The organism is Pseudomonas shirazensis, from assembly GCF_014268785.2.
GTDB classification, from domain to species: Bacteria; Pseudomonadota; Gammaproteobacteria; order Pseudomonadales; family Pseudomonadaceae; genus Aquipseudomonas; species Aquipseudomonas shirazensis.
The window spans coordinates 339191-396112 of sequence record NZ_JABWRD020000002.1 but is presented as its reverse complement, the minus strand read 5'-3'; the positions used below and the strand labels follow the sequence as shown (position 1 = coordinate 396112).

The window sequence follows — 56922 nt, the reverse complement described above, 5'->3', positions numbered from 1 at the left end:
GCTGGCGCGGGTGCAGTTCGAAAACCGCAAGGATCGCGAGGCGGTGCAGGCATTTCAGCAGATCAGCACCGGCCTCAGCCCGTCAGACGCGTAGGCCATGGGTGTGGGGCAAGACCGTCGACAGTTTCATCCAGGCCCTTGATCACCGCGAAGACTGGCAAGGCTCGCTGGCCATCGGTCCGACCTGGAGTGACAACCTCAACCAATCTTCCGGAAGTGTTGTCACCTACCGCTACGTCACAGCTGAAGAGACCATTGTGGTCAAGCGCGCGCTGCCCAAGGCAGTGTCTGCCCACGGCCAGGATTTCGAAGCCACGCTGAACAAACGCATGGCCATCAGCGGTCATCACGGCATGTTCGTACGCTCACTGCTGTACGGCCAGGCCTACGAAAAAGAGAGCATGTACAACGAGAGCACGCTGATCAGCAACGCTGGCTATAGCTATCACGACGCCAGCAATCAGTATGCGATTGGGCCTTCATACGAGTTCAGCACCATTGGCAGCGACGCCATGTACAGCGCTTGGGGCCTGCGTGGCGAGTGGCTGCATACCCCAGCTTGTAGTCATTCAGACAGGGGCTGTGCTGACGACCGCTCCAGTCTTCGCCGCTTCGGCAATGGCCTCAGTGATGATCAGATTCCTCAGGCCATCGCGCACCGTGACCAGCGGCGCTTCAAGTCCTTGAATAATCCGGCAGAAATGCTCGAGCTGAAGCTCCAGTGGATCCCGACGTTCAACACCGGCGGTCGCCGTTTGAAAAGGCTTGAACCATGAGCGCTCTTCAGTGCGAGCATAGTATTTGAGGCGCATTGTGGGCACCGCAAGCGACCCGTTCTTGCCGCTGATTACATAGCAGTCTTCATCGGCGTAGGCGGCATAGCTCGCATTCTCCTGTGACGTCTGCTCCCAACTGCGGGCACACCCCGCAGAGTCCGATAGCAGAAACGAGCCCAGGGCCCCGTTGGCAAAGCGCAGGCCGATACACACCGTGTCTTCGACCGGAAAGTTACGCGCGGTACTCGACTGCATGGCCTGGACGGCAACGATCTCTCCGCACAGCGAGCGCAAGTTGCCGATCTCGTGAATCATGTTGATCAGGATCGGGCCGCCACCTTCCTGGCGCCGCCACACGGCCGCGTCGAAGTAATCATCCGGTTTGTAGAACAGCGCGCTGCCCTGCACGGCAACAATGTCGCCGAGCACGCCTTCGCCGATGATCTCCCGTGCCTTGGCCAGCACAGGGCTGTGTGCTCGATGGTGCCCGACCAGTAAGCGCGCACCCTTTGCGGTTGCCGCAGCGAGCAGACGCTGACCTTCTGCAACGCTGTGGGCGACGGGTTTTTCGATCAAGGCGGCAACCCCCGCGTCGACGCATTGCAACGCCTGCGCAACATGCAGGGCATTGGGCGTGGCAAGGATCACGCCGTCCGGTTTGACGTTGTCGAACAAGGCCGCCAGATCAGCATATTGAGGAACGCCCAGAGCGGTCAGGTAATCTTCCGGGATCCTCACCGGATCAACAACGGCAACCAGTTCACAAGACAGGCTCGCTTGGACAAGTTCGATATGGCGGCGACCGATCATGCCGACGCCGGCCACCGCAATTCTGATTCTGGACATGATTGATCTTCACAGTTGTTTTTGTGTGCCTGAGGAGCAGCGCAGGCTCATCAGGTGCTGTTAGGATCCAGCCTACTATCGCCGGCGAAGGTCATAATGGGCTCAGATGGAATATCAGAATTCTCAATTACTGAACAATGACCCGTTTCTGCGTGACCTTTTGCTCTTCACTGCGATCGCCCGCTGTTCGAGCTTCGTCAGCGCAGGGGCTGAGTTGGGTATCTCGCCAGCGCACGTCAGCAAGCGCATCGCGACACTTGAGCAAAGCCTCAACTGCAAGCTGTTCAACCGTACGACGCGCCGCGTCACCATCACCCGTGAAGGCGAGGCGATGCTGGTCTGGGCCAAACAGATTCTGGAAAACGTCCACGGCATGCTGGAGACGTCCCATGGAGACCGGGTAGAGCCCAAAGGCCTGCTGCGGATCAGCACCAGTCAACGACTGGGCCGTTTCCACGTGGCACCCATTCTCGGCCTGCTGCGCAAGCGCTACCCAAAACTCGAGGTCTGGATCGAGTTGATGGACAGGCGCACGGACCTGATCGGTGAACAGTTCGATGTCGATATTCGAGTAGGGGAGGTGACCGAGCAGCATCTTATTGCCCACAAGATCGCCAGCAGCCAGAGGATTCTGTGCGCCGCCCCGAGCTATGTCGCGGAGCGAGGCCATCCCGCTTCGCTGGCTGATCTGGCACAGCACGACTGCCTGCTGCTGCGCGACAGGGACAGTAGCTTTGGTTTGTGGCGTCTAGAGGGGCCAGGTGGCATGGAGACCGTCAAGGTGACCGGGCCCATGGCATCGAACAACAGCGACATCGTGCGCGAGTGGGCGCATGAAGGGCTGGGCATCATCATGGCCTCCTCCTGGGACGTCGCCCCCAGTTTTGCGCAGGGCAAGCTCATGCGACTGCTGCCTGCTTGGCATCAGGTTGCGGATATTTCCGCGGTCACCACGGTCCGTGCTTCGCAGTCGGAAAAAATCAAAGTGTGCCTTGAGTTTCTGACTGAGCAGTTGACGGCTGGTGCTTATGCGCTTGAGGGCATAACTGGCTGAGCAACACATCAAAGAGCGCTGCTTTGCTGGAGAAAACGTTCAAATTGTAGAAACTAAAAAGCCCGCAATCAGCGGGCTTTTGGGATGTTGCGTAGACGCTGGTAAGGCGTCTATGTGTTGCGTTTGGTGCCCCGAGGGAGACTCGAACTCCCACTCCTTTCGAAAACGGATTTTGAATCCGCCGCGTCTACCAATTCCGCCATCAGGGCTTGTGGGGCGGCAGTATAGAGAGGCTCCGCGGGTCGGTCAATCGGCTTTCATGGAGAATTTTCACAGCTTGGGCTAAACTTCGCGGCCCTGTCGAACCGAACACAATCATGCGCGTCGCCGATTTTTCCTTCGAACTCCCCGATTCCCTGATCGCCCGCCACCCACTGGCCGAGCGCCATGGCAGCCGACTGCTGGTTCTTGATGGACCGAGCGGCGCGCTGGCTCATCAGCAATTCACCGATCTGCTCGAACACCTGCGCCCGGGTGACCTGATGGTGTTCAACAACACTCGGGTGATCCCGGCGCGGTTGTTTGGCCAAAAAGCCTCGGGCGGCAAGCTCGAAGTGCTGGTCGAGCGCGTGCTCGACAGCCACCGGGTGCTGGCCCATGTGCGTGCAAGCAAGGCGCCCAAGGTCGGTACACAGTTGCTCATCGACGGCGGCGGCGAGGCCGAGATGGTCGCCCGCCATGACACGCTGTTCGAGCTGCGCTTCAACGAAGAGGTGCTGCCGCTGCTCGATCGCGTCGGCCATATGCCGCTGCCGCCGTATATCGATCGCCCGGACGAGGGCGCCGACCGCGAGCGCTATCAGACTGTTTATGCCGAGCGCGCAGGTGCCGTCGCCGCGCCAACCGCAGGCCTGCACTTCGACCAGCCGCTGCTCGAGAAAATCGCAGCCAAGGGCGTCGAGAGTGCGTTCGTTACCTTGCATGTGGGTGCCGGCACCTTCCAGCCGGTGCGGGTCGACAAGATCGAAGACCACCATATGCACAAGGAATGGCTCGAAGTCAGCCAGGAGGTAGTCGATGCCGTGGCCGCGTGCCGTGCGCGTGGCGGCCGAGTGGTTGCCGTCGGCACCACCAGCGTGCGCTCGCTGGAGAGTGCCGCACGTGATGGCCAGCTCAAGGCGTTCAGCGGCGACACCGATATCTTTATCTACCCGGGCCGGCCGTTCCATGTGGTCGATGCCCTGGTCACCAACTTCCACCTGCCGGAGTCCACGCTGCTGATGCTGGTCTCGGCCTTCGCCGGTTACCCCGAAACCATGGCGGCCTATGCCGCTGCGGTCGAGCATGGCTACCGCTTCTTCAGTTACGGTGATGCGATGTTCATCACCCGCAATCCGGCGCCGCGCGGCCCCGAGGATCAAGCATGAGTCGCACCTGTCGTATGTCCTTCGAACTGCTGGCCACCGACGGCAAGGCCCGTCGTGGCCGCCTGACCTTCCCCCGAGGCACGGTCGAGACCCCGGCGTTCATGCCGGTGGGCACCTATGGCACGGTCAAAGGCATGCTGCCGCGTGACATCGAGGCCACCGGCGCCGAGATCATTCTTGGCAACACCTTCCACCTGTGGCTGCGCCCGGGCACCGAGGTGATCAAGAAGCACAACGGCCTGCACGATTTCATGCAGTGGAAAGGCCCGATTCTGACCGACTCCGGTGGCTTCCAGGTGTTCAGCCTTGGCGCCATGCGCAAGATCAAGGAAGAGGGCGTGACCTTCGCCTCGCCAGTCGATGGCTCCAAGGTGTTCATGGGCCCGGAAGAGTCGATGCAGGTCCAGCGTGATCTGGGCTCGGACATCGTGATGATCTTCGACGAATGCACGCCGTACCCGGCCGAGCATGACGTCGCGCGCACCTCGATGGAGCTGTCGCTGCGCTGGGCGCAGCGCTCCAAGGACGCCCACGCCGACAACACTGCGGCGCTGTTCGGCATCGTTCAGGGCGGCATGTATCAAGACTTGCGGGAACGCTCGCTGGAGGCGCTGGTCAACATCGACTTCGACGGCCTGGCGATCGGCGGCTTGTCGGTCGGTGAGCCGAAGCACGAGATGATCAAAGTGCTCGATTACCTGCCGGCGATGATGCCCGCTGACAAACCTCGTTACCTTATGGGGGTAGGCAAACCCGAGGATCTTGTGGAGGGTGTGCGCCGCGGCGTCGACATGTTCGACTGCGTGATGCCGACGCGCAATGCGCGCAACGGCCATCTGTTCATCGACACCGGGGTGATCAAGATCCGCAACGCGTTTCATCGCCATGATGATTCGCCGCTGGATCCGACCTGCGATTGCTATACCTGCAGCAACTTCTCGCGCGCCTATCTGCACCACCTGGACAAGTGCGGCGAAATGTTGAGCAGCATGTTGAATACAATCCATAACTTGCGTCATTACCAGCGCCTGATGGCCGGTTTACGCGAGGCTATTCAACAAGGTAAATTGGCCGCCTTTGTCGACGCCTTCTATGCCAAACGCGGGCTTGCCGTGCCGCCTTTGGACTGACTGACTGTAACCGTTTGCCAACCCAACACGTTGCAACATAACAACTGGAGTGTCACATGAGCTTTTTGATCCCCGCCGCCTACGCGGACGCCGCAGCCCCTGCCGCCGGCCCTATGGGTGGTGGTTTCGAGTGGATTTTCCTGGTCGGCTTCCTGGTCATCTTCTACCTGATGATCTGGCGTCCACAGGCCAAGCGCGCCAAAGAGCAGAAGAACCTGCTGGGCAACTTGCAGAAAGGTGACGAAGTTGTCACCAACGGCGGCATCGCCGGCAAGATCGTCAAGGTTTCCGATGACTTCGTGGTACTGGAAGTGTCCGACACCGTCGAGATGAAGTTCCAGAAGGGCGCCGTGGCTGCGACCCTGCCTAAAGGTACGCTCAAGGCTATCTGAGGTACCGGTTTTACTTTTTCCAGTCGGGGCGCGCAAAGCGCCCCGCGTCTTGAACGGGCGGCGTGATGCTGAACAAATATCCTCTGTGGAAATACGCACTGATCGTGCTGGTACTGGCGATCGGTTTCATTTATTCCGCTCCCAACCTCTATCCGGATGATCCGGCTGTACAGATCAGTGGTGCCAGTTCGGCGCTGCAGGTCAACCAGGCCGACCTCGATCGCGTCAACAAGGCGCTGACCGAAGCGGGTATCACCGTGAAGGGCACTAGCCTGGGCGAGAAGGGCAGTGGCTTGGTACGCCTGGCCGACCAGGAAGACCAACTGCCAGCCAAGGATGTGGTGCGCAAGGCCCTGGGCGATGATTACGTCGTGGCCCTGAACCTGGCTCAGACCACTCCGCAGTGGCTGCGTAACCTGGGTGCAAGCCCGATGAAGCTCGGTCTGGACCTGTCCGGTGGTGTGCACTTCCTGCTCGAAGTGGACATGGATAAGGCCATGAGCGCGCGCATGAAGGTCTACGAAGGCGAAGTGAAGACCCTGTTGCGCAAAGAGCGCATCCGCTACCGCAGCCTGCCTCAGCAGGATGGCGGCATCGTGCTGGGCTTCTCTGACGACGCCACCCGCGAACAGGCCCGTGCCCTGATTCGCAAGAGCTTCACCGATTTCGACCTGACCACCACCGAGCGCAACGAGCTCGCTGTGCTGCGTCTGGCGCTGACCCCGGCCAAGGTTGCCGAGATCCGCGAATACTCGATCAAGCAAAACCTGACCACCGTGCGCAACCGGGTCAATGAACTGGGTGTGGCCGAGCCGCTGGTGCAGCGTCAGGGCGCCAACCGTATCGTAGTCGAGCTGCCAGGCGTGCAGGACACTGCCGAAGCCAAGCGCATCCTCGGCAAGACCGCCAACCTCGAGTTCCGCTTCGGTGCCGAACCAGGTGCCTCCAAGGCCACCACCGAGGTCTTCGAATTCCGTGACGGCGGCCGTTCGGCGCCGGTCGAGCGTGGTTTGATCATCACCGGTGACCAGGTCACCGACGCCCAAGCCAGCTTCGACGAGCAAGGCCGGCCACAGGTCAACATCCGCCTCGATGGCCATGGCGGCGAGTTGATGAGCCGCGCGACCCGCAGCAACGTCGGCCGCAGCATGGCAGTAATCTTCATCGAGCAGAAGCCGATCACCCGCTACGTCAAGCAGACCGTCGATGGCGTCGAGAAGGAAGTTGCCGTACAGAGCTTCCAGGAAGAGAAAAAGATCATCAGCCTGGCGACCATTCAATCGCCACTGGGCAGCCAGTTCCGCATCACCGGCCTCAATGGCCAGGGTGAATCGTCCGAACTGGCCCTGCTGCTGCGTGCCGGTGGTCTGGCTGCGCCGATGTACTTCGCTGAAGAGCGCACCATTGGTCCAAGCCTGGGGGCCGACAACATCACCAAAGGTGTCGAAGCATCGCTGTGGGGCATGCTGTTCGTGTCCATCTTCATCATCGCCATCTACCGTGGTTTTGGCGTGATCGCGACCGTTGCCCTGACCGGCAACATGATCCTGCTGCTGGCCTTGATGTCCCTGCTGGGTGCCACCCTGACCCTGCCAGGCATCGCCGGTATCGTGCTGACCATGGGTATGGCGGTCGACGCCAACGTGCTGATCTTCTCGCGGATTCGCGAGGAGCTGAAAAACGGCATGTCGGTGCAGCGCGCCATCCACGAAGGCTTCAGCCGTGCCTACACCGCGATCATCGACGCCAACCTGACCAGTCTGCTGGTCGGCGGTATCCTCTTCGCGATGGGCACCGGGCCGGTCAAAGGCTTCGCGGTAACCATGTCCCTCGGGATTTTCACCTCGATGTTCACCGCCGTCATGGTGACCCGCGCAATGGTCAACCTGACCTGCGGCGGGCGTGACATCAAGAAGCTGTGGGTTTGAGGGAATAACCATGAAAACCATCAACTTCATGGGCGTGCGCAACGTTGCGTTCGCCGTCACTGTCCTGCTGACCATCCTGGCGTTGTTCAGCTGGTGGCAGAAGGGTTTGAACTTCGGTCTGGACTTCACCGGCGGTACGCTCATCGAGCTGACCTACGAGCGTCCGGCAGACCTCAAGCTGGTCCGCGCCGAGCTCGCTCAGTCGGGCTTCGAGGATGCCATCGTGCAGAGCTTCGGTGCGACTACCGACCTGCTGGTGCGCATGCCGGGCGACGACCCGCAACTGGGCAGCAAGGTTGCTGCAGCGCTGCAGAAAGTCGGCGGTGACAACCCGGCAACCCTCAAGCGGGTCGAGTTCGTCGGCCCGCAGGTAGGTGAAGAACTGCGTGACCAGGGCGGACTGGGCATGCTGCTGGCGCTGGGCGGGGTACTCATCTACCTAGCCTTCCGCTTCCAGTGGAAATTCGCCGTCGGCGCGATCATCTCGCTGATCCACGACGTGGTCGTGACCGTGGGTATCCTGTCGTTCTTCCAGATCACCTTCGATTTGACGGTGCTGGCGGCAGTGCTGGCCATCATCGGTTACTCGCTGAACGACACCATTGTGGTATTCGACCGCGTGCGGGAAAACTTCCGCGTGATGCGCAAGGCCTCGCTGATCGAGAACATCAACGTCTCGACCACGCAGACCCTGCTGCGCACTGTCGCCACTTCGGTTTCGACCTTGCTGGCGATCGCCGCCCTGTTGATCTTCGGGGGTGACAACCTGTTCGGCTTCTCCCTGGCTCTGTTCATCGGGGTCATGGCCGGTACCTACTCGTCGATCTACATCGCCAACGTGGTATTGATCTGGCTGAACCTGAACAGCGAAGACCTGATTCCACCGGTCAAGGCCGAGGGTGTGGACGAGCGTCCATAACCGCAAGCCGTCGCCGTTTGGCGCCAAGAGAGCCGCGAATGTTGAACTCGCGGCTTTTTTTTTGCTCCAAGGCTGGGACAAGCGCGGGTTATGGCCCGCTGGTACGATCAGGAGGTTCACGTGAATAAATCAATGCTGGTGGGTGCGGTGCTCGGTGCCGTCGGTGTAACTGCCGCAGGCGCAATGGCGACCTACAGCTTGGTGAACAAAGGCCCAGAGGTCGCCGAGGTGACCGACGTGCAGCCGATCAAGCAGCAGGTCAAGACTCCACGTGAAGTGTGCAAGGACGTGACCGTGACGCGCCAGGCGCCGGTCAAGGATCAACATCAGATCGCCGGTACCGTGGTCGGTGCATTGGCGGGTGGCTTGCTCGGCAACCAGATCGGTGGCGGCACCGGCAAGAAGATTGCCACCGTGGCCGGTGCGGTCGGCGGCGGCTACGCCGGTAACAAGGTGCAGGAAGGCATGCAAGAGCGTGACACCTACACTACCACCCAGACCCGCTGTAACACCGTGCATGACCTGAGCGAGAAAGTGGTTGGCTACAACGTCACCTATTCGATTGGCGACAAGGTCGGCAAAGTGAAGATGGACCACGAGCCAGGTTCGACCATTCCGCTGGACGAGAATGGCAAGCTGGTGCTGAGTCAGGCCCAGAACGGGCAGTAAGCCTGCGCAGGATCACTGGCCCCTGTAGGAGCGGCGCGGTTCTTGCGGACACAAAAAAGCACCCCGGGGGGTGCTTTTTTGTGGCTGACCGGCGCTTAGCGCTTCAGCGATTGTGGCACGTGCGGCTGGATGGCAGTCAGCACGGCTTTGAAGCACTTGATGTTGCCAGCAACGATGTGGCCTTTCTCGAGGAATTCGTGGCCACCGTTGAAGTCGCTGACCAGACCGCCAGCCTCCTGCACCAGCAGTACGCCTGCAGCCATGTCCCACTCGGACAGGCCCGACTCCCAGAACGCATCGAAACGACCGGCCGCTACATAGGCCAGGTCAAGGCTGGCAGAGCCGGCGCGGCGGATGCCGGCAGTCTGGCCAGTCAGGGCGCGGATCATGCCCAGGTAATTGTCGAGGTCGGCCATCTGGTTGTCGCGGAACGGGAAGCCGGTACCCAGCAGGGCGCCTTCAAGGCTGGTACGCGAGCTGACGCGTAGGCGGCGACCGTTGATCTGGGCGCCACGGCCACGGCTGGCGGTGAACTCTTCCTGGCGAACCGGATCCAGTACCACTGCGTGCTCCAGGCGGCCGCGGTATTTGCAGGCGATGCTCACTGCAAAGTGCGGAATGCCACGCAGGAAGTTGGTGGTGCCATCGAGCGGGTCGATGATCCACAGGTAGTCTTTGCCTTCTTCACCTGAGCCAGCGTGGAAGCCGGTCTCTTCACCCTGGATCGAGTGGTTCGGGTAGGCCTTGCGCAGAGCATCGACGATTTTCTGCTCGGCAGCGCGGTCAACCTCGGACACGTAGTCCTTGGCGTCCTTTTCGTCCACCTTGATGGTGTCCAGGCGTTCGATGGAGCGGAAAATCAGTTCACTGGCGCTGCGAGCAGCGCGCAGGGCGATAGTCAGCATAGGCTGCATGGGCGGTTCACCTGGAGATGTTAAAGAAGAAAGCCGGCCATTTTAGCAGAGTTTTTTGACAACGGCAGCGCCGCATTTGCTTTCATGGCGTAACGTCCGTCGGTTCTGTAAGATCGACCGCCCTGATATCTGCCTTTGAGAGCACCCACCGTGCTGCAAAATATTCGTGTTGTTCTGGTCAATACCAGCCACCCCGGCAACATCGGCGGCGCTGCGCGTGCCATGAAAAACATGGGCTTGTCGCGCCTGGTGCTGGTCCAGCCGCAGGAGTTTCCGGCAGCTGACGCCAGCGCCCGAGCTTCTGGCGCAGACGACGTGCTCAGTGGCGCGCTGGTGGTCGACTCGCTGGAAGAGGCGCTGGTTGGCTGCAGTCTCGCGATCGGCACCAGTGCCCGCGACCGCAGCCTGCCGTGGCCGATGCTGGATCCGCGCGAGTGCGGCGCCAAGTCGGTCGAGCGTGCCACCATGGGTGACGAAATCGCCCTGGTGTTCGGTCGCGAGCATGCCGGGCTGACCAACGACGAATTGCAGCGATGTCACTTCCATGTGCACATTCCCTCGAACCCTGACTTCAGCTCGCTCAATCTGGCCGCCGCCGTGCAGGTGCTTGGCTATGAGGTGCGGATGGCCTGGCTGGCCGCGCAGGGCGAGCCGTCGATCAATGACAAGGCCGATGCCGTCGAACTGGCGACCCTGGACGAGATGGAGCGTTTCTACGACCACCTGGAGAAAACCCTGGTGGACATCGCCTTCCTCGATCCGGACAAACCCAAGCACCTGATGGCGCGCCTGCGTCGTCTGTACGGTCGCAGTTCGGTAGAGCGTACGGAAATGAGCATTTTACGCGGCATCCTCACCGAGACTCAGAAGGTTGCTCGGGGTGAGTCGCATAAGCGGAAGGATTGAGCAATGTTCGAACGTCTGCGTGAAGATATCCAAAGCGTATTCCATCGTGACCCTGCGGCGCGTAACGCTTTTGAAGTACTGACCTGCTATCCCGGCATGCACGCGATCTGGCTGCACCGCCTTGGCCACGCCCTCTGGACGCGTGATCTGAAGTGGCTGGCGCGGCTGGTGTCGAACTTCGGCCGCTGGATGACTGGCATCGAAATCCACCCGGGCGCGACCATCGGTCGACGCTTCTTCATTGATCACGGCATGGGGATCGTCATTGGTGAGACCGCCGAGATCGGTGACGACGTCACCCTCTACCAGGGCGTGACCCTCGGTGGTACCAGCTGGAACGCCGGCAAGCGCCACCCGACCCTGGGCAATGGCGTGGTGGTCGGTGCCGGCGCCAAGGTGCTCGGCCCATTCACTGTCGGCGCCGGAGCCAAAATCGGCTCCAATGCTGTGGTCACCAAGGAGGTTCCGCCAGGCGCCACCGCAGTGGGTATCCCCGGTCGCATTATCGTCAAGGCGCAGGAAGACTCCGAAGTCGAAGCCAAGCGCAAGGCCATGGCCGAGAAGATCGGTTTCGATGCCTATGGCGTCAGTGGCGACATGCCTGACCCGGTCGCCCGCGCCATTGGCCAGATGCTCGACCACCTGCAAGCGGTCGACGAGCGTCTGCAGGGCATGTGCGGCGCGTTGACCAAGCTGGGTAGCGACTATCACGGCAAGGCGCTGCCGGCACTGCCCGAAGAAGATTTCGTTGAAGTCGCTCCGGTCGAGGCAAGGCAGCAGGCGCAGAGCGACACCCAGCCACATTGACAGCGACGATGGCACTAGCCGTGGGCGTGTGCTCGCGGCCAGTGTCTGCTACACTCGCGCCCGCCCTTCGAGTGCAAACCCGACTAAAGCAGTAGGTCTAATAGTTGACTTAAATGCTCGGGAATCGCATACTTGCTCACATTCTGTAACTCCCGTGGTACCCATACGCCATGCGACTGACTACCAAAGGCCGATACGCAGTGACCGCCATGCTTGACCTGGCGTTGCACGCGCAGCATGGGCCGGTGTCACTGGCCGATATTTCCGAGCGCCAGGGCATCTCCCTCTCTTATCTGGAGCAGCTGTTCGCCAAGCTGCGCCGCAGCAGCCTGGTTTCCAGCGTGCGCGGTCCAGGCGGCGGCTATCAGCTGTCGCGCGGCATGGAAACCATCCAGGTTGCCCAGGTCGTCGACGCGGTCAACGAATCGGTCGACGCTACCCGTTGCCAGGGCCTGGGTGACTGCCATGCCGGTGATACCTGCCTGACCCACCACCTGTGGTGTGACCTCAGTCAGCAGATCCATGAATTCCTCAGTGGCATCAGCCTGGCCGACCTCGTCAAGCGCCGTGAGGTGCAAGAAGTCGCTCATCGCCAGGACCTGCGCCGTGTTGCAGGTCGATCCGCCCAGCTGGACAAGATTGAGACGTCCGCCGTCGACTGACATTGGTCACGAGCGACGCCACCGCCTGATAGGAGATATTCAATGAAGTTGCCGATCTACCTCGATTACTCCGCGACCACGCCGGTCGACCCACGCGTTGCCCAGAAGATGGCCGAATGCCTGCTGGTCGACGGCAACTTTGGTAACCCGGCGTCGCGCTCCCACGTGTTTGGCTGGCGCGCTGAAGAAGCGGTCGAAAACGGCCGTCGCCAGGTGGCTGAGCTGATCAACGCCGATCCGCGTGAAATTGTCTGGACCAGCGGTGCCACCGAGTCCGACAACCTCGCGATCAAAGGCGTTGCGCACTTCTATCAGACCAAGGGTAAGCACATCATCACCTCCAAAATCGAGCACAAAGCCGTGCTCGATACCGCTCGTCAGCTCGAGCGTGAAGGCTTTGAAGTGACCTATCTCGAGCCAGGCGAAGACGGCATCGTTACCCCGGGCATGGTTGAAGCGGTGCTGCGCGATGACACCGTTCTGGTCTCGCTGATGCACGTCAACAACGAAGTTGGCTCGATTAACGACATCGCTGCAATCGGTGAACTGACCCGTGCCCGCGGCGTGCTGTTCCATGTTGACGCTGCACAATCGGCCGGCAAGGTCGAGATCGACGTGCAGAAGCTCAAGGTCGACCTGATGTCGTTCTCCGCGCACAAGGCCTACGGCCCTAAAGGTATCGGCGCGCTGTACGTCAGCCGCAAGCCGCGCGTGCGTCTGGAGGCAATCATTCACGGCGGTGGTCACGAGCGCGGCATGCGTTCCGGCACACTGCCTACGCACCAGATCGTCGGCATGGGTGAGGCATTTGCCATCGCCAAGCAGGAGATGGCCAGCGAGAACGCCCGCATCAAGGCACTGAGCGATCGCTTCTTCAAGCAGGTTTCCAACCTCGAAGAGCTGTACGTCAACGGCAGCCAGACTGCGCGCGTGCCGCACAATCTGAACCTGAGCTTCAACTACGTTGAAGGCGAGTCGCTACTGATGGCCCTCAAGGACATCGCGGTATCGTCCGGTTCGGCCTGCACCTCCGCTTCGCTCGAACCGTCGTACGTACTGCGCGCCCTGGGCCGCAACGACGAGCTGGCACACAGTTCGATCCGCTTCTCCTTCGGCCGCTTCACCAGCGAAGAAGAAGTCGACTACGCCGCGCAGGAAGTCTGCAAGGCTGTCACCAAGCTGCGCGAACTTTCGCCGCTGTGGGACATGTACAAAGACGGCGTCGATATCTCCAAGATCGAGTGGGCCGCCCACTAAGCAGTCGCCGGCAAGAGCGGCTACCTGATGAGGAAGGAATTGCACCATGGCATACAGTGAAAAAGTCATCGACCACTACGAAAACCCGCGCAACGTCGGCAAGATGGACGCTGAAGACCCGGACGTCGGTACCGGCATGGTCGGCGCGCCGGCCTGCGGTGACGTGATGCGTCTGCAGATCAAGGTCAACGAGCAGGGCGTTATCGAAGACGCCAAGTTCAAGACCTATGGCTGCGGTTCGGCTATCGCTTCCAGCTCCCTCGCCACCGAGTGGATGAAGGGCAAGACCCTGGACGAAGCCGAGACCATCAAGAACACCCAGCTGGCTGAAGAGCTGGCGCTGCCACCGGTCAAGATCCACTGCTCGGTACTCGCCGAGGACGCCATCAAGGCGGCCGTACGCGATTACAAGCAGAAAAAAGGCTTGATCTGAGTCGTTTGACTGGACGCTAAGGAGTTCCGATGGCTATCAGCATGACAGAAGCCGCCGCCAACCACGTGCGGCGCTCCCTCGACGGGCGTGGCAAGGGTGAAGGCATTCGCCTGGCCGTGCGCACCACCGGTTGCTCGGGCCTGGCCTACGTGCTGGAGTTCGTCGACGAAGTGGCAGGCGAAGACGAGGTCTTCGAGAACCACGGCGTGAAGGTCATCATTGACCCGAAAAGCCTGGTTTACCTCGACGGCACCGAGCTCGATTTCGTCAAGGAAGGGTTGAACGAAGGCTTCAAGTTCAACAACCCCAACGTGCGCGGTGAATGTGGCTGCGGCGAAAGCTTCAATGTTTGAGGCTTGATGTGGGTACTCCTTGTCATTTTGCCCTGTTCAATCTGCAGCCGGGCTTTCGCCTGGACCTCGAGCAACTGGCCGTTCGTTACCGCGAACTTGCCCGTGAGGTCCATCCCGACCGCTTCGCCGATGCTTCCGAGCGCGAGCAGCGTGTCGCCCTGGAAAACTCGGCAGCGTTGAACGACGCCTATCAGACCTTGCGCAGCGCCCCCCGTCGGGCGCGCTATCTGCTGGCCATCAGTGGCCACGAAGTGCCGCAGGAAGTCACCGTACATGATCCGGCCTTCCTGTTGCAGCAGATGGAGCTGCGTGAAGAACTTGAAGAGCTGACCGACCTCGACGGTGTCGCGGTATTCAAGAAGCGCCTCAAGCTCGCGCAAGATACGCTGTTCGAGGAATTCGCCGCCTGCTGGGATGATGCTGCGCAGCGTGAACAGGCCGAGCGCCTGATGCGCCGCATGCAGTTTCTCGACAAGCTCGCCCAGGAAGTGCGCCAGCTCGAAGAGCGCCTCGACGATTAACCCGGTGTTGCCGTGACAACGCCTAAGGTAGCTAGATAAGCATGGCCCTACTGCAGATCGCCGAACCCGGTCAAAGCCCCCAGCCGCACCAGCGCCGCCTGGCGGTAGGGATTGACCTGGGTACTACCAATTCTCTGGTTGCTGCCGTGCGCAGCGGCCGCAGCGAACCGCTGCCCGATGCCGAGGGGCAGGTCATCCTGCCATCGGCTGTGCGCTACCTGGAGGCGGCTGTCGAAGTCGGCCAGGCTGCGCGCGAAGCAGCGCCAAGCGACCCGTTCAACAGCATCCTTTCGGTCAAGCGTCTGATGGGACGCGGCCTGGCCGACGTCAAGCAGCTCGGCGAGCAACTGCCATACCGTTTTGTCGGTGGCGAGTCGCACATGCCGTTCATCGAAACCGTACAAGGCCCGAAAAGCCCGGTCGAAGTGTCTGCCGACATCCTCAAGGTGCTGCGTCAGCGCGCCGAGGAAACCCTTGGCGGCGACCTGGTAGGTGCGGTCATCACGGTCCCGGCCTACTTCGACGATGCTCAGCGCCAGGCGACCAAAGACGCCGCCAAGCTTGCCGGGCTGAACGTGTTGCGCCTGCTCAACGAGCCGACTGCTGCGGCCGTGGCCTATGGCCTGGACCAGAACGCTGAAGGCCTGGTGGCGATCTTCGACCTGGGCGGCGGTACCTTCGATATCTCCATCCTGCGCCTGACTGCGGGCGTCTTCGAAGTGCTGGCCACCGGTGGCGATACCGCCCTGGGTGGTGACGACTTCGATCACGCGATTGCCAGCTGGATCATTGAGCAGGCCGGTTTGTCGGCTGATCTGGATCCAGCGACTCAGCGTCAACTGCTGCAGACCGCTTGCGCGGCCAAGGAAGCCCTGACCGATGCCGCCAGCGTGCGCGTTGCCCACGGTGACTGGCAGGGTGAGTTGAGCCGGGCAGACTTCGAAGCGATGATCGAGCCGATGATCGCCCGTAGCCTCAAGGCCTGCCGCCGCGCCGTGCGTGACAGTGGGGTCGAGCTCGAAGAAGTGGTTGCAGTGGTAATGGTCGGTGGTTCGACTCGCGTACCGCGTGTGCGTGAAGCCGTCGGTGGCCTCTTCGGCCGTGCTCCGCTGACCTCGATCGACCCTGATCAGGTAGTCGCCATTGGCGCCGCGATCCAGGCCGATACCCTCGCTGGCAACCGCCGCGAAGGTGGCGAGTTGCTGTTGCTCGACGTGATCCCGCTGTCGCTCGGTCTGGAGACCATGGGCGGCCTGATGGAAAAGGTGATCCCGCGCAACACCACGATCCCGGTGGCCCGCGCTCAGGAATTCACCACCTACAAAGATGGCCAGACGGCCATGATGATCCACGTCCTGCAGGGTGAGCGCGAACTTATCAGCGACTGCCGCTCGCTGGCGCGCTTCGAACTGCGTGGGATTCCGCCGATGGTCGCCGGCTCGGCGAAGATCCGCGTGACCTTCCAGGTCGACGCCGATGGCCTGCTCAGCGTCGCTGCGCGCGAACTGGGCTCGGGCGTGGAAGCAAGCATTCAGGTCAAGCCGTCGTACGGCCTGACCGACGGTGAAATCGCCCGCATGCTCAAGGATTCGTTCGAGCACGCCGGCACCGACAAGCATGCCCGCCAGTTGCGCGAGCACCAGGTCGACGGCGAACGCCTGCTCGAAGCGGTGCAGGGTGCGCTTGACGCCGACGGCGAGCGCCTGCTGAGCGCCGAAGAGCGCGAAGCCATTGGCTTCCAGATGCAACAACTACGTGATTTGCTGGCCGGCACCGATGGCCCTGCCATCGAGCAACAGACCAAGCGTCTGTCGCAGGTGACCGATGCATTTGCCGCCCGTCGCCTTGATTCGACGGTCAAAGCCGCACTGGCCGGGCGCAACCTGAATGAGATCGAGGAGTAATCGATGCCGCTGGTGACATTCCTGCCGCATGAGAAGTTTTGCCCCGAAGGGCTGACCGTGGAAGTCGCAACCGGGACCAACATCCTGGAGCTGGCCCACGACCATCACATCGAGATGGAAAGCGCCTGCGGCGGGGTCAAGGCCTGCACCACCTGCCACTGCATCGTGCGCAAGGGCTTTGACTCGCTCGACGAAGCCGACGAGCTCGAAGAAGACATGCTGGACAAGGCCTGGGGCCTGGAAGCGCAGTCCCGGTTGGGTTGCCAGGTGGTCGTCGGTGATACCGACCTGACCATCGAAATCCCCAAGTATTCGCTCAACCACGCCGCCGAAGCGCCGCACTGAAGCCTGGAGGCTGGCATGAGTCTGAAATGGGTTGATGTACTTGAGATCGCCATCCAGCTTGCAGAAAGCAAGCCGGAGGTCGATCCTCGTTATGTGAATTTCCTCGATCTGCACCGCTGGGTAGTGGCTCTGCCAGAGTTCAGCGACGATCCGACACGCGGCGGAGAGAAGGTGCTTGAGGCGATCCAGGGGGCCTGGATCGAAGAAGCCGACTGAGCGTCACCTGCAGGTTAGGCATTCCCCTGGAACCCGCGTATAATTCGCGGGTTTAATTTTTCGTAATACTCAATTTTCTGGAGTTACCATGGCTGTTCAACGTACTTTCTCGATCATCAAGCCTGACGCAGTTGCTAAAAACGTCATCGGCAAGATCACTTCGCGCTTCGAAGAAGCTGGTCTGAAAATCGTCGCTTCGAAACTCAAGCAACTGTCCAAAGCCGAAGCCGAAGGCTTCTACGCTGAGCACAGCGAGCGCGGTTTCTTCGGTGATCTGGTTGCCTTCATGATCTCCGGCCCAGTTGTTGTTCAGGTTCTGGAAGGCGAAAACGCCATCGCTCTGAACCGTGAGCTGATGGGCGCTACCAACCCTAAAGAAGCTGCTGCCGGCACCATCCGTGCTGACTTCGCTGAATCGATCGACGCCAACGCCGTTCACGGTTCGGACTCCGAAGCTGCTGCCGCTCGCGAAATCGCTTACTTCTTCGCAGCTACCGAGGTAACCGCTCGCTAAGCGAAAGCTTACGGGTGAGGGTGAATCCATGACGACATCTACTGGCAAAATCAACCTGTTGGGTCTGACCCAGCCGGAAATGGAACAATTCTTCGACTCCATTGGCGAGAAGCGCTTCCGTGCCGGTCAAGTAATGAAATGGATTCACCATTTTGGTGTCGATGATTTCGCCGCCATGACCAATGTCGGCAAGGTCTTGCGCGAAAAGCTCGAGGCTGTTGCCGAGATTCGGCCACCGGAAGTGGTCAGTGAAGACATTTCCGCCGACGGCACCCGCAAATGGGTGATCCGCGTTGCCTCCGGCAGCTGCGTCGAAACCGTCTACATCCCGACCGACGACCGTGGCACCTTGTGTGTATCGTCGCAGGCGGGCTGCGCCCTGGACTGCAGTTTCTGCTCCACAGGCAAGCAAGGCTTCAACAGCAACCTCACCGCCGCCGAAGTCATCGGTCAGGTGTGGCTTGCGAACAAATCCTTCGGCACCATCCCGGCCAAAGTCGACCGCGCGATTACCAACGTGGTGATGATGGGCATGGGCGAGCCGTTGCTCAATTTCGATAATGTCATTGCCGCCATGAAGATCATGATGGACGATCTGGGCTATGGCATTTCCAAGCGTCGCGTCACCCTGTCGACCTCAGGCGTAGTGCCGATGATCGACGAGCTGGCCAAGCACATCGACGTTTCCCTGGCACTGTCGCTGCACGCGCCGAACGACGAGCTGCGTAACAAGCTGGTGCCAATCAACAAGAAGTACCCGCTCAAGGTGCTGCTCGAGTCGTGCATGGGCTACATGGCCACCCTCGGTGGCAAGCGTGTACTGACCGTCGAATACACCCTGCTCAAGGACGTCAACGATCAGCCCGAGCATGCCACGCAGATGATCGACCTGCTGCGCGATATCCCGTGCAAGATCAACCTGATCCCGTTCAATCCGTTCCCGCACTCCGGTTACGAGCGGCCGAGCAACAATGCAATCCGCCGCTTCCAGGACCTGCTCCACCACGGTGGTTACAATGTCACCACCCGTACCACCCGTGGTGAGGATATCGACGCCGCTTGTGGGCAGCTGGTTGGTCAGGTCATGGACCGTACCCGCCGCAGCGAGCGTTACATCGCTGTGCGTCAGCTCAATGACGACGTGCAGATCGCCGACAACGCTGCGCGTCACTGAGCGGGCCGGCAGCGATGATCCTGCGCGCAGCGCTGTCGCTGCTGACCCTGTTGCTGCTGGCCGGCTGCGTTTCGGGCGGCAGCAATGACCCGTTGGCCACCCAACAGGGGCGGGCCGAGGCGGGCAGGGCGTATGTGCAGTTGGGACTGGGCTATTTGCAGCAAGGTCTGACCGAGCAGGCCAAGGCGCCGCTGGTCAAGGCACTTGCCCTGAACAGCCGTGATGCCGATGCGCATGCCGCGCTCGCGCTGGTGTTCCAGGCCGAGGGCGAGCCGACGCTGGCCACCGAGCATTTCCACAAGGCGCTGGCGCAAAGTCCGGATGACACCCGGATTCGCAACAACTATGGCAGTTTCCTATATGCTCAGGAACGTTTTGCCGAAGCCGAGTCAGTGTTTCGCCTGGCTGCTGCCGATACCCTGTATCCTGAGCGCTCGCGCGTCTTTGAAAACCTTGGCCTGACGGTTCTCAGGCAAGGTCGCCGCGATGATGCCCAGGCGCATCTACACAAGGCTTTGCAGCTGAACCCACGACAACCGCGAGCGTTGTTCGAAATGGCTGAGTTGTCCTACGAAAACAGGCATTATGTGCCAGCCCGGGATTACTACGATCGTTTCAGCCAACTGAGCGCCCCGGATGCTCGCAGCCTGCTGATGGGCAGCCGCCTGGCGCGGGTGTTCGAGCAACCGGCAACGGTGGCCGAACTGGGCCAGCAATTACAACGACTTTATCCCGGTACGCCGGAATATCAGCAATACCTGTCGGAGCAATGATGAAAGCCGCGCATCCCGAAGTAGCAGCAGCGACTCACCAGCACCCCGGTGAGACCTTGCGCCAGGCCCGCGAAAACCGCGACTGGACGCAGGCCGAGGTAGCCCGCAAGCTCAACCTGACCCTGAGCTCGCTGAACAATCTCGAATCCGGCGCCTTCGACAAGCTGCCAGGGCACACCTTTGCCCGTGGTTACATCCGTGCCTATGCCAAGCTGATGGACATGGACCAGGCGCCTCTGGTCGCCGCCTTTGACCAGGTCACCGGCACCCACGCGCAAGGCAGCCAGGTGCACTCGCTGGGACGAATCGAAGAACCGGTGCGCCTGTCGCACAACGTCATGCGCGTTGTCAGCCTGGTTCTGCTGGTAACAGTAGTAGGTGGCGGCTTCTTCCTCTGGAAGGACCAAAGCAGCCTGCGCAACAGCGACCTTGGCAAAATCGCCCTGGAGCACGTCGAAGTCGAGAGCGCCGACGGCACCACCCAGATTCACCCGCTGGATGAGCCAGAAGACCAGGCTGTCAGCGAAGCCCAGCAAGGCCAGAGTGCGCCGCTGCCATTGGAGCAGGCTACTACTGGCGAGAGCAGTGGCTCAGCCAACGAAGAAGCCATTCCGGCAAGCCCGGCGGTCGCCGAGAGCACTGCCGCCGCCCCGGTGACCCCGGCCGCGATCAATAATCCCGCCACCGCACCGACTGCACCTGCGCCAGCTGCGCCGGTCAGCGCACCAGCCGTTGCCGCCACAGCCCCCAGCGCACCTGCAGCAGCAGCGCCAGTCCCCGCCGGCAGTGGCCGTGTCGCGATCCAGTTCTCGGCAGACTGCTGGACTCAGGTCACCGATGCCAACGGCAAGCTGCTGGTCAACGCCACCAAGCGCAAGGGCGACAGCCTGGAAGTCACCGGCACACCACCGTTCGCGGTACGCCTGGGCTTCGCCCGTGGCGCTCAGATCAGCTACAACGGCCAGGCCGTTGATGTTGCACCGTTCACCAGTGGCGAAACCGCTCGCCTGAAGTTGGGGCAGTAACTCATGCACGGCGAATCTCCAATCAAGCGTCGCGAAACCCGCAAGATCTGGGTTGGCAATGTGCCGGTGGGCGGTGATGCGCCTATCGCGGTGCAGAGCATGACCAATACCGACACCAATGATGTCGCAGCCACGGTCGGGCAGATCCAGCGCCTGGTCGATGCCGGTGTCGACATTGTCCGTGTATCGGTCCCGGATATGGACGCCGCCGAGGCTTTCGGCCGGATCAAGCAGCAAGTCAGCGTGCCGCTGGTGGCCGACATCCATTTCGACTACAAGATCGCCCTGCGCGTGGCTGAGCTGGGCGTTGATTGCCTGCGCATCAACCCAGGCAACATCGGCCGTGAAGACCGCGTGCGCGCGGTGGTCGATGCTGCGCGCGATCGTGGTATTCCGATCCGCATCGGGGTCAATGCCGGCTCGCTGGAAAAAGACCTGCAGAAGAAGTACGGCGAACCGACCCCAGCAGCGCTGGTCGAGTCGGCCCTGCGCCATGTCGAGCACCTCGATCGCCTGGATTTCCAGGACTTCAAGGTCAGCGTCAAGGCGTCCGACGTGTTCATGGCCGTTGAAGCCTATCGTCTGCTTTCCAAGCAGATCATCCAGCCGCTGCACCTGGGCATCACCGAAGCCGGTGGTTTGCGTTCGGGGACGGTGAAATCTGCGGTCGGCCTCGGTATGCTGCTGGCCGAAGGCATCGGCGACACGATCCGGATCTCTCTCGCCGCCGACCCGGTCGAAGAAGTCAAAGTCGGCTACGACATCCTCAAGTCGCTGCGCCTGCGCTCGCGTGGGATCAACTTCATCGCCTGCCCGAGCTGTTCGCGGCAGAACTTCGATGTGGTCAAGACCATGAACGAACTCGAAGGGCGCCTCGAAGACCTGCTGGTCCCGCTGGACGTCGCCGTGATCGGTTGTGTGGTCAACGGCCCGGGTGAAGCCAAGGAAGCCCATGTTGGCTTGACGGGCGGCACGCCGAACCTGATCTACATCGACGGCAAGCCTGCGCAGAAACTGAACAACGACAACCTGGTCGAGGAGCTGGAAAAGCTCATTCGCCAGAAAGCGGCCGAAAAGGTCGAAGCCGACGCGGCGCTGATCGCCCGCGGCTGATACACAGATTCGAAAGGACTTTTCGTGAGCAAATCGCTGCAAGCCATTCGTGGCATGAACGACATCCTGCCTGACCAGTCGCCACTGTGGCGTTACTTCGAAGGCACGGTCGCCAGTCTGCTGGACGGCTACGGTTACAGCCAGATCCGCACGCCGATCGTCGAATTCACCGAGCTGTTCAAACGCTCGATCGGTGAAGTTACCGACATCGTCGAAAAAGAGATGTACACCTTCGAGGACCGCAACGGCGATTCGCTGACGCTGCGTCCCGAGGGTACCGCTGCCTGCGTGCGCGCCGTGCTCGAGCATGGCATCACCGGCAACGGCCAAGTGCAGAAACTCTGGTACATCGGGCAGATGTTCCGCCACGAGCGCCCACAAAAAGGCCGCTATCGCCAGTTCCACCAGATCGGCGTCGAGGTGTTTAACCTGGATGGCCCGGACATTGATGCCGAGCTGATCATGCTGACCTGGCGCCTGTGGGGCCAGTTGGGCATTCAGGACGCGGTCAAGCTCGAGCTGAATAGCCTTGGCACCAGCGAAGCCCGTGCACGCTATCGCGACGCGCTGGTCGAGTTTCTCTCGGCGCGCCTTGAGCAGCTTGATGAAGACAGCCAGCGTCGGCTCAAGAGCAACCCGCTGCGCATTCTCGACAGCAAGGATCAGGGCACCCAGGCCGTGCTGGTCGGCGCGCCGAAGCTGGAAGATTATCTGGACGAAGAATCCCGTGTGCACTTCGAGGGCCTCAAGGCTCGCCTGAACGCTGCCGGCATTCCCTTCGTGATCAACACCAAGTTGGTGCGTGGCCTCGACTACTACAGCAAGACCGTGTTCGAGTGGGTCACCGACAAGCTCGGCGCCCAAGGCACCGTATGTGCTGGTGGTCGTTACGACGGTCTGGTCGAGCAGATGGGCGGCAAGCCGACTACTGGCGTTGGCTTTGCCATGGGCATCGAGCGGTTGATATTGCTGCTGGACACCCTGGGCAAGGTCCCGGAGTCGATCAGTCGCCAGATCGACGTTTACCTGTGCGCCTTTGGCGAGCAGGCCGAGCTGGCCGGTCTGGGCCTGTCCGAGCGGTTGCGTGACCAGGTACCGGGCCTGCGCCTGGCGGTCAACGCCGGTGGCGGCAGTTTCAAGAGCCAGTTCAAGAAGGCCGACAAGAGCGGGGCGTTGTTTGCCCTGATCATGGGGGACGACGAACTGGCGCAACAAGTGGTAGGTTTCAAACCCCTGCGTGGCCAGGGCGAACAACAGAACATAGCCTGGGATGCTCTGGCCGAGCACCTGCAAGCTGCCCTCGCGAACGCGTGAAGCAGTCAACAGCCGAATTTGCTGAATAGGAGTATTGGGGTGTCGAGTACCGATGATGATGGCCTGAGCGCGGCCAAGGACTGGTGGGATCGCAACGGCAAGCCGCTGCTGACCGGCGCCCTGTTGGCTGCTGCTTTGGTAGCTGGCTGGCAGACCTGGCACAAGTACCAGAGCAATCAGTCACAAGGCGCTTCGGTGCTGTACCAGAACCTGCTGGAAACGGCCCTGACGCCGACCGGCGAGCCTGATGCAAGCAAGGTTGCCGAGTTGGCTGGCAAGCTCAAGAGCGAGTTTGGCGGCACCGCCTACGCCCAGTACGGCAGCCTGTTCGTGGCCAAGGTCGCGGTTGACAGCGGCAAGCTGGACGACGCAGCCAGCGAACTCAACAGCGTGCTGGCAAAACCTGCCGATGCCACCCTGGGCGAGATCGCACGCCAGCGTCTGGCCCGTGTGTTGGCTGCTCAGGACAAGGCTGACGAAGCACTGAAGCTGCTCAATGGCGACGCTGACAAGGCGTTCCAGGCCAGCCGCGAAGAGCTCAAGGGCGATCTGCTGGTACAGTTGGGCCGCGCTGGCGATGCCCATAGCGCATACGAAAAAGCCAAGGCCGCGTTGTCTGATGAAGCAGCGGTCGGTGGCCTGCAACTGAAGCTGGATGACCTGGCCAAAGGGGACGCTTGACGTGATCGGTTGGAAACAAGCAGCAGTGCTGAGCCTGGCCGTACTGGTCGTGGGTTGCAGCAGCAACAGCAAGAAGGAACTGCCTCCGGCCGAGCTGACCAAGTTCACCGAAGAAGTCGTGCTGAAAAAGCAGTGGAGCCGTTCGATCGGTGACGGTCAGGGTGAGACCTACAACACCCTGGTGCCGGCCATCGAAAACGACCGCATCTACGCTTCCGACGTCAACGGCGAAGTCTTCGCGCTCGATCGCAACACCGGCGACATCGTCTGGAAACAGGACCTCGACCTGCCGGTCTCCGGCGCAGTCGGCGTCGGCTATGGCCTGGTCATGCTCGGCACCCTCAAGGGTGAAGTGATCGCCCTGGACAGCAGCACCGGTGAGGAGCGCTGGCGCTCCCGCGTGACCAGCGAAGTGCTGGCGCCGCCGGCCAACAACGGTGACGTGGTGGTGGTGCAGACTCAGGACGATCGTCTGATTGGTCTGGACGCCGCGACCGGCGACCGTCGCTGGATCTACGAAAGCACTCCAGCGGTACTGACTCTGCGTGGCACTGGCGCACCGATCGTGACCAACCGCATGGCCGTTGCCGGCCTGTCGACCGGCAAGGTTGTTGCTGTCGACATCCAGAACGGCGTCCCGGTCTGGGAAAGCCGCGTCGCGATCCCGAAAGGTCGCTCCGAACTCGAACGCGTCGTCGATATCGACGGCGGTTTGCTGCTGTCTGGTGGTACCCTGTACGTCGGTACCTATCAGGGCCGGGTTGCCGGTCTGGACCTGGAAAGCGGCCGCGTGCTGTGGCAGCGTGATGCGTCCAGCTACGTCGGTGTCGCCCAGGGCTTTGGCAACGTCTACGTCAGCGAAGCTTCCGGCACCGTTGAAGGCGTCGATGAGCGTTCGTCGAGCGCACTGTGGAGCAACGATTCCATGGCGCGCCGTCAGCTGAGCGCCCCTGAAGTGTTCTCCAGCTACGTCGCAGTCGGTGACTTCGAAGGCTACCTGCACCTGCTGAGCCAGGTCGATGGTCGCTTCGTTGGCCGTGAGCGTATTGACAGTGATGGCCTGCGCGCCCGCCCCTTGGTGGTCGGCGACACCATTTATGTCTTCGGCAACAGCGGCAAGCTCGAGGCATTGACCATCCGCTGAGGCTAAGCTTGAAGCCGTGAGGCTTCGAGCAGCGGCGCATGATGCGCCGCGCGAACTCCGGCCGCTGCTCTGCAGCGGCCTTTGCATTTTCAAGAATTCAAGAGTGGAGAGCCGTATGGTTCCCGTAATCGCCCTGGTGGGGCGGCCGAACGTCGGCAAGTCCACCATGTTCAACCGCTTGACCAAAACCCGCGACGCCATTGTCGGCGACCTCTCGGGCCTGACCCGTGACCGCCAGTACGGCGATGCCATGTGGCAGGGCCGTTCGTACATCCTGATCGACACCGGCGGTATCACCGGTGACGAAGTGGGCATGGACGAGAAGATGGCCGAGCAGTCGCTGATGGCCATCGAAGAGGCCGACTACGTGCTGTTCCTGGTGGATGCCCGCGCCGGCATGACCGCTGCTGACCAGATGATCGCTGACCACCTGCGCAAGCGGAACAAGTCTGCGGTGCTGGTCGCCAACAAGATCGACCACATCGATCCTGACCTGGCACGTGCGGAGTTCTCGCCGCTGGGCATGGGCAACGCGATTCCGGTCGCCGGCTCCCAGGGCCGCGGTATCAACGCGCTGATGGAAGAGCTGCTCGGGCACATCCCGCGCGATCAGGAAGAAGACGCGCTCGACCAGGAAGTTGCCGAAGGCGAAGAGGCCGTTCGGATTCCAGGCCCGAGCGAAAAAGACGGCATCAAGATCGCCATCATCGGCCGCCCCAACGTGGGCAAGTCGACACTGGTCAACCGCATGCTCGGTGAAGAGCGCGTGGTGGTCTATGACGAGCCAGGCACCACTCGCGACAGTATCTACATCCCGTTCGAGCGTGATGGTGACAAGTACACCTTCATCGACACCGCCGGGGTGCGCAAGCGCGGCAAGATCCACGAGGAAGTCGAAAAGTTCTCGGTGGTGAAAACCCTGCAGGCGATCAAAGACGCCAACGTGGTGATCTTTGTCATGGACGCCCGCGAAGGTGTGGTCGACCACGACCTCAACCTGCTCGGCTTTGCCCTTGAGGCCGGCCGCGCCATCGTCATCGCCCTGAACAAGTGGGACGGCATGCAGCCGGGCGAGCGCGACTACGTCAAGACCGAGCTCGAGCGCCGGTTGTTCTTCGTCGACTTCGCCGACATTCACTTCATCTCGGCGCTGCACGGCACCGGCGTGGGCAACCTGTACAAGTCGGTGCAGGCCGCGTTCAAGTCGGCGGTCACCCGCTGGCCGACCAGCCGCCTGACGCAGATTCTGGAAGACGCTATCGGCGACCACCAGCCGCCGCTGGTCAATGGCCGCCGGATCAAGCTGCGTTACGCTCACCTGGGTGGCGCCAACCCGCCAATCATCGTGATCCACGGTAACCAGACCGAGAAGATTCCACGCTCGTACTCGCGCTACCTGGAGAACACTTACCGTCGCGTGCTCAAGCTGGTCGGTACGCCGATCCGCATCGAGTACAAAGGCGGCGAGAACCCGTACGAGGGTAACAAGAACACCCTCACCGACCGCCAGGTCAACAAGAAGCGACGCTTGATGTCTCACCACAAGAAGGCCGAGAAGAAGCGCAAAGACAAGCGCTGATTCTGGCCTGACCCTGCACCGGGGCTGCTGCGCGGCCCCTGTTGCATCAGTGCATTGTTTCAACCTTTTTCCTGATTGCTCAATCCGCTATGCTCGGACTCCAGTCCGTGCCGGATACCCCCAGGAAAGAGGGCTTCATGATCCGCAGCAAACTGCCGAACGTCGGCACGACCATCTTTACCACCATGTCGCAGCTGGCCGTGCAAACCGGCGCGCTCAACCTGTCCCAAGGCTTCCCTGACTTCAACGGCCCGCGGGCGCTGTTGGATGCCGTAGGCCGGCACGTGGCCGCCGGGCACAATCAATACGCGCCCATGACCGGTCTGCCGGCCCTGCGCCAGCAAGTGGCTGCGAAGGTGGCTCGGCTGTATGGCGTTAGCGTGGATGTCGAGCAGGAAATCACCATCACCCCAGGCGCCACCGAGGCGATCTTCTGCGCGATCCAGGCAGTGATCAATCCGGGCGACGAGGTAATCGTTTTCGACCCGTGCTACGACAGCTACGAGCCTTCGGTAGAGTTGGCCGGCGGGCGCTGCGTGCATGTGCCGCTGAGCAACGACGATTTTGCCATCGACTGGCAACGCTTCAGCGATGCCCTCACGCCGCGCACGCGCATGGTCGTGCTCAATTCGCCGCACAACCCCAGCGGAGCATTGATCAGCCGTGCCGATCTCGACCAGCTGGCGGCATTGATTGCCGACCGCGATATCTACCTGGTCAGCGATGAAGTGTACGAACACCTGATATACGACGGCGTGGCGCATGCCAGCGTGCTGGCTCATGAACAGCTCTATCAGCGCGCCTTCGTCATCAGCTCGTTCGGTAAGACCTACCACGTCACTGGTTGGAAGACCGGCTACGTGATCGCGCCGCCACAATTGAGCGCCGAGCTGCGCAAGGTACACCAGTACGTCAACTTCTGCGCAGTGACGCCGTTGCAGTGCGCGCTGGCAGACTTCATGGCCGAACACCCTGAGCACATCGAGCAATTGCCGGGCTTCTATCAGGCCAAGCGCGATCTGTTCTGCGATCTGTTGCAAGGCTCACGCTTCAGCTTCAAGCGTACCCCAGGCACCTACTTCCAGTTGGTCGACTACAGCGCCATCCGCCCTGATCTGAACGATCTCGACATGGCCCTGTGGCTGACCCGCGAGCATGGCGTGGCGAGTATTCCGGTGTCGGTGTTCTACCAGACGCCAGTCCCGCAGCAACGCTTGATCCGCCTGTGCTTTGCTAAACGAGAGGAGACGCTGCAGCAGGCAGCGGAGAAACTATGCGCGATCTGACCGCACTGCCCAACCTGAAAATTGCCATGGTGCAGACCACGCTGGCCTGGCATGACCGCGAGGCCAACTACGCTCATTTCGAAGAGTTGCTCAAGCAAGTTGGCAGCCCTGACCTGGTGATTTTGCCAGAGATGTTCACCACCGGTTTTTCGATGGAGTCCGAGCGCCTCGCCGAGCCCGAGAACGGCCCGACCGCCAAGTGGCTCAAGGCCCAGGCGAAGAAGCTCAACGCAGTGATCACCGGCAGCGTGATCATCCAGGCTGCTGACGGCAGCCACCGTAACCGGCTGCTGTGGGCGCGCCCGGACGGTGAAATCCTGCACTACGACAAGCGCCACCTGTTCCGTATGGCCGGCGAGCACAAGCACTACACCCCTGGCGAGCGCCAGGTGCAGTTCGAGCTGAAGGGTTGGCGGATCCGCCCATTGATCTGCTACGACCTGCGCTTCCCGGTATGGAGCCGCGATGCCCATGACACTGACCTGCTGCTGTACACCGCCAACTGGCCGGCAGCGCGGCGGCTGCACTGGAACCGGCTGTTGCCGGCGCGGGCGATCGAGAACCTGTGCTTCGTTGCGGCGGTCAACCGGGTCGGCACCGACGGCAAAGGCTTTGCCTACTCAGGCGACAGCCAGGTGCTGGATTTCCAGGGCGAGAGCCTGCTCAGTGCCGGCGAAGCGGATGGCGTATTCACCGCCGAGCTGCGCGCGGCGGAACTGGCGGCGTACCGCAGCCGTTTCCCGGCCAACCTGGATGCCGATACCTTCGACCTGCATTGAGCGTTGCCGGCCGGGGCATAGCGCCCCGGCCGTTCGACCGACTCAGTACACGTCGCGTCGGTAGCGACCGTCTTCGACCAGCTGTTGCAGCATGGCCTCGCCGAGGATGCCCCTGAGCGCCGCGTCGGCTGCCGCGGCCATGCCCTGCAGGCTGCCGCAAACATAGATGCAGGCGCCGTCGGCGACCCAGCGGCGCACCTCGTCGGCCTGCGCCAGCAGCAAGTCCTGGACATAGACTTTTTCAGCCTGATCACGCGAGAACGCCAGGTCCAGCTTGCGCAGCTCACCGCGCGCCAGCCAGCCTTGCAGTTCATCGGCGCAGAGCAGATCGCTGGCGCGATTGCGCTCACCGAACAGTAGCCAGTTGCGCTGTTCACCTTCGCTGATGCGTGCCTTGAGCAAGCTGCGCAGCCCGGCCAGCCCGGTGCCGTTGCCGATCAGCAGCATCGGTGCTGGGGCCACTGGCAGGTGGAAGCTGCTGTTGCGGCGCAGGCGCAGGCTCGGCGAGCCTTGCAGAGGCAGCACCTCAGTAAGCCAGCCTGAGCCCAGGCCAAGGCTGCCGTCAGTGTGCCGATGCTGGCGGACGATCAGCTGCAGCACGCCATCGCTGGCAATCGATGCGATCGAGTATTCACGCGTGCCGATCGGCACCAGCGCATCGATAACCGCCTGCGCGTGCAGGCCGACCAGATGCTCACGGCTGACCGGCAGTTGCCGACTGCCCAGTGCCTGTCCCAGGGTTTCGCGCGAACCTTCAAGTTGCACTGGGGTATCCAGACTCAGGCCCAGGCCTTGGATAAACGCTTGAACCTGGGCGGGGGCGTTGCGCGGCAGTACCTCCACCAGATCACCCGCGTCCCAGCGCACAGCCTGTTCGGATTGCAGGTCAAGCAGGTACACCGGCTGGCCTTGGCTGCCGGGGTTGAGCAGCGTACGCGCGGTCAGGGTCCAGTTGCTGAAAGCGGCCGGTTGCCAGGCGCTGACGACGCTGGCGCCGGTCAACTGCGCGAGTTGCTGCTGCCAGTGCTGGAGCGCGGCTGGGTCGGCGTTGTCAACTTCGATCGGGCTGAATGCAGTGCTGGCGCCGCGCTCGGCAAGCCATGCCTGCAAGCGCCGGGCAAAGCCACAGAAATGCTGATACTGGCGGTCACCCAAGGCGAGCAGGGCATAGTCCAGATGCTCCAGCGGCCATGCCTGGCCGAGTATCTTGCGCTCGAAACCACGGGCGCTGTCGGGTGCCTCGCCGTCGCCAAAGGTGCTGACTACAAACAGCGCCCGGCGTGCCTGGCGCAGGTCATCTTCACCCAGCTCGGCCAAGGTGCGTACTTGCACCGACAGGCCTGCCGCCTGGAGCTGGCCGGCGCTCTGCCAGGCCAATTGCTCGGCAAGGCCGCTCTGGCTGGCAAAACCAATCAACCAGCTGTCACCTGCCGACGTGGTGCTGTCGACACTGCCACGGGCCGCGCGGATCTGGCGTTTCTTGCGCCGGCGGTCGAGGTACAGCAGCCAGCCGGTGATGAAGAACAGCGGCATGCACAGGCTGGCGATGGTAACGATGATCCGCCCGGGCAAGCCGAAATAGCTACCCACGTGCAGGGCATAGATGCTTTGCAGCAGCTGAGCACTGAGCGACTTGTCTGCATAACGCTCGATGCGCGTGAACGTGCCGGTAGCCGGGTCGAGGGTGACGGTGTCAAAGGCGCGTTCGTGATCGGCATCGTCCAGCAGATAGAACAGCGTCGCCGGCTGCCCGCCAACCGGCGGCAGGCGCAGGTTGTAGCCAGCCAGGCCGGGCCCGGCCGCAGCCTGCAGGTTGCTCCAGATGGCGTCGTAGTCGACCCGCAGCGGCGGGGCCTTTTGGTTGACCGACTGCGGGTTACGGCGGCCACCGCCTTCGCCACGCTTGTGCTGCTGGCCCGCAGCCGGGGCGTCGCCGAGCAGCTTGTTCAGCCCTCGGCTGTACCATTCGTACGACCATGACAGACCGGTCAAGGCAAACAGCAGATAGAACAGCAGGCACCAGGTGCCGAACACGGCGTGCAGGTCCCAATTGAACGCACGGCCCTTCTTCGCCCAGTCCAGGGTCAGCCAGGTGCGCCAGTTCAGCGCTTTGCGGGGCCAGCGTAGATACAGGCCTGACAGGCAGAAGAAGATCAGCATCAGGGTGCAGGCACCGGTGATCTGCCGGCCGCTTTCGCCCATGGCGAGAAACCGGTGCAGGCTGAGCATCAGGTCGAAGAAGCCTTGGCCGGCGACCTCGCCCTTGATCTCGCCGGTGTAAGGGTCGGCATAGCGCATCTCACCGCGGCGCTGACCGGGTGGTGCGGTGAAGAAGATCCGTGCGGCATTGCCCTCGCGGGTGTCGACCCGCAGCATCGCGACCTTGTCGCCGTGCGCCGCTTCGACCCGCCGCACCAGCTCTGCCGGTGGCAGCACGCCTTCGGCGCGCACCTGCACCTTGAGCACATCGGCATTGAACAGGCGCAGCAGTTCTTCCTGAAACGACCAGATCGCCCCGGTGGTACCCATCAATGCCAAGACCAGCCCGGCCGTGATGCCAAACAACCAGTGCAATTGAAACAGCGACTTTTTCAGCACGTCGATCACCTTGTCTTGCCGCGCAAACTCAACCGGCGGGCATTATGCCTTGCTACGCGAAAGCCCCGCTCACTGGCGTGAGCGGGGCTTGGCGATTGCTGCGTCAGAAATGGAAGCTGGTGGTCAGCAACGCTGTGCGTCCGGCTGCCTGGTTGGCGAAGTGAGTAGAAAACGCCTTGTCGTAGTACACCTCGTTGGTGAGGTTTTGTACGTTCAACTGCAGATCGACGTTCTTGCTCAGCTTGTACGCAGCCATCGCGTCATAGCGCACATAACTGTCGACCATGGTGGTGTTGGCGATGTTGCCGTATACCTCATCCATGTAGAAGGCGCCGCCACCCACCGTCAGCTTTGGCGTAAGGGCATAGGTGGTCCACAGGCTGGCACTGTTGTTCGGCGTGTTCGGCAATTGATTGCCGTCGTTGACCGCACCCAGCGCACCGCCGTCGATCTGGCGGGCCTGCATGTAGGTGTAACCGGCGAACACCTGCCATTTGTCGGTGAGCTTGCCACTGGCCGATAGTTCGACGCCCTGCACGCGGGTCTCGCCGATGTTTTCGTAGGTGGTGGTGTTGACCTGAACGCGGGCGTTTTCCTTCTCGGTGCGGAATACAGCGGCGGTCAGCGACAGGCGCTCGTCGAGCAGATCCCACTTGGTACCGAGTTCGTAGTTGGTGGTTTCTTCCGGCTCCATGTCGCTGGCCAACAGGTTGCCGGCGCGGTCGGTGGTGTTGCCCAGCGGGTTGCCTTCGGAGCCTTCGCCCAACTGCGCGCCGGGTGGGGTTGCCGAGGTGGCGTAGGAAACGTAGATGCTGCCGTTCTCGGCGGGCTTCCACACCAGGCCCAGTTGGCCAGTGATGAACTCGCTGGTGTCACTGCCCTTGGATGCAACTCCCTTGCTGTTGACGGCGGTAGCGCCAGAGGCGGTATAGCCGCGGTACTGGGTGTCGAAGTGGTCATAGCGCAGGCCCATGTTGAGCAGCCACTCTGGCGTCAGCTCAAGCGTGTCGAACACATACAGCGCGCGGGTGTTGCTCTTGGTGTCAGTGCCAGCATAGTTGCGCGCGATGGCGCCGTTCCACGGATCGTCCGGGTTGGGATTGCTCAGTGAGGTGCAGTTGTAGCCGCTGTTAGGGCCGATCAGGCCCGGGGTGCAGGTAGATGCTGTTGCGCCGCCGGTGTTGGTATTGACGTCGTAAGATGAACGCTGGCTTTCTTCCCGGCTCAGCTCAATGCCGGTGGAGAAGCTGTTCTTCATGCCGCCCAGGTAAAACTCGCCAAACAGATCGGTTTGGTTGGTTGTGGTAGCGGTGTTGCCAACTCGGGTGTTGGCGCGGCGCCAGACGCTGCCGTTGTTGACGTTGCCCTTGCTGTCGTCGGGCTGCGTGAGGATGTAGTCCTGCATGCTGTTGCCATGACGCAGGGTGTTCTTGATGGTCAGCGCGTCGGTCAGGTCATGCTCGATCGCGAAGGTGGCGATGTCGACCCGGCTCTTGCGAAAATCACGCCCGGTCAGGCCGTAGAAGTTGTCGCTGTCGCCACCGTCATCCGGTTTGCTCGGGTGGGCCGAGGTGCGCGCGCTGCTGCCCGCGGTCGGGATCGAATAGGGGATCCCCGAGTCCGGCAGGTCGTCGCTTTCCAGGTGGTAGTAGTCAAGGTTGACCCGGGTTGGCGTGCCCAGGCCAAACGCCAGCGACGGGGCAATCCCCCAGCGGTCGTAATTGACCTTGTCGCGTCCGGCGACGTTGCTCTCGTGAGTCATCAGGTTGAGCCGCCCGGCGACACTGTCGCTGAATTGGTAGTTGCCATCCAGGGTGTAGCGCTGGGTCTGGTCACTGCCCCAGGTCCAGGCACCGTCCAGCGAGTTGCCCAGGTGCGCGCGCTTGCTCACCAGGTTGATGGTGCCGCCGGCGGCGCCACGCCCGCCAACAGCCGAGTTCGGCCCTTTGGCCACTTCCACCGATTCAACAGCGAAGATTTCCCGGGTTTGCGCGCCAGTGTCGCGCACGCCGTCCAGGTAGGTATCACCCTGGGCATCGAAGCCGCGGATGAACGGCCGGTCGCCTTGGGGGTTGCCGCCTTCGCCGGCACCGAAGGTAATCCCTGGGACGGTGCGCAGGGCGTCTTGCAAGCTCAGCGCGTTGGTTTCCTTGATCACCTGCTGCGGGATCACGGTTACCGAGCGCGGGGTGTCCACCAGCGGCGCGGTGTACTTGGGCGACGAGGCTTTGTCGACCTTGTACTCGGTTGCGGCCTGTTCTGCCTTGCCGTTGACGCTGGTCGCGTCGAGCGTGATGGCTGCGGGCTCTGCGGCATAGGCAGACGAAGCACTGATGGCAACGCCAATGGCTGAGGCGAGCAGGCGTGGTGAACTTACAGCAGACGGCACGTGGCGCATTTTTTATGACCTTCCCCAAGGTGTGAAGGCCGCGAAGAGTAATGTAAGCAATTGTAAGTCACAATTGAGAAATATTACCATTCGGTACAAATTTACATTCTTTACAATTTAACCCTGCATTTTCTCCGGTCTCATTCGTTGTGGCCTGGCGAAAGGGCTTGCCGTGAGTAAAAGGGAATCAATATCATTGGCGCCCTAGTCCCGACCCGGTCCATTTCCATGCTGCTGCACATCCCTAGCCTGTTCGCCGCCGATGAACTCTTGCGGATCCGTGAAGCGCTGGCGCAGGCAGATTGGGCCGATGGCAAGGTCACCGCAGGCCACCAATCGGCCAAGGCCAAACACAACCTGCAGCTACCAGAGGCGCATCCATTGGCCAAGGAAATCGGCAGCGCCCTCATCGAGCGTCTTTGGCAGACCCCGCAGTTCATGTCAGCGGCCCTGCCACACAAGGTGTTCCCGCCGTTGATCAACTGTTATCGCGAGGGTGGCAATTTCGGCTTCCACATCGACAATGCCCTGCGCCAGCCCAAGGGTAGCGCCGAGCGAGTGCGCACCGACCTGTCAGCGACGCTGTTTCTCAGCGATCCGGACAGCTATGACGGCGGCGAACTGGTGATTCAGGACACCTATGGCCCGCAGCAGATCAAGCTGGCCGCAGGCCACATGGTGCTGTACCCCGGCACCAGTCTGCACAAGGTCAACCCGGTCACTCGCGGTGAGCGCTACGCGGCGTTCTTCTGGACTCAGAGCCTGGTCCGTGAAGACAGCCAGCGGGCGCTGCTGTTCGAGATGGACAATGCCATTCAGCAGCTCAGTGCTGACCTGCCCGATCACCCTTCACTGCTGCAACTGACTGGCACCTATCACAACTTGCTGCGGCGCTGGGCAGAGGTCTGAACATGTCCTATCCGTTACGCCGCGATGAGATCGTGGATGTCACAGCGCTGCGAGCCATGCTCGAAGCCAGCCCCGGTAAGGCCGCCCAAGCGATCCTGGCAGCGGCCGGGCAGGGCGTCAGTGAGGCGCAGTTGTTGCTGGGCCAGATCCTGCTCGATGGCCGCGGCATCGAGCGTGATCCGCAGCTGGCGCGGCGATGGTTCAGCATTGCCACCCGCGCCGGCAGCGGCATGGCGCACAACATGCTTGGGCGCTGCCTGGAGCACGCCTGGGGCGGGCCGGCCGACCTGCCTGGCGCAGCAGTGCAGTACCAGCGCGCAGCCGCGCAGGGACTGGACTGGGGCTGGTACAACCTGGGCAACCTGCTGGCCACCGGGCGCGGTGTCGAGCTTGACCAGAAGCTGGCGCTGGCCTGCTACGAGAAGGCTGCACATCTGGGCCACGCCAAATCGATGAACCTCTATGGGCGTTACCTGGAACAAGGCATCGCCGGCCCTGCCAGCCCGGCGCGGGCGTTTCGCTGGTATCGGCGCTCGGCCGAGGGTGGTGATTTTCGCGGCATGTTCAGCCTGGCCATGGTGCTGATCGAGCGTGGCCAGTTGGGCGAGGCGCGGCCTTGGCTGGCGCATGCGCGGGTGCAAGGCAACGTCAACTTCCTGCGCAGTGCAGTGCTGACCCTGCAAGGTGCTGGACGGTTGCTGGCTGAGGAGGCGGCAGAGTTTGCGCAGGAGCTGCGCCAGCGTGAGCGGGGCTAGCGAAGCGCTGCGTTTACATACATAAACGGGGCCTTGCGGCCCCGTTTATGATTTACAGGTAGTAAGCTTTCAACGGCGGGAAACCATTGAACTCCACTGCGCTGTAGCTGGTGGTGTAGGCGCCGGTGGACAGCCAGTACAGGCGGTCACCGATGGCCAGGTTCAGCGGCAGGCCGTACTTGTAGTGCTCGTACATGATGTCGGCGCTGTCGCAGGTAGGGCCTGCGATCACCACTTCTTCCATCTCGCCTTTCTTCTCGGTCCAGATCGGGAACTTGATCGACTCGTCCATGGTTTCGATCAGGCCGGAGAACTTGCCCACGTCGGTGTACACCCAACGCTCGACCGCGGTACGCGACTTGCGTGCAACCAACACCACTTCGCTGACCAGAATACCGGCGTTGGCAATCAGCGAACGGCCCGGCTCGAGGATGATTTCCGGCAGGTCGTCGCCGAAATCTTCCTTGAGGAAGCGGATGATTTCTTCAGCGTAGGTCTCCAGGCTGTTGGTCCGGGTGATGTAGTTGGCCGGGAAGCCGCCACCCATGTTGATCAGCTTGAGAACGATGCCGTCTTCTTCCTTCAGGCGCTCGAAGATCACTTTGACCTTGGCGATGGCGGCGTCCCAGACGCTGATATCGCGCTGCTGCGAGCCGACGTGGAAGGAGATGCCGTAAGGCACCAGGCCCAGGTCACGGGCAAGGATCAGCAGGTCCATGGCCATGTCGGTCTGGCAGCCGAACTTGCGCGACAGCGGCCAGTCGGCAGTGGTCGAGCCTTCGGTGAGAATGCGCACGTAGACCTTGGAACCCGGCGCAGCCTTGGCGATGTTGCGCAGGTCGGCCTCGGAGTCGGTCGCGTACAGGCGCACGCCCTTGTCGAAGAAGTAGCGGATGTCCTTGGACTTCTTGATGGTGTTGCCGTAGCTGATGCGGTCCGGGCTGACGCCCTGGTTCATGACCTTGTCCAGCTCGTAGATCGAGGCGATGTCGAAGTTCGAGCCTTTGTCCTTGAGCAGGTCGATGATCTCGACCGCTGGGTTGGCCTTGACTGCGTAGTAGACCTTGGCGAACTCGAAACCGGCGCGCAGGTCGTCATAGGCCTTGCTGATCATCTGCGTATCGATGACCACAAACGGGGTTTCCTGCTTGTCGGCGAACGCCTTCATCTTCTGGAAGGTGTCACGTGCGAAATAATCTTCGACTTGGATCGACATGCTCAAGGACTCCATGGGCAAACTGAAAAAGAAAGTGGCTGCAAACTGAACGCCCTCCGTATCCCCACTTTGGTTCGCCTACTTCCCAAGGCATGTCGCCGAAAGCAAAAAGGCCAACCGTATGGTTGCGCCTGCTGTCTCGTCGTCAGTACTTGAGCCGGATGGATCGTTTCCAGCATGGACGTTCGGCGCGCACTTTAGGGCGTGAACCAGGCAAGATCAACAGGCAATCCCCACCTGTTCGTCGCGGATCGACGAGCAGTTACTGGAATAACCGACTCGTATTACCGACAGATGTTCCTGAGCAGGCTCAAACGTAAATAATTGTGGAACAGGCAGGGATCTGGCGGCGAACCCCTGAAAAGCTGTGTTCATTGCAGGTCGGTGATATTTCACTGCAAGAACCCGCAAGTAAGCTCTGTGGACCGTTGATCAGTGGTTCGCTGGATCACCCGTCGAGGCAGGGAGTGTTCACATTTATGGCCACACAGTCAGCGCCTGCGAGTGGCCAAAAAAAGCATAAATTTTTTGTTACTACAGCGGGGGCGCCCGCTCACAGACGCCCCCGTTGATTCAGGAGGCCACCGTCTCGGCCGGGGAGACGATGCTGGTCTTGGCACCGCGAGAGCGCCCCGAACTCAGGTAGGCGGCAATTGACTCCTGGGTAACCTCGCCAAGGAACACCTGCTCGGCGTCCAGCACCGGCAACCACGCCCGGTTGAACTCGTACATCCGCGACAACAGGATGCGCAGGTGCTCATCGTGCGAAGCGGTGGCGTTGAACTGACGCAGGAAGTCAGCACACGTGCCCTGTTGCCGATGCATGTCGCGGCGGCGCACATAGCCCAGCGCCTTGTTCGCCGCGTCGGTCACCACCACGTAGCGGCGGTCGTGCTCGTCGAGCAGCTCCAGCGCATCGGCCACTGGTGTTTCCGGGCTGACCGACGGCGCGTTGTCGGCGGCGTCCTCGGCGCGCACCAGCAGCAGCCGCTTGAGGGTGCTGTCCTGGCCGACGAAGTTGCTGACGAAGTCGTCCACCGGGTGCGCCAGCAGGGTATCCGGATGATCCAGCTGGAGGAGCTTGCCCGCGCGGAAGATAGCGATCTTGTCACCCAGCTTGATCGCTTCGTCGATGTCGTGGCTGACCATGATCACGGTCTTGTTCAGCGCCCGCTGCATCTCGAAGAACTCGTTCTGGATCATCTCGCGGTTGATCGGGTCAACCGCGCCGAACGGTTCATCCATCAGCAGCACCGGCGCATCGGCGGCCAGTGCGCGGATCACGCCGATGCGCTGTTGCTGGCCACCGGACAACTCGCGGGGGTAACGCTGCAAGTACTGCTTGGGTTCAAGCTTGATCATGCTCATCAGTTCGCGCGCGCGGTCGTGGCAGCGCTGCTTGTCCCAGCCGAGCAGGCGCGGCACTACGGTGATGTTCTCTTCGATGGTCATGTTGGGGAACAGACCGATCTGCTGAATCACATAGCCGATACTGCGGCGCAGGCTGACTTCGTCCAGCCCGGTGGTGTCCTCGCCGTTGATGAACACCTGGCCTGAGGTCGGTGTGATCAGGCGGTTGATCATCTTCAAGGTGGTGCTCTTGCCGCAGCCCGACGGGCCGAGGAACACGCAGATTTCGCCTTCGTTGACGGTCAGGTTGACCGAGTCGACGGCTTTGACGTCCTTGCCGTTGGCATGGAAGGTCTTGCTGAGGTTCTTCAATTCGATCATGAGCGCAGTCCTCGTGGAGTCAGGGCACGTTGCAGGGCTTGCAGGAGCAGGTCGGCGACAATCGCCAGCAGGCTCACCAGCACCGCGCCGACCAGCAGCATCGACATGTCGCTGCGGCTGATGGAAGTCAGAATAAGTACACCCAGGCCACCGGCGCCGATGGTCGCGGCGATGGTCATTACGCCGATGTTCATCACCACGGCGGTGCGCACCCCGGCGAGGATCACCGGCACGGCGATCGGCAGCTCGACCATGCGCAGGCGCTGGCCGAAGGTCATGCCGATACCGCGGGCGGCTTCACGGATGCCCGGTTCGACGTTGGTCAGGGCCAGGTAGGTGTTGCGCAGGATCGGCAGCAGTGAATAAAGGAACACCGCCGTGATCGCCGGCAATGGGCCCAGGCCCTGGCCGAACTTGGAGTAGAACGGCAGCAGCAGGCCGAACAAGGCAATCGAGGGAATGGTCAGCAGCACCGTGGCGCTGGCCTGCAGCGGGCCGGCCAGGACCGGGAAGCGTGTCATCAGAATGCCCAGCGGCACGCCGAAGACAATCGCCAGGCTGACCGCGATGCCGACCAGGGTGATGTGCTGCCAGGTCAGCTGCAGCACCAGCGCCCAGTCGAGGTGGGCAAAGGTATCGAACAGGCTCATGGCTGTACCTCTTTGTCGGCAGTGCCGGGCAGCGGATGCTCACGCAGGAATGCAGCGGCAACCACCGACGGGCTCTGGTGTTCGACGTCGACCTTGGCATTGAGCTGGCGCATGGTCTCGTCGTCCAGTTGCTCGGCCAGCGGCTTAAGCAGGGTGGCCAATTGCGGGTTGGCGTCGAGCACCGCTTTACGTACCACCGGCGCAGCGGTGTAGTCGGGGAAATAGTGCTTGTCGTCTTCCAGCAAGGTCAGATTGAACGCGTTGAGGCGACCATCTGTGGTGTACACCAGGCCGGCAAACACCTGATCGTTGCGCAGCGCGGTATAGACCAGGCCGGCGTCCATCTGGCGGATGTTGGCGCGGCCGACCTGCAGGTCGTACAGCTCTTTCAGGCCCACCAGGCCATCCGGGCGATTGGCGAACTCGGTGTCCAGCGCGACCAGATGCTTGCGCTTGTGCTCATCACGCAGCACCTGATTGAGCTGGCTGATGTTGCGCACCTGCGGATACTCTTCGGCGACCTTGCTGGGCAGGGCCAGGGCGTAGGTATTGCTGAACCGCGACGGGGTCAGCCAGATCAGGTCCTTTTTCGCGTCCAGCTGTTTGACCTTGGCGTAGGTCGCTTCGGCACTGGGCATGCGCTCGTCGATATGGTTGTACGAGACCAGCGACACACCGGTGTATTCCCACATCAAATCGAGCTGGCCGGTCTCTTGCGCCTGGCGCGCCAGGCTGCTGCCCAGGCCGCCGGTCACGCGCACGGCAAAGCCATTGGCGCGCAGGTATTGCGCGGTGATTTCGGCGAGTACCGTCTGCTCGGTGAACACCCGGGCACCGATGCGAATCAGCGGTTTTTCCGCCGCTTGGGCAAATCCTGCCAACAGCAGGCCCGCGCCAAGCAACAAGGCGATGGTTTTTCTCATGGGTTCCCTCTACTTATTGAGCCAGGCCGCGTTCCAGCCAGCGCTTGCTGGAGAAACTCACCAGCACATCCAGCAACAACGCCAACGCCGCCGTGCAGGCCGCGCCGAGCAGTAGCTGTGGCTGATTGTTCAAGGCAATGGCAGGAAAGATCAGGCTGCCAAGGCTGTTGGCGCCGATCAGAAACGCCAGCGGCGCGGTGCCGACATTCAGTGCCAGAGCAACCCGCACGCCGCCGACAATGATCGGCACGGCGTTGGGCAGTTCGACTTGCCAGAGTTGCTGGCGCGGAGTCATGCCGATGCCGGTAGCGGCTTCCTTGAGTGAGGCGGGGACGTTTTTCAGGCCTTCGTAGGTGTTGCGCACGATCGGCAGCAGGGAGGCGAGAAACAGCGCGAAGATCGCCGGGCCTGCGCCGATGCCCAGAACACTCAGGGCGATGGCCAGTACGGCCAGGGGAGGGATGGTGTTGCCTACGTTGAAGAACTGCATGAAGCGCTCGGCTTTGTCGACCCGGTGCGGTCGACTCAAGGCAATCCCGGCGGGGATGCCCACGGCCAACGCCGCCGCCATCGAAGCCAGCACCAGCACAAGGTGCGCTTGCAGGTAAAACCACAGATCGTCGCGATAACGCGCGATCGTGTCGAGGCCGATCCAGTGGATCAGCAGGGCCAGGATGACAAGCGCGGTGGCCCATCCCATCAGCCCTTTTCCGTAGCGTCTAGCCACAGGTGGACTCCTTTTCTTGTCGTCGGCGAACAGTGCTGCGCAGCGCGGCCAGTGCAGGCGGCGGGCAGAGTGATCGCGAGTAGCAGCGTGGCGCTCAGCGAAGCTGCGCGGACATGCCATGAGCCAAGCCCCGTCGGGCTCGAAAATGCAGGTATTACCAGCCCCAAACTGCAATGGTCAGCGGGGGGTGGACGTCTCCGGGGACGCAAAGGTTCCCATCTGAGGCGGCATTTGGCCAGCCAATTATTCTTCGCAAGCCCTTGTTTCCAGATGCACTTTTGCTCTGTAGCCCTATTGAATCAAGGCGCGCGGCCAACTCCGACGAGCGGTCGTGCACTCATGCAAATTACCAATAAGGCGGCTTTTATCATGTTGAATCACAGCTACGATCGGTCATTTATCGCCACCATCCAGTGCGTCACGCCTGGGCGTGAAGGCTATTTTGATTGCGCCAAACTGGCAGAGCGCGAAGGGCAGGCTGCCCGCGCTGCGGATGACTGGATGATCGTCACGTCCTTGACGTTACGCGAGCCGCATCTGTTCTGGTTCCGATGCCTGTTTGACGAGTCCAGGGGACGGCCATACTACGATATCCAGTCCTGGAGCCGGCGCACCGGCCGCGACTTCCAATCCAGCAATCGTCACCTGGACTTCAATCACAACGGTTATCCAGGCTTGTACCCACAGGTGCCTGAAGATGCCAGGTTGTGGAAGTTCATCACTCGGCAAGAGGACGGTAACCAGGCCAGCATGACCTCGATTGTCGAGGCAGGCCAGCAGCTCGACGGGCAGATCTGGACCCGCTCCAATCTTGCTCTGCGCGCCATGGAGCCCGAGCATGTCGCCGATCACTGGTTTGCCTATGTGAATACCAGCAAAGGTGAGGTGCTGGATGTACGGCTTGAAGTGCTGCATATCGGCGAGGAGTTGATGGACGATCAGTAAAGGCTCCGCGGCGCTTTGGCTGACAGGGCGCAGCCCTCGCTTAGTAGGTAGCGATAGATCGGCATGCTTTGGGCGGGTTCGCTCTCGTCAGCAGGCCTTTTGGCTTGGCCGCCAAGTTCAGGTACAATATCGCCCCTTTTTCGATCCCCATTCAGGCGATTTCCCATGACCAACCAGGCCGCCGAAGTCGCGAAGCGCCGCACTTTCGCAATCATTTCCCACCCCGACGCCGGTAAGACCACCATCACCGAGAAACTCTTGCTGATGGGCAAGGCCATTGCCGTCGCCGGTACCGTGAAGTCGCGCAAGTCCGACCGCCACGCCACCTCCGACTGGATGGAAATGGAGAAGCAACGCGGTATCTCCATCACCACCTCGGTCATGCAGTTCCCTTACCGCGAACACATGATCAACCTGCTCGACACCCCGGGCCACGAAGACTTCTCGGAAGACACCTACCGCACCCTGACCGCAGTCGACTCGGCCCTGATGGTGCTCGACGGTGGTAAAGGCGTCGAGCCACGCACCATCGCCCTGATGGACGTCTGCCGTCTGCGTGACACGCCAATCGTCAGCTTCATCAACAAACTCGACCGCGATATCCGCGACCCTATCGAGCTGCTCGACGAGATCGAAGCGGTACTCAAGATCAAGGCCGCGCCAATCACCTGGCCGATCGGTTGCTATCGCGACTTCAAGGGCGTTTACCATCTGGCCGGCGACTACATCATCGTCTACACCCCAGGCCATGGTCACGAGCGCACCGAGGTCAAGATCATCGAGAAACTCGACTCCGATGAAGCCCGCGCGCACCTGGGTGACGAGTACGATCGCTTCCTTGAGCAACTGGAGCTGGTACAAGGCGCCTGCCACGAGTTCAACCAGGAAGAGTTCCTCAACGGCCAACTGACCCCGGTGTTCTTCGGTACCGCGCTGGGCAACTTCGGTGTCGACCATGTGCTCGATGCTGTGGTCGACTGGGCGCCACGCCCGCTGGCGCGCGTAGCCAACGAGCGGACCGTCGAGCCGGTCGAAGAGAAATTCACCGGCTTCGTGTTCAAGATCCAGGCCAACATGGACCCGAAACACCGCGACCGCATCGCCTTCATGCGCATCTGTTCGGGCAAGTACGAAAAGGGCATGAAGATGCGTCACGTGCGCACCGGCAAGGACGTACGCATCGGCGACGCCCTGACCTTCTTCTCCTCCGAGCGTGAGCAACTGGAAGAAGCCTTTGCCGGCGACATCATCGGCCTGCACAACCACGGCACCATCCAGATCGGCGACACCTTCAGCGAAGGCGAAAGCCTAGGCTTCACCGGCATCCCGCACTTCGCCCCGGAATTGTTCCGCCGCGTGCGGCTGAAAGACCCGCTCAAGTCCAAGCAGCTGCGCCAGGGCCTGCAGCAGCTCGCCGAAGAAGGCGCGACCCAGGTGTTCTTTCCGCTGCGCAGCAACGACATCATCCTCGGTGCGGTCGGTGTGCTGCAGTTCGACGTGGTCGCCAGCCGCTTGAAGGAAGAGTACAAGGTCGAGTGCGGCTACGAGCCGATCACGGTCTGGTCGGCGCGCTGGATCAGCTGCGACGACAAGAAGAAGCTCGAGGAATTCGAGACCAAGGCTGTGGAGAACCTTGCCGTCGATGGCGGCGGTCACCTGACCTACCTCGCCCCGACTCGGGTCAACCTGGCGCTGATGGAAGAGCGCTGGCCGGACGTGAAATTCCGCGCCACGCGGGAACATCACTGATCTGATTATTGGGGCCGCATCTGCGGCCCCAATGCTGTTCAGTTACCGGCTTTGATACTGGTCCACAGGCGAGTGCGAATGCGGTCGATCTTGGCGGGCATCGCCTCCAGTGCGTACAGCTTGCCCATCACATCGTCACTCGGGTAGATCATCGTGTTGCTTTTAAGTGCAGGGTCGACCAGCGTGTCGGCCTTGAGGTTGCCATTGGCGTACTGCACATGGTTACTGATGTTGGCCATCACCTCAGGCTGCAACAGGTAGTTCATGTAGGCGTAGGCCTGCTTCTCGTCGGGCGCATCGGCTGGCATGGCGACCATGTCGAACCACATCGGCGCACCTTCCTTGGGGATCGAATAGCCAACCCTGACGCCGTTCTTGGCTTCTTCGGCGCGGTTCTTCGCCTGCAGCACATCGCCGGAGAAGCCGACCACCACGCACACGTCGCCATTGGCCAGGTCGCCGGTGTACTTGGATGAGTGGAAGTAGCTGATGTACGGGCGCACCTTCATCAGCAGTTCTTTGGCTTTCTCGTAGTCCTTCGGATCCTGGCTGTGGTGCGGCAGGCCGAGGTAGTGCAGGGCAATCGGCAGCAGCTCGGGGCCGTTGTCGAGCACCGCCACACCGCAGCTCTTGAGCTTGCTCATGTACTCGGGCTTGAAGATCAGGTCCCAGGAATCGACCGGCGCGTTGTCGCCGAGCACCGCCTTGACCTTGTCGATGTTGTAGCCGATGCCGGTGCTGCCCCACAGGTAGGGGAAGCCATACTGGTTGCCCGGATCGTTGACCTCCAGCGCCTTGAGCAGCACCGGATTGAGGTTCTGCCAGTTGGGCAGTTGGCTCTTGTCGAGCTTCTTCAGGGCCTTGCCCTGGATCTGCCGGGCCATGAAGTGGTTCGACGGGAACACCACGTCATAGCCGGAGTTGCCGGTCATCAGCTTGCCGTCGAGGGTCTCGTTGCTGTCGAACACGTCATAGGTCGGGACGATGCCGCTGGCCTGCTGGAAGTTCTTCAGGGTATCGGGGGCGATGTAGCTCGACCAGTTGTAGATCTTTACCGACTCGGCGGCGTTGCTGACACAAGCGGCGAGCATCAGGGGAGCGATTAGAAGCGTGCGCATGTCCGGGGTACCTTGCTTTGTGTGTTGTTATCGAAGGACGGCAGAGGCGATCAGCGATCAGAAAATCAATACATAGGTCTTGCGCACGGTTTCTTCGATGTCCCAGATTCCGGTGCTGTTGGCCGGTAGCATCAGTGCGTCTCCGGCTTCTATGAGTAGCGGTTCGCCTCCATCAGGGGTGAAGGTGCAGCGGCCCTTGATGAAGTGGCAGAACTCCTGCTGCACGATCTGCCGGCGCCAGCGCCCTGGGGTGCACTCCCAGATACCGGTTTCGACCCCATCGCTGCGTTCGACGCTGGTCACCGACGTCACGGCGACTGGCTCACCGAGCGGCACGGCGACCGGGTTGGATTCCTCGAGTACGGCGCTGTCGGTGTGTTTGAACTGGGTGATGCTCATGACCAGTGAATCCTGTGTTGAGAAAAGGGCAAGTCAGTGCATGAAGCCTTCCATGAAGTCGGCCACACCGCTGGCCAGGCGCCGGCGCCAGGGGGCGCTGGCGGGGTTGGCGAGGGTGCGGTCTTCATGGACGAAGCTGCGGATGATCGCGTTGTAGCCCAGCCAGCGGCAGGGCTCGGGCGGCCAGCTCGCCAGGCTCGTCAGCGGGCAGTTGTCGTGTACCCAGGGCTGTGCGGTCAGCTGGTTGTGCTGGCCAAGAATCAGCGCCGCCAGGGTGCGCCCGCCCAGGTTGGTCGCGCCTACACCTTCGCCGCCGTAGCCGCCGGCGAGGGCGATGCCGCGCTGACGATCACACAGCATGTGCGGGCGGAAGCGCCTGGCCATGCCCAGGTTGCCGCCCCAGGAATGGGTAATACGGGCGTTTTTCAGCTGCGGGAACAGCTCGCCTAACAGATAGCGGCGCAGCTCGATCTCGTGGTCCTTGAGGTTGAAGTCTTCGCGCAGGCGGCCGCCAAAGCGATAGCCACCACGCGCACCGAACACCAGGCGGTTGTCGGCGGTGCGCTGGCCGTAGGTGACCTGGCGGCTGTTCTCGCTGAAGGCCTGCCCCTGGTTCAGGCCGATCTGCTCCCAGGTCGACTCCGGCAACGGCTCGGTGGCGACCAGCAGGCTCTGCACCGGCAATTGGTGCTTGCCTAGCGGCGGCAGGCTGGCTGCGTAACCCTCCACGGCCGGCACCAGCCAATGAGCGCGAACGTTGGCATGGGGCGTGCGCACCATGCCAGGCTGCAGATCAAGCGCAGGGCTGTTCTCGTAAATGGTCACGCCCATGCGCTCGACCGCTCGGGCCAGGCCGCGCACCAGTTTGGCCGGCTGGATGGTGGCGGTGTGCGGGCTGAAGATCGCCCCGTAAGGGCTGCTAACGCGCAGCTGTGCATCCAGTTGTTCAGGACGCAGCCAGCGGTAGTCGTCTTCGTTCATGCCCTGGCGGTAGAGGTCGTCGAGGTGGGCACGCAGGCTGCGCTCCTGCTCCGGATACCGCGCTGCGCAGTACAGTACGCCGCCTTTGCGGTAGTCGCAGTCGATGCCCTCATGCTGCAGCACGTTGTGCACTTCGTCAGGGATGCCATGCAGCAAGTCGATACTGGCGCGGCGCAACTGCGGCGACAGGGTAGCGAGCAGGCGGTCTTCGCCCAGCAGGTTGCCCATCAGCCAGCCGCCGTTGCGCCCGGAGGCACCGAAGCCGGCGATGTTGGCTTCGACAATGGCAATGCTCAACTGCGGCGCCTGCTGTTTCAGGTAATAAGCGGTCCACAGGCCGGTGTAGCCAGCGCCGATGATGCACACGTCGACATCGAGGTCCTTGGCCAGGGCCGGGCGGGCGTCGAGGGGCTCGTCGAGCTGGTCCATCCAAAGGCTGATCGTGCGCCAGGGTTGCATCAGGTGCAGCTCCACATCGGTAAGGTCTGTGGCTGATCCTAGGTTGCGCTGGCGGCGGCTGTCTTACGTGCGTGCACGCAGCGAAAGTTGTTTTACGTAAGCCTTGGGCGACAGCCCGGTGTGCTCGCGAAACGCCTTGTAGAACGCCGACAGTGAGTTGAAACCGGCGCCGAACGCCAGCGCATCCATGGTGGCACCGCCGCTGCTGCCGTCGAGCCCGGCCAGCAGGTGCTGCAGACGCGCCTGGTTGACGTAGCGATAGAAGCTCTGGCCGAGCACCTGATTAAGCAGGTAGGAAATCTGATTGCGGCTGTAGCCGCTGTCCTTGGCCACTTGTTGCAAGTCCAGCTCAGGGTCCAGGTAGGGCCGCTGGCGCTGAAAGTAATGCTCAAGATCCTGAGCCATGGTGCTCAGCTGACGCGGTGACAGGCCCAGCCGGCTGGTGGCAGGGCGCAGGCCGCCGTTGCTGATGCTCTTGCTGCCCTGACGGACCAGTGTGGCGTATTCGTTGACCCGCCAGATCAAGCCGTCCTTGACGGTGATCGCCTCACTGGAGTGAAACGCAGTCAGGCCATCGCCGCCCTGCACCGTGACCTCGTACTGGATGAAGGCGGTGCAGCCGTCGACCCTGATGCGGTCACTGTGAATGATGTCTTCGCCTGCTTCACGGGGCAGGCAGACGCGTACGTATTCGCGCAGCTCGGCATGGCCCATTACACGGTTCTGAAAGAAGTCGTGGTACTCGACGTCGGAGTGATAGAGGGCCATCACCCCATCGAGGTCGCGGTGTTTCCAGCATAGGTGATAGCGCAGCACGGTGTCGGCTGTAACGGGCGTCTGGGCGGGGCCGTCGGGCAGGGTAATCGATGTCATGGGGTGATGGTGCCGGGCCGCTCAGCGCCGGGCAAGTGCGCGTTGCCGAGGCCCCATTGCAGAAACCCTGAGCGGTATATGGTCATTCGGGTTTTATGCACGATCCTCCCTATACGTTTTTTTGTAACTCTTTGATTTATATAAATGTAATTTTTTGTCGCAATTGGCACAGTGTCTGCACCAGTGCAAGTGCAAGCAAACGGAACCGTTGCTAACTACAAAAGGCGCTGCCACATGATTACCACTGCCGAGCTATCACCCACTGTCGCCGATGCCTCGAACCATTCGGGCGTGTCCTGGGCGGCGATCTTCGCCGGTGCCGCTGCTGCTGCGGCCCTTTCATTGATCCTGATGATCCTGGGCGCGGGCCTGGGCTTCGCTGCAACTTCGCCATGGGCTCATGAGGGCGCCAGTGCCAAGGCGCTGGGTATCTCGACCATCATCTGGCTGCTGCTGACGCAGATTATTGCTTCGGGCGCCGGTGGCTATATTGCCGGTCGCCTGCGGGTAAAGTGGGCCAATCTGCATGCTGATGAAGTGTACTTCCGCGACACCGCGCATGGCTTCCTGGCCTGGGCTGTGGCGACTCTGGTAACCGCAGTGCTGATCGTCAGCATGCTCGGCAACGTCCTCAGCGCTGGCGCGCAGGCCGGTGCAGCTGCAGTGGGCGGCGCCGCTACCGCTGCGACCGCAGTAGTTGGCAAGACCGATGCTGACCCAATGGGCTATTACATCGACAACCTGTTCCGCAGCGAAGGCCCAGCGCCTGTAACAGACGACGCTGCCACCGCAGTTGCCGGTCGCATCGTTGCCCGTGCCGTAGCCAACGATGGTGCTCTGTCTGCTGATGACCGTACCTACCTGGCGCAATTGGTCGCTCAGCGTACTCGCCTGACTCAGGCCGAGGCCGAAGCTCGCGTCGACCAGATCTATACCGAAGTGCAGCAGGATGCACAGAAAGCCAAGGTAGCTGCTCAAGAAGCCGCTGATACCGCCGCCAAGGTCGCTGCCTGGACCGCTCTGTGGACCTTCATCGGCCTGCTTTGCGGCGCGTTCTTCGCTTGCCTTGCTGCCCTGTTTGGTGGCCGTCAGCGTGATCAGGCTCGCTGGATCGACGTCGACGACGCGGCTTATGTCGGTCGCCGTACCGTTCACACCAACAGCGCGCCGATTCGCTAATCAACTGAACTGACCAGGAGAACTACCATGCGCTCGATTCTGCTTTGGATGATTGGGGTACCGATCCCTGTGATCATTTTGATCGCGATCTTCATGCACTGATAAAACCGGGGCCGCTTTGCGGCCCTTTCGCGACACTAGGCCGCACCTACACCGACCGCGCCATCCTCAGGATATGCGCGGTCCCTGTAGAGCGGCCTTGTGTCGCGATGGGCTGCGAAGCAGCCCCCAGCTATCTAAAGAAACTGCTCCGCGTAATGACACGCCACCTGCCGCGTCCCCACCTGCCGGAACGCCGGCACTTCCTTGCTGCACCGCTCCGTGGCATACGGGCAACGCTTGTGAAAGGCACAGCCATCTGGCGGATTCAACGGATTGGGCAGCTCCCCCACAATGCGAATCTTCGGCTTCAACGGGTCTGGATGAATCGCCGGCGTCGCTGACAACAACGCCTGGGTATAAGGGTGCAGCGGCTTGTCATAGATATCCGCCTTCGGCCCCATCTCCGCAGGCCTGCCCAGATACATCACCAACACCTGATCAGCCACATGCCGCACCACCGCCAGGTTGTGCGAGATGAATACGTAAGCGGTGTTGAATTCCTTCTGCAGGTCCATGAACAGGTTCAGCACCTGGGCCTGGATTGACACATCCAGCGCCGATGTTGGTTCATCCGCCACCAGCACCTTGGGCTGCAGCATCATCGCCCGGGCCAAGGCAATGCGCTGGCGCTGGCCACCCGAGAACATATGCGGATAACGCTGATAATGCTCCGGTCGCAAACCCACCTGCTGCATCATTGCCTGGACCCTCTCACGGCGTTCCTGCTTGCTCAGGGAGGTGTTGATCAGCAATGGCTCGGCCAACTGGTCACCAATCTTCTGCCGCGGATTGAGCGAGGCATATGGGCTCTGGAACACCATCTGCACATCACGGCGCAGTTGCTTGCGCTGCTCCTTGCTGGCGCCAGTGACTTCGGTGCCGGCGATCTGCAGCGAGCCGGCCGTGGGTTCTTCGATCAAGGTCAGGGCGCGGGCCAGGGTCGACTTGCCGCAACCCGACTCGCCGACCACCGCGAGGGTTTGGCCCGCTTCGAGCTCGAACGACACGCCATTGAGTGCCCGCACCAGGGCATGGCCCTTGAACAGGCCGCGAGAAACCTGGTAATGGCGGGTAAGGTCACGTGCGCTGAGTACGGCAGTCATCACGCCACCTCCTGGTTCAATGGATAGAAGCAGCGTGCCAGGCTCTGGCTCTTGGGCTCGAGCGCTGGTCGCTGCGTGCGGCAGTTGTCGCGCACATACGGGCAGCGCGGCGACAACAGGCAGCCCTGCGGCCGGTCATAGCGGCCGGGGACGATGCCGGGCAGGGTGGCCAAGCGTTCGGCACCGATGCTGTGCTCGGGGATAGCCGCCAGCAAGGCTTCGCTGTAGGGATGCGCGGGCACGTCGAACAGTTCGGGCACCTGACCAACTTCAACGGCCTGGCCGGCATACATCACGCAGACCCGCTTGGCGGTTTCGGCCACCACGGCGAGGTCATGGGTGATCAGGATCAGCGCCATGTTGCGCTCCTGCTGCAGGTTGACCAGCAGCTCCATGATCTGCGCCTGAATGGTCACATCCAGCGCCGTGGTCGGCTCGTCGGCAATCAGCAGCTTGGGCTCACCGGCGATGGCCATGGCGATCGCCACACGTTGGCTCATGCCGCCGGAAAGTTGGTGTGGGTAGGCCTGCAAGCGGCTTTCGGCAGCCGGAATCTCGACTTTTTCAAGCAGCTCCAGGGCCCGTTGTCGGGCCGCTTTGCCTTTCAGTCCAAGGTGCTGGCGCAGTACTTCTTCGATCTGGAAGCCGACCGTGTAGCTGGGATTGAGCGCGGTCATCGGGTCCTGAAAGATCATCGCGATATCCTTGCCGACGATCTTGCGCCGCTGCCGGCCACTGAGCTTGAGCATGTCGGTGCCGGCGAAGCTCATGGTGTCTGCGGTGATCCAGCCGGGGGCGTCGATCAAGCCCATCAGGGCCATCATGGTCACCGACTTGCCCGAACCGGACTCGCCGACGATGGCGACGATCTCGCCGGCATCGACCGCCAGGTCCAGGCCATCCACCACCGGCACTGCCGAGGCATCGCCGAAGCGCACATTGAGGTTGTTGATCTGCAATAGTGACATGGCGTGGTCCTCAGGCGGCGTTCTTGAGTTTCGGGTCCAGCGCATCGCGCAGTCCGTCGCCCATCAGGTTGATTGCCAGCACACTGAGCAATATGGTCAAACCGGGCAGGCTCACCACCCACCAGGCGCGTTCGATGTAGTCGCGGGCCGAGGCCAGCATGGTGCCCCACTCAGGCGTTGGCGGTTGCACACCCAAGCCAAGAAAGCCCAGTGCTGCGGCATCGAGGATGGCTGAGGAAAAGCTCAAGGTCGCCTGCACGATCAGCGGCGCCATGCAGTTCGGCAGCACGGTGACGAACATCAGCCGCGGCAGGCTGGCGCCGGCCAGGCGGGCAGCGGTGACGTAGTCGCGGTTGAGTTCGCCCATCACCGCGGCGCGGGTAAGGCGCACGTAGGCCGGCAGCGAAACGATGGCGATGGCGATCACGGTATTGATCAGGCCAGGGCCGAGGATCGCGACGATGGCCACTGCCAGCAGCAGCGAAGGCAGGGCCAGCATCACGTCCATCAGGCGCATGATCGACGGCCCGAGAATCCGCGGGAAGAACCCGGCCAAAAGGCCGAACAGCACGCCCGGGATCAGCGAAATCACCACCGACGACAGGCCGATCAGCAGCGACAGGCGCGCGCCCTGGATCAGCCGCGACAGCAGGTCACGGCCAAGCTCGTCGGTGCCGAGGATGAACTGCCAGGTACCGCCTTCGAGCCACACCGGCGGGGTCAGCAGGAAGTCGCGGTACTGCTCGCTCGGGCTGTGCGGTGCAACCCATGGCGCGAACAGCGCGCAAAACACCACCAGGGTCATGAATGCCAGGCCTGCGACCGCGCCCTTGTTGCGCGCGAACGCTTGCCAGAATTCCTTGTACGGTGACGGGTACAGCAGGCTTTGATCGACCGGGCTGGGCGCGGTCACGGTGTTGCGTGTATTACTGCTCATGACGGGGCCTCAGCGCTGGTGACGGATACGTGGATTGGCCAGGCCGTAGAGAATGTCCACGACGAAATTGACCAGAATGACCAGGCAGGCGATCAGCAGGATGCCGTTCTGGACCACGGGATAGTCACGGGCGCCGATGGCTTCGATCAGCCATTTGCCGATGCCCGGCCAGGAAAAGATGGTTTCGGTCAGGACCGCGCCTGCCAGCAACGCGCCGACCTGCAGGCCGAACACCGTCAGCACTGGGATCAGCGCATTGCGCAGGCCATGCACGAACACCACCCGCGCTGGCGACAGGCCCTTGGCGCGGGCGGTACGGATGTAGTCCTCGCGCAGCACTTCGAGCATCGACGAGCGGGTCATGCGGGCGATTACCGCCAGTGGAATGGTGCCAAGCACGATGGCCGGCAGGATCAGGTGCATGAGCGCATCCTTGAACGCGCCTTCTTCGTCACTGAGCAGGCTATCTATGAGCATGAAGCCGGTCCGCGGCTCAATATCCAGCAAGGGGTCGATGCGCCCGGATACCGGCGTCCAGCCAAGGCTCACCGAGAACAACATGATCAGGATCAGGCCCCACCAGAAGATCGGCATCGAGTAGCCGGCCAGAGAAAGCCCCATCACCCCGTGATCGAACAGCGAACCGCGCTTGAGGGCGGCGATCACCCCGGCGAGCAAACCGACGACGCCGGCGAAGAACAGCGCCGCCAGGGCCAGTTCGAGGGTCGCCGGGAACAGCGTGGTGAACTCGCTCCAGACGCTTTCGCGAGAACGCAGCGATTCACCCAGGTCGCCCTGGGCGAGCTGGCCGATGTAGTCCAGGTACTGCACCGGCAGCGGCTTGTTCAGGCCCAGGCGCTCCATGGCCTGGGCGTGCATTTCAGGGTCGACCCGGCGTTCGCCCATCATCACTTCGACCGGGTCGCCGGGGATCAGCCGAATCAGGGCAAAGGTCAGCAGGGTGATACCGAAGAACGTCGGAATCAGCAGGCCCAGACGTCGGGCAATAAAACTCAACATGCTTGGTGTACCTCATCAGCCGGCCAGCCCGTCATCGGGGCGGCTGGTCCGGATTGCGCCGCCGGCTCCCGTGCAGGCTGCCAGCGGTCATTGTTGTCGTGCTACTCCACCCGGGTTGTGGCGAAGTTATTGTTGGTCAGAGGGTTGAGCTGGTAACCCTCCACATTCGCACGCATGGCCGTGAACATTTTCGGATGGGCCATGCTGATCCAGGGTTGGTCGTCATCGTACACCGCCAAGGCCTTGAAATAGAGGTTTGCCCGTTGATCTTCGTCGATCACGGTGCGCGCCTGGCTGATCAGTGCCTGAAACTCAGAGTTGCACCAGCGGGCATAGTTCTCGCCGCTTTTGGCCGCATCGCAACTGAGCAGCGGAGTGAGGAAGTTGTCCGGGTCGCCGTTGTCGCCACCCCAGCCTGCAGAGACCAGATCGGCCTCGCCGTTTTTCGCCCGGCGCAGCATCTCGGCCCACTCCATCACACGGATCTCCAGCTTGATGCCGATCTGGGCGAGGTCGGCCTGGAGCATCTCGGCAGACAAGCGCGGGTTGGGGTTGGTCGGGCCGCCGCCGTTGCGCGTGAACAGGGTGAGCACGGTGCCGGGCGGCACACCTGCCTCTGCCAGCAACGCGCGGGCCTTGTCCAGATCGCGGGGTGGGTTGTGGTTGTCGGTATTGAAGCCGGGCATGCTTGGCGGATAAGGGTTGACCGCCATAAGCGCGTTGCCTTTGCCGAACAGCTGGTCAACATGCGCCTGGCGGTCGAAGGCCAGATTTATCGCGCGGCGCACGCGCACATCGCTGAGGTATTTGCGCTGGGTATTCATGGCAATGTAGCCGGTGACCAGCGCTTCCAGCTCTGCCACCTTCAGGCGTTTGTCCTGCTTGATCAAAGGCACATCATCAGGCTTGGGATACAGCGCGACCTGGCATTCGTTGGCGCGCAGTTTCTGTATCCGCACATTGTTATCAGTGGCGATCACGAAGATCAGCGGGTCGGCCGGCGGCTTGCCACGAAAATACTCCGGGTTAGCCTTGTAGCGCACCTGAGCATCCTTGCGATAACGCTGGAAGATGAACGGCCCGGTGCCGATCGGCCTGCTGTTGAGCAGGTTGGGGGTGCCGGCCTTGAGCAGTTGATCGCCATATTCGGCGGAGTAGATCGAGGTGAAGGCCATGGCCATGTCACGCAGGAACGGCGCTTCCGGCCGATTGAGGGTAAAGACCACGGTGAGCTGATCGGTCTTCTCGACCGACTTGATCAGTTTGCTGAACGCCATGCTTTCGAAGTACGGATAACCGACACTGGTCTTGTTGTGCCAGGGATGGTTCGGATCGAGTTGGCGGCGAAAACTCCAGAGCACGTCATCGGCGTTGAAGTCGCGGGTCGGCGTGAAGTAATCGGTGCTGTGGAATTTGACTCCTGGGCGCAAGTGGAAGGTGTAGGTCAGGGCGTCGGCACTGATCTCCCAACGCTCGGCCAGCGCTGGCTGGATATCGGTGGTGCCGGGTTTGAAATCGACCAGGCGGTTGAACACGGTCTCGGCCGAAGCGTCGGCAGTCACTGCGGTGGTGTACTGGACGATGTCGAAGCCTTCCGGGCTGGCCTCGGTGCACACCACCAGCGGCTTGGCCGCCACGTTTGCCGCTGCGGCGAGGGTCAACAGGGCTGCCAGGGCAGCGCGTAGGGATAGAGATGTCATGCAACCTCCCTGCTATGAATGATCCAGCGTAGCCGCCACGGCCGGCCTCAGCGAGCCGCGGCGGCAACGGTCAAAGGATGTTGAAAGGGATGGTGGTGACGATGCGCAGTTCATCCAGGCTGCCGTCGGACTGCGCCTTGCTGGCCCGGTGGGTGGTATAGGTAGCGCGGATGCTGGTGTCTTTCAATGGGCCGCTCTGCAGCACATAGCTGCTGCCGACACCCCACTCGTAGTGGGTCTCGCCGTCCAGACCGCGCACGTCATAGGCCGTACCGCGGTAGTGGGTGCCGTCGATGCCCCAGCCGCGGGCGTTGTACAGGTTGAACTTGAGTCCGGGCACGCCGTAATAAGCCATGTTCAGGACATAGGCCAGCTGCAGCGATTTCTCGTTGGGGCCGTTGAAGTCCGAAAGTAATGAGTTGGCCAGGTAGATGCCGTTGGTTTCATGCAGGTAGTCGAAATACTCGTTGCCCATGACCTGCTGCCAGGACGCCGTCAGGCTGTGCGCCTGATGAGTCAGGCCCAGCGACAGGCTGTAGGTGTCGTTATCGATTTTACCGAGCTTCTTGCGGCCTTCGTCCTCTGTTTTGTAGTAGTGCAGGGCGCTGGTCAGGCTCAGGCTTGCGCTGTCTCCCAGCACATGGTTGGCGCCGAAGTAGTACTGGTTCCAGAAGTCATCCACCTTGGCCGCGTACAGGCTGGCGCTCAGGTTGGGCAGCGGCTGATAGTTGAGGCCGACGGTTCTGGCGCGGTCGGTTTCCAGGCCAGCAGCGCCATACTCGCTGCGGAACTTGCTCAAGCTTTGTTCGGTACGTGGTGAGACTCGGTCGAAGCTGGCGAAGTCGAACGAGAGCTTGTCGAATTCGGCGCTGTGCAGGCTGACGCCTTGAAAACTCGAGGGCAGAGCACGGTTGCCGATGCTGGCCAGCATCGGTGTGTCGAGCGACTGGCGGCCCGCGGTCAGGGTGGTGTTGGAAATGCGCGCCTTGATATTGGCCAGGCCGGCTTTGCTCCACTGGTCGAGCGGGTCGCCATTGCTGTGGGTCAGGGTACGGTTGTTGGGGCCGGCCACCGAGCGGCGGTCGCGCTCCAGGGCTACAGCGTTGTAGGCCGCCACTTCTGCGGCGAAGCCGACAGTGCCTTGGGTGAAGCCTGAGCTGTAGTTGAGGATGCTGCCCTGCAGCCAGTTGCTGCGGCTATGCGTGTCGTGGCGGCTGCCGTCGCTTTTGCTGTACTTCCACAACGGCGCGCGTGCTGCGCGTTCGCGGGCATACCAGTTGCGGGTGCTGCCGGTGACGCTTTGGCCGTCGAAAAAGCCGCTGGCCTCGGCTTGGGCACTGGGCCTGAGCTTCAGGGTGAAGAACTCATCGCCGAGCGTGTCGGCCTGGGCGGCCGTGCAGAACGCACCTAGCGACAGTGCCAGTGCAGTGGTTACGGGTAGTTTCATGGCTACAGCTCCATTGTATTTTTTTAGTTATCGCCGCGCCTTGTGAGCGCGGGTGGTTGCGGTGTTGCCGGAGGACGCGGGGTGTCCGCGAAGAGGGCGGGCGCAGCGGCTCAGTCGACGCTGACGCCAGTGAAGTCATTGCGGCCAAATGGGCTGACCTTGAAGCCCTGGACCCGAGTGCTGAGCGGCTGATTGACCGTCGAATGGGCTACCGGGGTAATTGGTACCTGCTGCTTGAGGCGCTGCTGGGCCTGTTGATACAGCGCGCTGCGCTGGGCGGGGTCGGTGACCTGTTTGGCCTGCTGGACCAGTTGGTCGTACTCGCGATCGCACCAGCGCGAGTAGTTGTTGCTGCCGATGGCGGCGCAGCTGTAAAGCGTGCCCAGCCAGTTATCGGGGTCGCCGTTATCGCCGGTCCAACCGATCAGGGCGACGTCATGCTCGCCACTTTTCATCCGCTTGACGTATTCACCCCACTCGTAGCTGACGATGCGCACCTTGAAGCCGAGCTTGTTCCAGTCGGCCTGGAGCATCTCTGCCATCAACTTGGCGTTGGGGTTGTAAGGGCGCTGCACGGGCATGGCCCAGAGGGTGATTTCGGTGCCGGGCTTGACCCCAGCCTCGTCTAGTAGGCGCTTGGCCTTGGCCGGGTCGTAGAGTGCGTCCTTGATGCTGGTGTCGTAGGACCATTGCGTCGGCGGCATGGCATTGACGGCCAGTTGCCCGGCGTCCTGGTAAACCGCCTGCAGGATCGCCTGCTTGTTGACCGCCATGTCCATGGCCTGGCGCACCTGCAACTGGTCAAACGGCGCGTGCTGGGTGTTGTAGGCGATATAGCCGAGGTTGAAGCCCGGCATGCTCAACACCTGCAGGTTGTCGTCAGTGCTGAGCATCGGCAGGTCGGCAGGCCTTGGATTCAGGGTCACCTGGCATTCGTTACGCCGCAGCTTTTGCATTCGCACCGACGGGTCGACGTTGATCGAAAAGATCAGGTTGTCCAGCTGCACTTGCTCAGGCGCCCAGTATCGCGCGTTGCGCTTGTAGCGGATCTGCGAGTCTTTCTGATACTTGCTGAACACAAACGGCCCGGTGCCGATGGGCTTGCGGTTGATGTCGGTCGGGCGGCCTGTGGCGAGCAGCTGCTCGGCATACTCGGCGGAGAGGATCGAGGCGAAGCTCATGGCGATGTTCTGGATGAACGCTGCATCGACGCTATTCAGGGTGAAGCTGACGCTCAGCGGATCGTTGCTTTCGATCCTGGCG

Annotated in this window: 53 protein-coding genes, 1 tRNA gene and 1 pseudogene (1 of these 55 running past the window's edge); 34 read left to right on the top strand and 21 right to left on the bottom strand. The window is 61.8% G+C overall.

Annotated features, from left to right (window positions below; translation table 11 throughout):
* Positions 1–101 precede the first annotated feature (101 nt).
* Positions 102–491, top strand: a pseudogene (locus HU736_RS22055) (surface lipoprotein assembly modifier); the annotation flags it as partial.
* Positions 492–569: 78 nt separating this feature from the next.
* On the opposite strand, the gene HU736_RS13085 reads toward HU736_RS22055, so the two are convergent.
* Complete coding sequence (locus HU736_RS13085) at positions 570–1622, bottom strand: Gfo/Idh/MocA family protein (protein ID WP_186697420.1); 1053 nt, start codon at positions 1620–1622, stop codon at positions 570–572.
* Between the two features lie 106 nt (positions 1623–1728).
* Between HU736_RS13085 and HU736_RS13080 the strand changes: the two genes are divergently transcribed.
* Positions 1729–2676, top strand: coding sequence for a LysR substrate-binding domain-containing protein (locus HU736_RS13080; protein ID WP_186697422.1), 948 nt, complete (start codon positions 1729–1731; stop codon positions 2674–2676).
* 124 nt (positions 2677–2800) lie between these two features.
* Here HU736_RS13080 and HU736_RS13075 read toward each other — a convergent pair.
* A tRNA-Leu gene (locus HU736_RS13075) sits at positions 2801–2885 on the bottom strand.
* A gap of 108 nt (positions 2886–2993) precedes the next feature.
* Here HU736_RS13075 and queA point away from each other — a divergent pair.
* The 6 genes from queA (at position 2994) to HU736_RS13045 (ending at position 9081) form a co-directional block, all read left to right on the top strand.
* A complete protein-coding gene (gene queA / locus HU736_RS13070; protein ID WP_186697424.1) occupies positions 2994–4043 on the top strand; it encodes a tRNA preQ1(34) S-adenosylmethionine ribosyltransferase-isomerase QueA in 1050 nt (349 codons plus the stop codon).
* A gap of 14 nt (positions 4044–4057) precedes the next feature.
* The gene (tgt, locus tag HU736_RS13065; protein WP_178080815.1) at positions 4058–5173 is read left to right on the top strand and encodes a tRNA guanosine(34) transglycosylase Tgt; all 1116 of its coding nucleotides are present in this window, start codon (positions 4058–4060) and stop codon (positions 5171–5173) included.
* 56 nt (positions 5174–5229) lie between these two features.
* Positions 5230–5565 (top strand): preprotein translocase subunit YajC, encoded by a 336-nt coding sequence (gene yajC / locus HU736_RS13060; RefSeq protein ID WP_103436107.1) that lies wholly within the window; start codon positions 5230–5232, stop codon positions 5563–5565.
* A 65-nt stretch (positions 5566–5630) separates the two neighbouring features.
* On the top strand, positions 5631–7493 hold the full coding sequence (gene secD, locus HU736_RS13055) for a protein translocase subunit SecD (protein WP_186697426.1): 1863 nt from the start codon (positions 5631–5633) through the stop codon (positions 7491–7493).
* Between the two features lie 10 nt (positions 7494–7503).
* A complete protein-coding gene (gene secF / locus HU736_RS13050; protein WP_103436109.1) occupies positions 7504–8412 on the top strand; it encodes a protein translocase subunit SecF in 909 nt (302 codons plus the stop codon).
* A 120-nt stretch (positions 8413–8532) separates the two neighbouring features.
* Positions 8533–9081 carry a glycine zipper 2TM domain-containing protein gene (locus HU736_RS13045; protein WP_103438701.1) on the top strand — a complete coding sequence of 183 codons (549 nt, stop codon included), beginning with the start codon at positions 8533–8535 and terminating at the stop codon, positions 9079–9081.
* 95 nt (positions 9082–9176) lie between these two features.
* On the opposite strand, the gene suhB is transcribed toward HU736_RS13045, so the two are convergent.
* Positions 9177–9995, bottom strand: a complete 819-nt coding sequence (gene suhB / locus HU736_RS13040; RefSeq protein WP_101316676.1) for a type III secretion system regulator SuhB — start codon at positions 9993–9995, stop codon at positions 9177–9179.
* A 150-nt stretch (positions 9996–10145) separates the two neighbouring features.
* On the opposite strand from suhB, the gene trmJ reads away from it, so the two are divergent.
* The 21 genes from trmJ to HU736_RS12935 all read left to right on the top strand — a co-directional run bounded on the left by trmJ (position 10146) and on the right by HU736_RS12935 (position 28781).
* Positions 10146–10901 (top strand): tRNA (cytosine(32)/uridine(32)-2'-O)-methyltransferase TrmJ, encoded by a 756-nt coding sequence (trmJ, locus tag HU736_RS13035; RefSeq protein ID WP_103436110.1) that lies wholly within the window; start codon positions 10146–10148, stop codon positions 10899–10901.
* A gap of 3 nt (positions 10902–10904) precedes the next feature.
* Positions 10905–11708, top strand: a complete 804-nt coding sequence (gene cysE, locus HU736_RS13030; protein WP_103436111.1) for a serine O-acetyltransferase — start codon at positions 10905–10907, stop codon at positions 11706–11708.
* A 170-nt stretch (positions 11709–11878) separates the two neighbouring features.
* Positions 11879–12370 (top strand): Fe-S cluster assembly transcriptional regulator IscR, encoded by a 492-nt coding sequence (gene iscR, locus HU736_RS13025; RefSeq protein ID WP_101316682.1) that lies wholly within the window; start codon positions 11879–11881, stop codon positions 12368–12370.
* A gap of 42 nt (positions 12371–12412) precedes the next feature.
* Positions 12413–13627 (top strand): IscS subfamily cysteine desulfurase, encoded by a 1215-nt coding sequence (locus HU736_RS13020; RefSeq protein ID WP_103436112.1) that lies wholly within the window; start codon positions 12413–12415, stop codon positions 13625–13627.
* Between the two features lie 46 nt (positions 13628–13673).
* On the top strand, positions 13674–14060 hold the full coding sequence (gene iscU, locus HU736_RS13015; RefSeq protein ID WP_027619655.1) for a Fe-S cluster assembly scaffold IscU: 387 nt from the start codon (positions 13674–13676) through the stop codon (positions 14058–14060).
* 29 nt (positions 14061–14089) lie between these two features.
* Entirely contained in the window at positions 14090–14413 is a 324-nt protein-coding gene (gene iscA, locus HU736_RS13010; RefSeq protein ID WP_101316686.1) for an iron-sulfur cluster assembly protein IscA, read from the top strand.
* An 8-nt stretch (positions 14414–14421) separates the two neighbouring features.
* Entirely contained in the window at positions 14422–14934 is a 513-nt protein-coding gene (gene hscB, locus HU736_RS13005) for a co-chaperone HscB (RefSeq protein WP_103436113.1), read from the top strand.
* A 41-nt stretch (positions 14935–14975) separates the two neighbouring features.
* Complete coding sequence (gene hscA / locus HU736_RS13000; protein ID WP_186697428.1) at positions 14976–16838, top strand: Fe-S protein assembly chaperone HscA; 1863 nt, start codon at positions 14976–14978, stop codon at positions 16836–16838.
* Between the two features lie 3 nt (positions 16839–16841).
* A complete protein-coding gene (fdx, locus tag HU736_RS12995; RefSeq protein ID WP_101316692.1) occupies positions 16842–17183 on the top strand; it encodes an ISC system 2Fe-2S type ferredoxin in 342 nt (113 codons plus the stop codon).
* Between the two features lie 15 nt (positions 17184–17198).
* The gene (iscX, locus tag HU736_RS12990) at positions 17199–17399 is read left to right on the top strand and encodes a Fe-S cluster assembly protein IscX (protein WP_101316694.1); all 201 of its coding nucleotides are present in this window, start codon (positions 17199–17201) and stop codon (positions 17397–17399) included.
* 88 nt (positions 17400–17487) lie between these two features.
* Positions 17488–17913, top strand: a complete 426-nt coding sequence (ndk, locus tag HU736_RS12985) for a nucleoside-diphosphate kinase (protein WP_101316696.1) — start codon at positions 17488–17490, stop codon at positions 17911–17913.
* A 28-nt stretch (positions 17914–17941) separates the two neighbouring features.
* Positions 17942–19087 (top strand): dual-specificity RNA methyltransferase RlmN, encoded by a 1146-nt coding sequence (rlmN, locus tag HU736_RS12980; RefSeq protein WP_186697429.1) that lies wholly within the window; start codon positions 17942–17944, stop codon positions 19085–19087.
* Between the two features lie 14 nt (positions 19088–19101).
* Positions 19102–19860: a type IV pilus biogenesis/stability protein PilW gene (pilW, locus tag HU736_RS12975; protein WP_103436115.1), complete on the top strand. Its 759-nt coding sequence runs from the start codon at positions 19102–19104 to the stop codon at positions 19858–19860.
* Entirely contained in the window at positions 19860–20885 is a 1026-nt protein-coding gene (locus HU736_RS12970; protein ID WP_186697430.1) for a RodZ domain-containing protein, read from the top strand. Before pilW ends, HU736_RS12970 begins: the two co-directional genes overlap by 1 nt.
* Before the next feature lie 3 nt (positions 20886–20888).
* The gene (gene ispG, locus HU736_RS12965) at positions 20889–21998 is read left to right on the top strand and encodes a flavodoxin-dependent (E)-4-hydroxy-3-methylbut-2-enyl-diphosphate synthase (RefSeq protein ID WP_101316705.1); all 1110 of its coding nucleotides are present in this window, start codon (positions 20889–20891) and stop codon (positions 21996–21998) included.
* A 24-nt stretch (positions 21999–22022) separates the two neighbouring features.
* Positions 22023–23312, top strand: coding sequence for a histidine--tRNA ligase (gene hisS / locus HU736_RS12960; RefSeq protein WP_186697431.1), 1290 nt, complete (start codon positions 22023–22025; stop codon positions 23310–23312).
* A 39-nt stretch (positions 23313–23351) separates the two neighbouring features.
* Positions 23352–23993, top strand: coding sequence for a tetratricopeptide repeat protein (locus tag HU736_RS12955; protein ID WP_186697432.1), 642 nt, complete (start codon positions 23352–23354; stop codon positions 23991–23993).
* Position 23994: 1 nt separating this feature from the next.
* A complete protein-coding gene (bamB, locus tag HU736_RS12950; protein WP_186697433.1) occupies positions 23995–25137 on the top strand; it encodes an outer membrane protein assembly factor BamB in 1143 nt (380 codons plus the stop codon).
* A 115-nt stretch (positions 25138–25252) separates the two neighbouring features.
* Positions 25253–26716, top strand: coding sequence for a ribosome biogenesis GTPase Der (gene der, locus HU736_RS12945; RefSeq protein WP_103436120.1), 1464 nt, complete (start codon positions 25253–25255; stop codon positions 26714–26716).
* Positions 26717–26853: 137 nt separating this feature from the next.
* Positions 26854–28002 carry a pyridoxal phosphate-dependent aminotransferase gene (locus tag HU736_RS12940; protein WP_186697434.1) on the top strand — a complete coding sequence of 383 codons (1149 nt, stop codon included), beginning with the start codon at positions 26854–26856 and terminating at the stop codon, positions 28000–28002.
* Entirely contained in the window at positions 27990–28781 is a 792-nt protein-coding gene (locus HU736_RS12935) for an amidohydrolase (RefSeq protein ID WP_186697436.1), read from the top strand. Before HU736_RS12940 ends, HU736_RS12935 begins: the two co-directional genes overlap by 13 nt.
* Positions 28782–28823: 42 nt before the next feature.
* Here the strand turns inward: HU736_RS12935 and HU736_RS12930 are convergent, their stop codons facing one another.
* A complete protein-coding gene (locus HU736_RS12930; RefSeq protein WP_186697438.1) occupies positions 28824–31379 on the bottom strand; it encodes a PepSY domain-containing protein in 2556 nt (851 codons plus the stop codon).
* Between the two features lie 103 nt (positions 31380–31482).
* Positions 31483–33777 (bottom strand): TonB-dependent receptor, encoded by a 2295-nt coding sequence (locus HU736_RS12925; RefSeq protein ID WP_186697440.1) that lies wholly within the window; start codon positions 33775–33777, stop codon positions 31483–31485.
* Positions 33778–33996: 219 nt separating this feature from the next.
* Between HU736_RS12925 and HU736_RS12920 the strand changes: the two genes are divergently transcribed.
* Together HU736_RS12920 and HU736_RS12915 are read left to right on the top strand one after the other, a co-directional pair.
* Positions 33997–34677 carry a Fe2+-dependent dioxygenase gene (locus HU736_RS12920; protein WP_186697442.1) on the top strand — a complete coding sequence of 227 codons (681 nt, stop codon included), beginning with the start codon at positions 33997–33999 and terminating at the stop codon, positions 34675–34677.
* A 2-nt stretch (positions 34678–34679) separates the two neighbouring features.
* Complete coding sequence (locus HU736_RS12915; RefSeq protein WP_103436125.1) at positions 34680–35432, top strand: tetratricopeptide repeat protein; 753 nt, start codon at positions 34680–34682, stop codon at positions 35430–35432.
* 52 nt (positions 35433–35484) lie between these two features.
* Here HU736_RS12915 and HU736_RS12910 read toward each other — a convergent pair whose 3' ends face one another.
* The 5 genes from HU736_RS12910 to HU736_RS12890 form a co-directional block, all read right to left on the bottom strand.
* Positions 35485–36648, bottom strand: coding sequence for a type III PLP-dependent enzyme (locus HU736_RS12910; RefSeq protein ID WP_101316725.1), 1164 nt, complete (start codon positions 36646–36648; stop codon positions 35485–35487).
* 573 nt (positions 36649–37221) lie between these two features.
* Entirely contained in the window at positions 37222–38379 is a 1158-nt protein-coding gene (locus tag HU736_RS12905; protein WP_101316727.1) for an osmoprotectant ABC transporter ATP-binding protein OsmV, read from the bottom strand.
* The gene (locus tag HU736_RS12900) at positions 38376–39029 is read right to left on the bottom strand and encodes an ABC transporter permease (protein WP_101316729.1); all 654 of its coding nucleotides are present in this window, start codon (positions 39027–39029) and stop codon (positions 38376–38378) included. Before HU736_RS12900 ends, HU736_RS12905 begins: the two co-directional genes overlap by 4 nt.
* Positions 39026–39952 (bottom strand): glycine betaine ABC transporter substrate-binding protein, encoded by a 927-nt coding sequence (locus tag HU736_RS12895; RefSeq protein ID WP_181089324.1) that lies wholly within the window; start codon positions 39950–39952, stop codon positions 39026–39028. The genes HU736_RS12900 and HU736_RS12895 overlap by 4 nt, the downstream gene beginning before the upstream one ends.
* Positions 39953–39965: 13 nt before the next feature.
* Positions 39966–40652 carry an ABC transporter permease gene (locus HU736_RS12890; RefSeq protein WP_189691561.1) on the bottom strand — a complete coding sequence of 229 codons (687 nt, stop codon included), beginning with the start codon at positions 40650–40652 and terminating at the stop codon, positions 39966–39968.
* Between the two features lie 396 nt (positions 40653–41048).
* On the opposite strand from HU736_RS12890, the gene HU736_RS12885 reads away from it, so the two are divergent.
* Both HU736_RS12885 and HU736_RS12880 read left to right on the top strand, forming a co-directional pair.
* Positions 41049–41624: a hypothetical protein gene (locus tag HU736_RS12885; RefSeq protein ID WP_146047317.1), complete on the top strand. Its 576-nt coding sequence runs from the start codon at positions 41049–41051 to the stop codon at positions 41622–41624.
* A gap of 165 nt (positions 41625–41789) precedes the next feature.
* Positions 41790–43373: a peptide chain release factor 3 gene (locus tag HU736_RS12880; RefSeq protein WP_103436129.1), complete on the top strand. Its 1584-nt coding sequence runs from the start codon at positions 41790–41792 to the stop codon at positions 43371–43373.
* 38 nt (positions 43374–43411) lie between these two features.
* Here HU736_RS12880 and HU736_RS12875 read toward each other — a convergent pair whose 3' ends face one another.
* The 4 genes from HU736_RS12875 to HU736_RS12860 form a co-directional block, all read right to left on the bottom strand.
* Positions 43412–44491 (bottom strand): polyamine ABC transporter substrate-binding protein, encoded by a 1080-nt coding sequence (locus HU736_RS12875; protein ID WP_186697445.1) that lies wholly within the window; start codon positions 44489–44491, stop codon positions 43412–43414.
* A gap of 57 nt (positions 44492–44548) precedes the next feature.
* Positions 44549–44890 (bottom strand): cupin domain-containing protein, encoded by a 342-nt coding sequence (locus HU736_RS12870; RefSeq protein ID WP_103436131.1) that lies wholly within the window; start codon positions 44888–44890, stop codon positions 44549–44551.
* A 33-nt stretch (positions 44891–44923) separates the two neighbouring features.
* Entirely contained in the window at positions 44924–46330 is a 1407-nt protein-coding gene (locus HU736_RS12865) for an NAD(P)/FAD-dependent oxidoreductase (protein ID WP_103438703.1), read from the bottom strand.
* A 63-nt stretch (positions 46331–46393) separates the two neighbouring features.
* Positions 46394–47203: an AraC family transcriptional regulator gene (locus HU736_RS12860; protein WP_103436132.1), complete on the bottom strand. Its 810-nt coding sequence runs from the start codon at positions 47201–47203 to the stop codon at positions 46394–46396.
* A gap of 234 nt (positions 47204–47437) precedes the next feature.
* Between HU736_RS12860 and HU736_RS12855 the strand changes: the two genes are divergently transcribed.
* Positions 47438–48382: a hypothetical protein gene (locus HU736_RS12855; RefSeq protein ID WP_101316743.1), complete on the top strand. Its 945-nt coding sequence runs from the start codon at positions 47438–47440 to the stop codon at positions 48380–48382.
* Between the two features lie 236 nt (positions 48383–48618).
* Here HU736_RS12855 and HU736_RS12850 read toward each other — a convergent pair whose 3' ends face one another.
* The 7 genes from HU736_RS12850 to HU736_RS12820 form a co-directional block, all read right to left on the bottom strand.
* Positions 48619–49587, bottom strand: coding sequence for a peptide ABC transporter ATP-binding protein (locus HU736_RS12850; protein ID WP_101316745.1), 969 nt, complete (start codon positions 49585–49587; stop codon positions 48619–48621).
* Complete coding sequence (locus tag HU736_RS12845) at positions 49587–50555, bottom strand: ABC transporter ATP-binding protein (RefSeq protein ID WP_101316747.1); 969 nt, start codon at positions 50553–50555, stop codon at positions 49587–49589. Before HU736_RS12845 ends, HU736_RS12850 begins: the two co-directional genes overlap by 1 nt.
* A 10-nt stretch (positions 50556–50565) precedes the next feature.
* Entirely contained in the window at positions 50566–51492 is a 927-nt protein-coding gene (locus tag HU736_RS12840) for an ABC transporter permease subunit (protein ID WP_181108495.1), read from the bottom strand.
* Positions 51493–51501: 9 nt separating this feature from the next.
* A complete protein-coding gene (locus HU736_RS12835; RefSeq protein WP_186697447.1) occupies positions 51502–52512 on the bottom strand; it encodes an ABC transporter permease subunit in 1011 nt (336 codons plus the stop codon).
* A 101-nt stretch (positions 52513–52613) separates the two neighbouring features.
* The gene (locus tag HU736_RS12830; protein WP_186697450.1) at positions 52614–54212 is read right to left on the bottom strand and encodes an ABC transporter substrate-binding protein; all 1599 of its coding nucleotides are present in this window, start codon (positions 54210–54212) and stop codon (positions 52614–52616) included.
* A gap of 70 nt (positions 54213–54282) precedes the next feature.
* A complete protein-coding gene (locus tag HU736_RS12825; protein ID WP_103436137.1) occupies positions 54283–55659 on the bottom strand; it encodes an OprD family porin in 1377 nt (458 codons plus the stop codon).
* Between the two features lie 110 nt (positions 55660–55769).
* Positions 55770–56922: the 3' portion of an ABC transporter substrate-binding protein gene (locus HU736_RS12820; protein ID WP_186697452.1), read on the bottom strand. 440 nt of this gene lie beyond the right edge of the window; the window shows 1153 of its 1593 coding nt (coding positions 441–1593); the start codon falls outside the window, past its right edge; its stop codon occupies positions 55770–55772.

Bases quoted from the DNA above. Each gene is read 5' to 3' on its own strand.
- HU736_RS12850 (WP_101316745.1), bottom strand. From the start codon at position 49,587: ATGACTGCCGTACTCAGCGCACGTGACCTTACCCGCCATTACCAGGTT.
- HU736_RS12915 (WP_103436125.1), top strand. From the start codon at position 34,680: ATGTCCTATCCGTTACGCCGCGATGAGATCGTGGATGTCACAGCGCTG.
- HU736_RS12830 (WP_186697450.1), bottom strand. From the start codon at position 54,212: ATGACATCTCTATCCCTACGCGCTGCCCTGGCAGCCCTGTTGACCCTC.
- suhB (WP_101316676.1), bottom strand. From the start codon at position 9,995: ATGCAGCCTATGCTGACTATCGCCCTGCGCGCTGCTCGCAGCGCCAGT.
- queA (WP_186697424.1), top strand. From the start codon at position 2,994: ATGCGCGTCGCCGATTTTTCCTTCGAACTCCCCGATTCCCTGATCGCC.
- iscU (WP_027619655.1), top strand. From the start codon at position 13,674: ATGGCATACAGTGAAAAAGTCATCGACCACTACGAAAACCCGCGCAAC.
- HU736_RS13020 (WP_103436112.1), top strand. From the start codon at position 12,413: ATGAAGTTGCCGATCTACCTCGATTACTCCGCGACCACGCCGGTCGAC.
- secF (WP_103436109.1), top strand. From the start codon at position 7,504: ATGAAAACCATCAACTTCATGGGCGTGCGCAACGTTGCGTTCGCCGTC.
- HU736_RS12940 (WP_186697434.1), top strand. From the start codon at position 26,854: ATGATCCGCAGCAAACTGCCGAACGTCGGCACGACCATCTTTACCACC.
- HU736_RS13085 (WP_186697420.1), bottom strand. From the start codon at position 1,622: ATGTCCAGAATCAGAATTGCGGTGGCCGGCGTCGGCATGATCGGTCGC.
- HU736_RS12910 (WP_101316725.1), bottom strand. From the start codon at position 36,648: ATGTCGATCCAAGTCGAAGATTATTTCGCACGTGACACCTTCCAGAAG.
- HU736_RS12835 (WP_186697447.1), bottom strand. From the start codon at position 52,512: ATGTTGAGTTTTATTGCCCGACGTCTGGGCCTGCTGATTCCGACGTTC.
- cysE (WP_103436111.1), top strand. From the start codon at position 10,905: ATGTTCGAACGTCTGCGTGAAGATATCCAAAGCGTATTCCATCGTGAC.
- HU736_RS12875 (WP_186697445.1), bottom strand. From the start codon at position 44,491: ATGCGCACGCTTCTAATCGCTCCCCTGATGCTCGCCGCTTGTGTCAGC.
- iscR (WP_101316682.1), top strand. From the start codon at position 11,879: ATGCGACTGACTACCAAAGGCCGATACGCAGTGACCGCCATGCTTGAC.
- iscA (WP_101316686.1), top strand. From the start codon at position 14,090: ATGGCTATCAGCATGACAGAAGCCGCCGCCAACCACGTGCGGCGCTCC.
- HU736_RS12925 (WP_186697440.1), bottom strand. From the start codon at position 33,777: ATGCGCCACGTGCCGTCTGCTGTAAGTTCACCACGCCTGCTCGCCTCA.
- hscA (WP_186697428.1), top strand. From the start codon at position 14,976: ATGGCCCTACTGCAGATCGCCGAACCCGGTCAAAGCCCCCAGCCGCAC.
- HU736_RS12860 (WP_103436132.1), bottom strand. From the start codon at position 47,203: ATGACATCGATTACCCTGCCCGACGGCCCCGCCCAGACGCCCGTTACA.
- HU736_RS12825 (WP_103436137.1), bottom strand. From the start codon at position 55,659: ATGAAACTACCCGTAACCACTGCACTGGCACTGTCGCTAGGTGCGTTC.
- HU736_RS12885 (WP_146047317.1), top strand. From the start codon at position 41,049: ATGTTGAATCACAGCTACGATCGGTCATTTATCGCCACCATCCAGTGC.
- HU736_RS12905 (WP_101316727.1), bottom strand. From the start codon at position 38,379: ATGATCGAATTGAAGAACCTCAGCAAGACCTTCCATGCCAACGGCAAG.
- HU736_RS12855 (WP_101316743.1), top strand. From the start codon at position 47,438: ATGATTACCACTGCCGAGCTATCACCCACTGTCGCCGATGCCTCGAAC.
- HU736_RS12935 (WP_186697436.1), top strand. From the start codon at position 27,990: ATGCGCGATCTGACCGCACTGCCCAACCTGAAAATTGCCATGGTGCAG.
- HU736_RS12880 (WP_103436129.1), top strand. From the start codon at position 41,790: ATGACCAACCAGGCCGCCGAAGTCGCGAAGCGCCGCACTTTCGCAATC.
- HU736_RS12890 (WP_189691561.1), bottom strand. From the start codon at position 40,652: ATGGGATGGGCCACCGCGCTTGTCATCCTGGCCCTGCTGATCCACTGG.
- HU736_RS12845 (WP_101316747.1), bottom strand. From the start codon at position 50,555: ATGTCACTATTGCAGATCAACAACCTCAATGTGCGCTTCGGCGATGCC.
- ispG (WP_101316705.1), top strand. From the start codon at position 20,889: ATGCACGGCGAATCTCCAATCAAGCGTCGCGAAACCCGCAAGATCTGG.
- der (WP_103436120.1), top strand. From the start codon at position 25,253: ATGGTTCCCGTAATCGCCCTGGTGGGGCGGCCGAACGTCGGCAAGTCC.
- HU736_RS12840 (WP_181108495.1), bottom strand. From the start codon at position 51,492: ATGAGCAGTAATACACGCAACACCGTGACCGCGCCCAGCCCGGTCGAT.
- HU736_RS12900 (WP_101316729.1), bottom strand. From the start codon at position 39,029: ATGAGCCTGTTCGATACCTTTGCCCACCTCGACTGGGCGCTGGTGCTG.
- HU736_RS12970 (WP_186697430.1), top strand. From the start codon at position 19,860: ATGAAAGCCGCGCATCCCGAAGTAGCAGCAGCGACTCACCAGCACCCC.
- fdx (WP_101316692.1), top strand. From the start codon at position 16,842: ATGCCGCTGGTGACATTCCTGCCGCATGAGAAGTTTTGCCCCGAAGGG.
- rlmN (WP_186697429.1), top strand. From the start codon at position 17,942: ATGACGACATCTACTGGCAAAATCAACCTGTTGGGTCTGACCCAGCCG.
- pilW (WP_103436115.1), top strand. From the start codon at position 19,102: ATGATCCTGCGCGCAGCGCTGTCGCTGCTGACCCTGTTGCTGCTGGCC.
- HU736_RS12920 (WP_186697442.1), top strand. From the start codon at position 33,997: ATGCTGCTGCACATCCCTAGCCTGTTCGCCGCCGATGAACTCTTGCGG.
- ndk (WP_101316696.1), top strand. From the start codon at position 17,488: ATGGCTGTTCAACGTACTTTCTCGATCATCAAGCCTGACGCAGTTGCT.
- iscX (WP_101316694.1), top strand. From the start codon at position 17,199: ATGAGTCTGAAATGGGTTGATGTACTTGAGATCGCCATCCAGCTTGCA.
- HU736_RS12895 (WP_181089324.1), bottom strand. From the start codon at position 39,952: ATGAGAAAAACCATCGCCTTGTTGCTTGGCGCGGGCCTGCTGTTGGCA.
- HU736_RS12865 (WP_103438703.1), bottom strand. From the start codon at position 46,330: ATGCAACCCTGGCGCACGATCAGCCTTTGGATGGACCAGCTCGACGAG.
- tgt (WP_178080815.1), top strand. From the start codon at position 4,058: ATGTCCTTCGAACTGCTGGCCACCGACGGCAAGGCCCGTCGTGGCCGC.
- HU736_RS13080 (WP_186697422.1), top strand. From the start codon at position 1,729: ATGGAATATCAGAATTCTCAATTACTGAACAATGACCCGTTTCTGCGT.
- secD (WP_186697426.1), top strand. From the start codon at position 5,631: ATGCTGAACAAATATCCTCTGTGGAAATACGCACTGATCGTGCTGGTA.
- yajC (WP_103436107.1), top strand. From the start codon at position 5,230: ATGAGCTTTTTGATCCCCGCCGCCTACGCGGACGCCGCAGCCCCTGCC.
- HU736_RS12870 (WP_103436131.1), bottom strand. From the start codon at position 44,890: ATGAGCATCACCCAGTTCAAACACACCGACAGCGCCGTACTCGAGGAA.